Source organism: Cupriavidus ulmosensis, from assembly GCF_977008105.1.
This window is the reverse complement of the sequence record NZ_CDRMWP010000001.1, coordinates 57672-114822: the sequence shown is the minus strand read 5'-3', so window position 1 is coordinate 114822 and position 57151 is coordinate 57672. Positions and strand designations below refer to the sequence as shown.

The following is a 57151-nucleotide window of genomic DNA, read 5'->3' as shown; positions in this document are numbered from 1 at the left end:
CCTCGGTCACGGCGCGGCGGCGCAGCTCGCGGTTCTCGCTGGCGAGCGCGGCCGACGACTGGGCGTAGTCGAACACGGCGCGCAGCGCGTCGCGCGGCACCAGCACGGTCCGCTCGACCGGCATCAGCACGGTGGCGGCGACCTGGCGCACCACGCGCAGCGCGTCGAAGCGCGCGTCGACGACGAGCAGCACCAGCGCGATCGTCACATAGAAGACGAGGCGCGCGACGGCGGAAGTGCCCTGCTTGAAGAGCGGCGGCGGAGTGTAATCCATTTACCCGTGCGCTGGCGTGGAGGTCTGCCGGCCCCGGGCGCGCGCCGCCGCCCGCCCGCCGCGCCCGCCGGCATGGCCGGGGTGGCGGGAAAGGCGCGCTGGCGCGGGGTGCCCTGGGCCGGGCCGGGTCGGGAAGGCGGCCGCGCAGGCGGCCAGGCGAGCGGCCGCGGCGGCGGCCGGGACAGTGGCCAAGGCGGCGTCACGGCGCGGCGCGGCCCCGACCAGGCGATCCGGCAGGCCGCGTCGCGCCACGAGCGATGTCCTCTCGCCGACTGGTTATTCGTAGGAGAAGATGCTGCCGAGCTTGTCCATGCGCTCGAGCGCCATGCCCGAGCCGCGCACCACGCAGGTCAGCGGGTCCTCGGCCACCAGCACCGGCAGGCCGGTTTCCTCGGCCAGCAGGCGGTCCAGGTCGCGCAGCAGCGCGCCGCCGCCGGTCAGCATCATGCCGCGCTCGGCGATGTCCGCGCCCAGTTCCGGCGGGGTCTGCTCCAGCGCGATCTTGACCGCCGAGACGATCTGGTTGAGCGGGTCGGTCAGCGCCTCGAGGATTTCGTTGGACGACACCGTGAACGCGCGCGGGATGCCCTCGGACAGGTTGCGGCCCTTGACTTCCATCTCGCGCACCTCGGAGCCCGGGAAGGCCGAGCCGATTTCCTTCTTGATGGCCTCGGCAGTCTGCTCGCCGATCAGCATGCCGTAGTTGCGGCGGATGTAGTTGACGATGGCCTCGTCGAACTTGTCGCCGCCCACGCGCACCGAACCCTTGTAGACCATGCCGCCCAGCGAGATGATGCCCACCTCGGTGGTGCCGCCGCCGATGTCCACCACCATCGAGCCCGACGGCTCCGACACCGGCAGGCCGGCGCCGATCGCCGCCGACATCGGCTCCTCGATCAGGTACACCTGGCTGGCGCCGGCGCCCAGCGCCGATTCGCGGATGGCGCGGCGCTCGACCTGGGTCGAGCCGCACGGCACGCAGATGATGATGCGCGGGCTCGGGCGCAGCAGCTTGGAGTCGTGGACCATCTTGATGAACTGCTTGAGCATCTGCTCGGTCACGGTGAAGTCGGCGATCACGCCGTCCTTCATCGGGCGGATCGCTTCGATGTTGCCCGGCACCTTGCCCAGCATCTGCTTGGCTTCCTTGCCCACCGCCTGGATCGTCTTCTTGGCGTTGGGACCGCCTTCCTGGCGGATCGCCACCACCGAGGGCTCGTCCAGGACGATGCCCTTGTCGCGCATGTAGATCAGGGTGTTGGCGGTGCCGAGGTCGATCGCGAGATCGTTGGAGAAATAGCTGCGGAGAAATCCGAACATCAGGAATCCTGTTTTCTGGTGGTTCGCGAGGTATGCGAAGCGGCCGGCACCGCAATCGGGCCAGCCACGAAATTCATTGCGACGGGTAGTATTCAAGGCCCCCCACCGTGCGGTGAGCCAGGCGCCACGCCGGCGCCGCGCCATCCAGGGGATGCGCGGCGGCCACGGCGGAACCGCCAGCCGAGGCCGGACCGCCCCCGGGCGGCACAGCCTCTACGGGAACCTTTGATTAGGCCACGCTCGAAAGTTCGGTGGAACCGCGCCACAATTACAAAAAATTGCGGCCGGGGCGGCCTAATCAGAGGGCCCTCGCCTGCCTCCCTGCCCGCGCGCCGTCCGCCGCCTGCGTGCCGCGGCCGGGCGGCCGGGGTGGCCGCGCGGAGGGCGATGGTGGGCGGCGGACCGTGCCGCGGGCGCCGCCGCGGGCATTGCCGCCGACGCTGCCACGCGCGTTGCCGCGGACGTTACCGAAAAAGCGCCGGCGAACGCGGTTCCGCACCAATGTGACGAAGGCGCTGCCAGGGAATGGCAACGCGCAATGATACCTTATAATTCCCCCTGTTTCGGGGGCTTCTGCCTCGAAAAAACGTGTAACTTTGACGATTCCGGGGCGCTCCCGGCAGCACTCGCCCCGCCCGCCCAGGCGGCGCCTGCCTTGCCTCCCGCTGCCGCCTCCGCGCCCGGACCCGCTTCCCCGATCTCGCAGCCGATTTCGCCGTTTTCCGCATCGACACCGAACCCTAGCCATGGCTCTCGACCTATCCGACGTCAAGCGCATCGCCCACCTTGCCCGCATCGAGATCAACGATGACGAAGCAGGGCACACGCTGGTGCAGCTCAATCAATTCTTCTCGCTGGTCGAACAGATGCAGGCGGTCGACACCACCGGCATGGAGCCGCTGGCGCACCCGCTGTCGACGGTGCGCGAGATGTCGCAGCGCCTGCGCGACGACGCCGTGACCGAGACCGACCGGCGCGACGACTACCAGCGCCCCGCGCCGGCCACCGAAGGCGGCCTGTACCTGGTGCCCAAGGTCATCGAATAAGCGGGCTCGCGCCCGCCGCCCGGCCACCGAACCCGCCGCTGCGTCGCGCCGCCCCTGCGCCGCGCGCCGGCAGCCACCCTGCCAAGCCATACGACCGACATGTCCTTTTCCGCAACTTCAGTGACCTCCCTGCGCCAGCTCGCCGACGCGCTGGCGGCCCGCACCGTCTCCGCCGAGGAGCTGGCGCGCGACTACCTGGGCCGCATCGAGCAGGCCGCCGCGCTCAACGCCTTCGTCGACGTCAACCCCGAACTCACGCTGGCGCAGGCGCGCGCGGCCGACGCGCGCCGCGCGCGCGGCGAAGCCGGCCCGCTGACCGGCGTGCCGGTCGCCCACAAGGACGTGTTCGTCACGCGCGGCTGGCGCGCCACCGCCGGCTCGCGCATGCTGGCCGATTACGAAAGCCCGTTCGACGCCACCGTGGTCGAGCGCCTCGCCGCCGCCGGCATGGTCACGCTGGGCAAGACCAACATGGACGAGTTCGCGATGGGCTCGTCCAACGAGAACTCGCACTTCGGCCCGGTCAGGAACCCGTGGGACCCGGCGCGCGTGCCGGGCGGCTCCTCGGGCGGCTCGGCCGCGGCCGTGGCCGCCGGCCTGGCGCCGGCCGCCACCGGCACCGACACCGGCGGCTCGATCCGCCAGCCGGCCTCGTTCTCCGGCATCACCGGCATCAAGCCCACCTACGGCCGCGTGTCGCGCTACGGCATGATCGCGTTCGCCTCGTCGCTCGACCAGGGCGGCCCGATGGCGCACACCGCCGAGGACTGCGCGCTGCTGCTCGGCGCGATGGCCGGCTTCGACGAGCGCGACTCCACCAGCCTGGCGCCGGCCCAGGGCGGCGTGGACGAGGACTTCACCCGCCTGCTGGGCCAGCCGCGCGCCGGCGCCGGCGCCGCGCGGCCGCTGTCGGGCCTGCGCATCGGCCTGCCGAAGGAATACTTCGGCGCCGGCCTGTCGGCCGACGTGGAACAGGCCGTGCGCGCCGCGCTGGCCGAGTACGAGAAGCTGGGCGCCACGCTGGTCGAGGTGTCGCTGCCCAAGACCGAGCTGTCGATCCCGGTGTACTACGTGATCGCGCCGGCCGAGGCCTCGTCCAACCTGTCGCGCTTCGACGGCGTGCGCTACGGCCACCGCGCGGCCGAATACCGCGACCTGATGGACATGTACAAGAAGAGCCGCGCCGAAGGCTTCGGCCCCGAGGTCAAGCGCCGCATCCTGGTGGGCGCCTACGTGCTGTCGCACGGCTACTACGACGCCTACTACCTGCAGGCGCAGAAGATCCGCCGCATCATCGCCGAGGACTTCCAGCGCGCGTTCGCGCGCTGCGACGTGATCATGGGCCCGGTGGCGCCCACGGTGGCGTGGAAGCTCGGCGAGAAGAGCGCCGACCCGGTGCAGATGTACCTGGCCGACATCTTCACGCTGTCGACCAGCCTGGCCGGCCTGCCCGGCATGAGCGTGCCGTGCGGCCTGGGCGAAGGCGGCATGCCGGTCGGCCTGCAGCTGATCGGCAACTACTTCGGCGAAGCCGAGCTGCTGCAGACCGCGCACGCGTTCCAGCAGGCCACGGACTGGCATCTGCGCCGGCCCGCGCAGGCATGAGCGCGCGGCGCTGGCTGGTCCGCATCGCCGCGGGCGTGGCGCTGGCCGCCGCGCTGGCGGCGTGCATCCCGCTGCCGCGCTTCGGCCGGCCCACGCCCATCGCCAGCCGCGACATCGACCTCGCCGGCGACTGCCGCCGCACCGAGGAAGACGGCTTCCGCGAGGACGCGCAGCTGCGCGTGGCGGACAACACCGTGCAGCAGTTGTCGTGGAAGCTGTGGGTAGGCAAGCGCGGCTCGTGCAGCTTCAACCTGGCCGAGTTCCGCCAGACGCAGAAGAAGCCGCACATCGAGCTGCGCGCCAACGACGGCAGCGCCTGCAAGCTGATGGTCTGGCAGGACCCGCGCCGCGTCACGCTGGCGCACGCCAACTGCCAGCAGCGCTGCTCGCCCGGCATCTATGAGGAAGCCTGGCCGGTGATGTTCGAGCCCGGCACCGGCGGCTGCGCGCAGACACGATGAGGACCGCGCGGCCAGCGCAACGCAACACGCAGCAACACGCACCGAATACGACGTACACGACGAATACGAACAGGAATACCGCCATGCAATGGGAAGTGGTGATCGGCCTCGAGACGCACACGCAGCTGTCGACGGCCTCCAAGATTTTCTCCGGCAGCTCCACCGCCTTCGGCGCGGCGCCGAACACGCAGGCCTCGCCGGTCGACCTGGCGCTGCCCGGCGTGCTGCCGGTGCTCAACCGCGGCGCGGTCGAGCGCGCCATCCAGTTCGGCCTGGCCATCGGCGCCACCATCGCGCCGCGCAGCATCTTCGCGCGCAAGAACTACTTCTACCCCGACCTGCCCAAGGGCTACCAGATCAGCCAGTACGAGATCCCGGTGGTGCAGGGCGGCAGCATCAGCATCCAGGTCGAAGGCAAGAAGGGCGAGACCTACGAGAAGACCGTGCAGCTCACGCGCGCCCACCTCGAGGAAGACGCCGGCAAGTCGCTGCACGAAGACTTCGCCGGCATGACCGGCATCGACCTGAACCGCGCCGGCACGCCGCTGCTGGAAATCGTCACCGAGCCCGACATGCGCAGCGCCGCCGAAGCCGTGGCCTATGCCAAGGCGCTGCACGCGCTGGTGACGTGGCTGGGCATCTGCGACGGCAACATGCAGGAAGGCAGCTTCCGCTGCGACGCCAACGTGTCGGTGCGCCCATATGGGAGCCCCAAGCTCGGCACGCGCCGCGAGATCAAGAACCTCAACTCGTTCCGCTTCCTGCAGCAGGCCATCGAGTATGAAGTGCAGTGGCAGATCGCCGAGATCGAGGACGGCCGCGAGATCCAGCAGGCCACCGTGCTGTTCGACCCCGACACCGGCGAGACGCGCGCCATGCGCACCAAGGAAGACGCGCACGACTACCGCTACTTCCCCGACCCCGACCTGCTGCCGCTGGACATCGACGCCGCCTGGATCGAGCGCGTGAAGGCCGCCCTGCCCGAACTGCCCGCCGCCATGCAGGCGCGCCTGGTGTCGCAATACGGCCTGTCCGCCTACGACGCCAGCGTGCTGACCGCCTCCAAGCCGCTCGCCAGCTACTTCGAAGCCGTGGTCGCCGAAGCCGGCGCCGCCAACGCCAAGCCCGCCGCCAACTGGCTGATGGGCGACGTGTCCTCGCTGCTCAACCGCGAAGGCATCGCGCTCGACGCCGCCCCGGTCAAACCCGCCCAACTGGCCAGGCTGCTGGTGCGCATCGCCGACGCCACGGTCTCCAACAACACCGCCAAGAAAGACGTGTTCCCCGCCATGTGGGCCGGCGAAGAAGGCAGCGACGCCGACGCCATCATCGCCGCCAAGGGCCTCAAGCAGATGTCCGACTCCGGCGAGCTGGAAAAGATCATCGACGACGTGCTGGCCGCCAACGCCAAGTCGGTGGAGGAATTCCGGGCCGGCAAGGAGAAGGCGTTCAATGCCCTGGTCGGGCAGGCCATGAAGGCCACCAAGGGGAAGGGGAACCCGGCGCAGGTCAATGAGTTGTTGAGGAAGAAGTTGGGGTGAGGGGTGGGGTTGGGGTTCTAAGTCGAAAGCTACGGCTTGGTTTCAAAGGCCACCACTGCTTGACTTCAAAGTCAACGGCTTTAAAGGCCTTAACTTCAAAGTCAACTTCAAAGTCAAAGGCTTTCGCTCCCCCGGAGCGACCTACTTTCTTTTCCCCGAAAAGAAAGTAGGCAAAGAAAGCGGGCTGCCTGGCCGGCAGGGGCAGAAACGTTGGGATTTCTCTTGTTGGTGGTTTCGTGGTGGGGCCTGTAGTTCTGCTGGCATCCTGCCGTTACCGGTTCGACTGGTCACGATCTGGCTGGCGGTATGGGTTTCGGGGCCAGACCTATGATGGCGGGCGTACTGCTGGTTCGGGCATCTGCCGTTACCGGTGCAGGCGGTCACGGCGTAGCACCGGCACTGGTTTCGTGGTGGGCGTGGTGGACCCGGCGCGGGTGCGCGGGGTTGCTTTGAGCCGGATTGCCTCTCAAGTCAAAACCGTTTGGCACTGAGATCGAATGGGGGCCACCATGCCCACCACGAAACCAGCACCGTTCCTACGACGAGCCCATCTGCCGCGGTCGCGGCAGCAGCCCGAAGGGCCTGGACCTCCGCCATCATGCAGCGCCACCACGAATCGAACACCACCCGAGAGAACGTGGCCACCAAAACCGGTACCGGCAGAATCCCTGCAGAACCACCACCCCCACCACGAAACCACCAACCCAAGAAACCCTGTTCGGCTCTGCCCCTGCCGGCCAGGCAGCCCGCTTTCTTTGCCTACTTTCTTTTCGGGGAAAAGAAAGTAGGTCGCTCCGGGGGAGCGAAAGCCTTTGACTTTGATTTTGACGTTAAGCAGTTGACTTTGACGTTCAGCCGTTGACGTTCAGAAGTGGACGTTAAGAAGTTGACTTTGAAGTCGAAGCGGCCTTTGAAGCCGAAGCACAAAACCCTACTACCCCCGCATCAAAAAACTATGACTAACCCCACTCCCCACCTCATGCACCCTCCGCAAAAAATCCCCCAGCCACCCATGAATCCCCACAGAAAAAATATCCTCGATCCGCGCAAACTTGAGCTCGGCATGCAGCTTCCCCGCACGCCGCTCAGTCTCCGCTGAAGCCCCATTGCGCACCTGCGCCAGCAGCGCCACCACCTCCCGCAGGCTGGCCGCGAGCGAGCGCGGCATGTCGGGATGCACGATCAGCAGTTCGGCCACGCGCTCGGGCGTGACCGCCGCGCGGTAGACCTTGCGGTACATCTCGAACCCGGAGACCGAGCGCAGCACGGCGGCCCACTGGTAGAAGTCGTCCTGCTGGCGGTCGAGGTCGGTGGACTGGAACTTGACGTCGAGCAGCCGCGCTGTGTTGTCGGCGCGCTCCAGGAAGGTGCCCAGGCGCATGAAGCAGTAGGCCTCGTCCTTGAGCATGGTGCCGGCTTCCACGCCGCGCGTGAGGTGGGAGCGGAACTTGACCCACTCGAAGAACTGCGCGGGATCGTGCCGCAGGATGCCGTCGGCGATCATCTGCTGCACGTCGAGCCAGGTGGTGTTGATGGTTTCCCACAGCGGCGTGGTCAGCGCGCCGCGCACGGCGCGGGCGTTTTCGCGGGCGGCGCGCAGGCAGGACATGATCGAGGCCGGATGGCTCAGGTCGCGCACCATGAAGTCGAGCACTTCCTCGTGCACCACGGTGCCGTGGTGCTCGGCGAAGACCGGGGTGAGTTCGGTCGCGTCGAGCATGGCCAGCCAGCCCTGCCGGGATGCGTCGCGCGACTGCGGCAGCAGCGCGGTCTGGTGGTTGACGTCGAGCATGCGCGCGGTGTTCTCGGCGCGCTCGGTGTAGCGGGCCATCCAGAACAGGTGGTCGGCGGTGCGGCTCAGCATATTGATTCCCCTTCTTTTTCGGCAACCCCTGCAATGCGCAAGCAATTGGCTTGCCAGCCGTGCCGCCGGCGCAGCGCGCGCCGGCTACGCCAGCGGCAGCACGCTTACCTCCACCTCGACGGTATGCGCGCCGCCGCCCACGATGACCCCGCGCAGCAGCGAGACGTCGCTGTAGTCGCGCCCGAACGCCAGCGTCACGTGGCCGGTGTCGGCCAGCACGTCGTTGGTCGGGTCGAGGTCGACCCAGCCGGCCAGCGGGCAGTACACCGACAGCCACGCGTGCGAGGCGTCGGCGCCGATCAGGCGCGGCTGGCCCGGCGGCGGCTCGGTGCGCAGGTAGCCGCTGACGTAGCGCGCGGCCAGGCCGAGCGAGCGCAGGCAGCCGATCATGACCTGGGCGAAGTCCTGGCACACGCCGCTGCGCAGCGCGAACGCCTTCAGCGCGGGGGTGTCCACCTCGGTGGCGTCGGTCTCGTATTCGAAGTCGGCGTGGATGCGGTGCATCAGGTCGATGGCGCCGGCCACCACCGGCACGCCGGGCCCGAAGCTGGCCAGCGCGTAGGCCTTGAGGTCCGGGTGCAGCGCCACGTTGGGCGAGGCGAAGCAGAACTCGCTCTGCGCCCGGAACGGCTGGCCGGCGCGAAAGCGCAGCGCCGCCACGGCGTCTTCCCACGGCATGCTGGCGGCGGGATCGAGCGCGTCCCAGCGCGGCATCACGCGCACCGTGCTCTCGCAGCACAGCTGCATGAAGTCGTGCGGCACGTCGATGGTGAAATACAGCACGTGGTTGCCGAAGGCGTCGGTGCCGGCATGCTGGTGCGACGGCTCGGGGTCGACCCACGCGCTGTGCGACAGCACGGTCTGCCACGGGCAGGCCACCGGCCAGACCACGGCGCGCTGCTGGGCGTTCTCCACCGGCGCGGAGTAGGCGTAGGTGGTCTTGTGGTGGACCGTGAGCAAGGCCGCGGCGGGCGCCGGGGCAGGCACCGCGGCGATGGCCGCCGCGCCCGCCGGGTCGGCCACCGCGTCGTTGCCGGCTGCGGTCCCGATCTTGGCCCCGGCCCCGGCCTCGTCCACGGGACGCTCCGCCGCGCCGCCCGCCAGCCCCGTCGCCGGCGCGCTCATGGCCGCACCCGCACGCCGGCCACGCCGGCATGGCTGAAGTAGCGCGCGCTGATCTCGTCGGAGAGCTGCGCCATCAGGCCGCCCAGGCGGTCGCACAATTGCACCAGATTGGCGTATTGGCCGCGCCCGTCGCGCTCGCATAGTGCTTCCCAGCCGGGCAGCGTCTCCACCGCGGGCAGCCATTGCGGCAGCGGCGCGCGGCCGCCGCCGGCCGGGCTGGCCGGCGGCGTGATCTGGCCGAGCTTGACGCGCAGCCGCGCCAGCAGGCCGTAGAGCCCGCGCGGGTTGGTGGGTTCGATCACGATCTGCTCGATGAGTGCGGGCATGTCGGTGCGCCCCGGATAGAGCGCGCGGAAGGTGAGCGTGCTGTCGAACAGGTGCAGCAGCAGGTCGAAGCCGCTGCGGTGCATGAGCGCGCCATGCCGCGTGAAGACTTCGAGGAAGGTCGACAGCGTGCCCACGCGCTCGATATGGCGGCCGATGAACAGCAGGCGCCAGGCTTCGTCGCGCATCATGCGGTCGCCCTGGGCGCCGCTGATGGCGGCGAGCTGCATGCCGAGGTGGTCGAGCGCGGCCAGCACGCGCGGGCGGTCGTAGTAGCCGCAGTCGCCGCTGCCGGACGCGCCGGTGCAGGCCGCCGCCATCGCGTCGCCGAAATCGTTGCGCGCGGCCAGGATGGTGCGCCAGTGGTCGTTGGACAGGCGGTTGCGGATCTCGGTGGCGGCGTGCACGTGGCTGGCCAGGTTCTGGCCCACGCTGGTCCAGCCGGCGCTCTCGGCCAGCGCCGCCACCAGGCTGCGCTCGAACACGCGCAGCGAGGCGCGCGGCTGCGGCGCGCCGGGCGGCAGCAGGCCGCAGGCCTGCGTCAGCTCGCCGATCACGTCGAGCACGCTGTCGTCGCGCTCGTCGCTGCTTTCGATCGAGCCCAGCACCAGCCGGCACAGGCGCACGTTGTTCTCGGCGCGCTCGGCGTAGCGTCCGGCCCAGAACAGGTTCTCGGCGGCGCGGCTCGACACCGCCAGCGGCTTGGCGACCGGCCCCGGCCCGGCCCCGCCCAGCGTGGTCGCGGCCGCCAGCGCCGGCCCGTGCGGCGGCTGGCTCGACAGCACCCAGGTATCGACGCTGGAGCCGCCCAGTTGCATCGACACCGCCGGCTGGCCCTCGCCGGCCAGCCGCGTGAAGCCGCCCGGCATGACCTGCCAGCCGCCGCGCCCGTCGGCGATCGCGTAGACGCGCAGCATGGCCGCGCGCGAGCCGATCTGCGGACCCTCCCAGCGCGGCGCGTGCGACAGCGGCAGGTCGGCCTGGATGGTGAACAGGTCGGGCACCTGCCCGATGCGCTCGCGCCAGTCGGCCAGCCGCTGCAGGCCGCGCTCCATGCCCAGGCGCGGCCCTTCCCACGGCTGCGCCATGCCGCGCGGGTAGGTCGGCATCAGGAAGGCCTCGCCGAGCTGGTCGAGCGCCTGCGCGCGCGCCGAGTCCTCGCCGCACCACCAGCTCGGCACGCCGGGCAGCAGCAGCGGCTCGCCCAGCAGCTCGCGCGCGATGGCCGGCAGGAAGCCGTGGATGGCGGGCGTCTCCAGGAAACCCGAGCCGGGCACGTTGGAGACCAGCACGTTGCCCGCGCGCATCGCCTGCAGCAGCCCGGGCACGCCCAGCGTGGAGTCCTGGCGCAGCTCGACCGGGTCGCAGTAGGCGTCGTCGAGCCGGCGCAGGATCACGTCCACGCGCTCCAGCCCGGCCAGCGTCTTGAGGTAGACCACGTCGTTGCGCACCGTCAGGTCCTTGCCCTCGACCAGCGTGATGCCGAGGTAGCGCGCCAGGAAGGTGTGCTCGAAATAGGTCTCGTTGTAGGGGCCGGGGGTCAGCAGCACGATGTGCTTGCCGGCGGCCGCCGCGGCGGCGCTGGCGTCGGCCGCGCGCGGCGGCGGCGCACCGGGCACGCCGGCCGGGCCGGACAGGCGGCCCGCGGGCAGTTGCGCCAGCGTGGCCACCAGTTGCGCGAAGGCGGCCGGCAGGCGCCGCACGCGCAGCTCGCGGAAGGCGTCGGCGAACAGGCTGGAGATGATGAGCCGGTTCTCCAGCGCATAGCCCATGCCGGAAGGCGTCTCGGTGCGGTGCGCCATCACGGTCCAGCCGCCCTCGGCGGTGTGCGCGAGGTCGACCGCGACGATGTGCAGGAAATTGCCGTCCGGCGGCTGGTAGCCCTTGAGCGGGCGCAGGTAGCCGGGATGGCCGAAGACCAGCCCGGCCGGCAGCAGGCCCTTGGCCAGCAGCGTCTGCGGGCCGTAGATGTCGGCCACCACGGCGTTGGCCAGGGTGGCGCGCTGGATCACGCCGCGCTCGATCTGCAGCCAGTCCTCCTCGGCCACCATGAACGGCAGCAGGTCCAGCGCCCAGGCGCGCGCGCCGCCGTTGTCGGCGTAGACGTTGTAGGTCACGCCGTTGTCGCGGATCTGGCGCGCCATCGCGGCGGCCTGCTGGCCGAGCGCGCCGATGCCGTCCTCGCCCAGCACCTGGAAGAAGCCCGCCCACGGCTCGCGCAGCCCGCCCGCGCCCGCGCCGAGCTCGTCCAGGTGCCCGGGCGGCACCGCGCGCGCGCGGCGCATGGCCGCCTCGGCGGCGGGCGCGGATTCGTCGAAGGGCAGTGAGGGCTGCAAAGGCACGGGGCGAAGCTCGGCGGCAAGGCGGATCAGCGTTGCCGCAGGTCCAGCGTGAACGGAAACTCGAGGCTGCGCGCCGGCGTCTCGACGCGCATCGCGCCCGGCGTGTGGCCGAGCGTGAAGAAGCGCGCCAGCCGCCGGCTCTCGGCCTCGTAGGCATTGACCGGGAAGGTTTCGTAGTTGCGCCCGCCCGGATGCGAGACATGATACCGGCATCCGCCGATGCTGCGCCCCATCCAGCTGTCCACTACGTCGAATGTCAACGGTGCGTGCACGCCGATGGTGGGGTGGAGCGCAGACGGCGGCGCCCAGGCGCGGTAGCGCACCCCGGCCACGTACTCGCCGGCCCGCCCGGTGGGCTGCAGCGGCACCGCGCGGCCGTTGACCGTGACCACGTGGCGGCTCTCGTTCATGCCCAGCACGCGCACCTCGAGGCGCTCGAGCGACGAGTCCACGTAGCGCACCGTGCCGCCGGCGCTGCCTTCCTCGCCCATCACGTGCCAGGGCTCGAGCGCGCTGCGCAGCGTCAGGTGCAGCCCGCCGGCGGACAGCTCGCCCACGCGCGGGAAGCGGAACTCGAAGTGCGGGGCGAACCAGGCGTTGTCGAAGGCGAAGCCGGCCTCGCGCATCTCGCTGAGCACGTCGTCGAAATCCATCTGCACGAAGGTGCCGAGCAGGAAGCGGTCGTGCAGCTCGGTGCCCCAGCGCGTCAGGCGCGTGCGGTACGGCTGGCGCCAGAAGCGCGCCACCAGCGCGCGCAGCAGCAGTTGCTGCACCAGGCTCATGCGCGCGTGCGGCGGCATCTCGAACGCGCGCAGCTCCAGCAGGCCCAGGCGCCCGGTGGGGCCGTCGGGCGAGTAGAGCTTGTCGATGCAGAACTCGCTGCGGTGCGTGTTGCCGGTGACGTCGATCAGGATGTTGCGCAGCGTGCGGTCCACCAGCCACGGCGGCATGTAGGCGCCGCCGCCGATGCCGCCCTGCGTGCTGCCCAGGCGGTCGAGCTGGTGCTGCAGCTCGGCGAAGGCGATCTCCAGCTCGTAGAGCTGGTCGTTGCGCGCCTCGTCCACGCGCGGCGCCTGGCTGGTCGGGCCGATGAACAGGCCCGAGAACAGGTAGGACAGCGAGGGATGGTTGTGCCAGTACGCGATCAGGCTGGCCAGCACGTCCGGGCGGCGCAGGAACGGGCTGTCGGCCGGCGTGGCGCCGCCCAGCACGAAGTGGTTGCCGCCGCCGGTGCCGGTGTGGCGGCCGTCGACCATGAACTTCTCGCTGCTCAGGTAGGTCTCGTGCGCGGCCTGGTAGAGGTATTCGGTATGGTCGACCAGCTCGTCCCAGTTGGCGGCGGGATGGATGTTGACCTCGATCACGCCGGGGTCGGGCGTGACCTGCAGCAGCTTCAGGCGCGCGTCGCGCGGCGGCGGATAGCCTTCGAGCACGATCTTCACGCCCAGCGCGGCGGCGGTGGACTCGACCGCGGCCAGCAGTTCCAGGTAATCCTCCAGCACCGTCAGCGGCGGCATGAAGACGTAGAGCATGCCGCGCTTGTCGCCGGCGGCCGCCAGCTCGGCCTTGGGGCCGGCCGCGCGGCTGGGATGGCGCACCTCCACGCACAGCGCGGTGCGCGTGATCCAGCCCGCGGACTCGCCGCGCGCGGGCACGCGCGCCAGGTCCGCCGCGCCGTGGGCGAAGGCGCCCGTGCCGGCCGGCGCGGCGCCGCCGCGCGCGCTGAAGGCGGCGGTGCCGGCGCGGATCGCGGCGGCGTGCCGGCCGGGCGTGCCGTCGGCGGCGGCTCCGCCAGTTGTCCCGCCAGTTGTCCCGCCAACTGCGCCGCCAACCGCGCCGCCCGCCCCTTCCGCGCCCGTCGACCCCGGCCCGGGCCACTGCGCGCGCAACTGCGCGCCGGTGGGCAGCGGCGCGCGCTGCGCGAACGGGTCCTGGTCGAACTGCCACGGGTAGTCGGCTTCGCTGACCCAGGGCAGCGCGTCGAGCGGCAGGCGGTAGCCCATCGGCGAATCGCCGGGCAGCAGGTACATGCGGTCGTCGCGGAAGAACCACGGGCCGCTGATCCAGCGCTGGCCGTGCAGGGCCGGCGCATCCTCCTCGCCGGCGCGGCGCAGCGGCAGCACGTAGCCCGTCACCTGCGCCAGCCCCGCGCCGAACACGCGGCGCAGGCGCATGCGCTCCATCTCGTCGTCCAGGCGCGACTCCAGCGGATCGACGTTGACCGGCAGGCGCCGCTCGCGCCACAGGTAGTACCAGGCATCTTCATAACCCGGCTGCACGAAGGCGGAGTCAAGGCCGAGCGTGCCGGCGAGGCGGTCGAGGAAGCGGCGCGCGTCGGCGTCGCTGTAGTTGCCCGGCTCGCGCTCGTCGGCGAACAGCGACGGGTCCTGCCAGCACGGCTGGCCGTCGGCGCGCCAGCAGATCGACAGCGCCCAGCGCGGCAGCTGCTCGCCCGGATACCACTTGCCCTGGCCGAAGTGCAGGAAGCCGCCCTTGCCGTAGCGGTCGCGCAGCTTGTGCACCAGTTCGGTGGCATAACCGCGCTTGGTCGGCCCGAGCGCGTCGGTGTTCCATTCGGCGCCGTCGCGGTCCCTGACCGCCACGAAGGTGGGCTCGCCGCCCATCGTCAGGCGCACGTCCTGCGCCTCGAGCCGGCGGTCGACCTCGGCGCCCACGCCGGCCACCGCCTGCCACTGTGCCTCGGTATAGGGCTTGGTCACGCGCGGCGACTCGTAGACGCGCGTGATCGACATCTCGTGGTGGAACTCCACCTCGCTCTCGTCCACCGCGCCGCTGACCGGCGCGGCGCTGCCGGGCTCGGGCGTGCACGCCACCGGGATGTGGCCCTCGCCGGCCAGCAGGCCGGAGGTGGGATCGAGCCCGATCCAGCCCGCGCCGGGCAGGTAGACCTCGCACCAGGCGTGCAGGTCGGTGAAGTCGGCCTCGGCGCCGCTGGGGCCGTCGAGCGCCTTCACGTCGGGCGTGAGCTGCAGCAGGTAGCCGGACACGAAGCGCGCCGCCAGCCCGAGGTGGCGCAGCGTCTGCACCAGCAGCCAGCCCGAGTCGCGGCAGGAACCGGCGCCCGACGCCAGCGTCTGCTCCGGCGTCTGCACGCCCGGCTCCATGCGGATCAGGTAGCGGATGTCGTGCTGCAGGCGCTGGTTCAGGCCCACCAGGAAATCGATGGTGCGCTGGGGCGTGCGCGGGATGCTGTCGACGAAGGCGGCGAAGCGCGGCGTCGCCTCGCCCTTGACCAGGTAGGGCGCCAGCTCGTGCGCCAGGCCCGCGTCGTAGCTGAACGGGAAGGCCTCGGCGTAGGGCTCGAGGAAGAAGTCGAACGGGTTGTAGACCGCCATCTCGACCACCAGGTCGACGGTGATCTTGAACTCGCGCGTCGGCTCGGGGATGACCAGCCGGGCCAGGTAGTTGGAGAACGGGTCCTGCTGCCAGTTGATGAAATGCTGCTCGGGCTCGATGCGCAGTGAATAGGAAAGGATCGGGGTGCGGCAGTGCGGTGCGGGCCGGAGCCTGACCACCTGCGGCGAGAGCTTCACCGGCCGGTCATACCGGTAGTGGGTGACGTGATTCAGTGCGACGTGCGTTGCCACAAAGGCCTCCCATTGGCGCAGTATTTGTGCCGTTTCTCGTAAGCAAGAGTTGTACCGCCCCGCCGCCCGGGAACCGGGCGCGGCGGCCGGAATACGCCACCGCCGGCCGCCGCCGGCGTGGCATGCCGCCATGCGAGCATAGCCAGACTACGCCGTCATTACATGCCGCCGGCCTGCTGCCTGGCCTTGAGCCCCTCCTCGAGCAGCGAGCGCAGCTTGGCCAGCGCGCCGGGATCGCCGTGCGAGGCCGAGCGCGCGTACCAGATCTTGGCCTGCTCGATGTCCTTCTCCACCACGCCGGGCTCGCCGCGCTCGTAGTAGCTGGCGACGATGTACTGCGCGTCGCCGTCGCCGGCGGCTGCCGCGCGGCTGTACCACGCGAAGGCCTGACCGTAGTCGCGCGCCACGCCGCGCCCGGTGAAATAGTTGGTGGCCAGCGCCACCTGGGCCTGCACGTGGCCGCCCTCGGCGGCGCGGCGGTACCACGTGTTGGCCGCTTCGAGCGAGCGCGGCACCAGGTCGCCGTGCTCGTACAGCTCGCCGAAGGTGAACTGGGCGTGGGTCATGTCGTTGTCGGCCGCGCGGCGCAGCCACGTCAGCGCCTCCTGCTGGCGCACCGGCGTGCCCTCGCCGCGCAGCAGCATCATGGCGTAGTTGAACTGCGCCAGCCGGTTGCCCTGCTGGGCCGCCCTGGCGAAGTCGCGCAGCGCGGCGTCGAAGGCGCCGGCGTCGTAGGCGGCCACCGCCTGCTGCGTGAGCGCCTGCGCCGGGGCCGGCGGCCGCGGCGCGGCCCGGGCCGCCGGGGCGGCGCAGACGCTGAGCGAGAAAGCCAGAACGGCACCCGCCGCGGCGGATGCCAGCAAGGGGGAAAGACGGCGAAAAAGCGGCATGGCAGGCTCCCGGCAAGACACACGCTGACTCCACGTCTCGAGTGTAAGCCTTGCGCGGCGCCCGGGCGCGGCCGCCATCCCGCCAGGAGCCCCCGCGCCGCCGCCATGCCGGCGGCGGGCGCAGGCATGGGTACGCCGGCCCGGCATCGCGCATGGCCGGCGCAGGGCGGCGGCCGGGACCGGCGGCCAGCCCCGCGCCGCAGCGCGCTAGCCCAGCGCGCGCACCGAACTGCTCACGGCGCGCGCGCATTGCAGCAGCGGCGGCGCGAGCTTGCGCTCGGCTTCCTCGCGCGTCCAGCGGCTGGTGGGCGCGACCACGTGCACCGCGCCCAGCGGACGCCCGTTGCCGCCGATCACCGGCGCGGCGATGGTCATGTCGCCCAGGAACAGCTCCTCGCAGTTGACCGCGTAGCCGCGCTGGCGCGCCTCGCGCAGCACGGCCAGGATGTCGTCCACCTGCGTGCGGGTATGGACGGTATGCGCGATCCGCTGCGCGCGCCCGATCGCGGCGAGCGCGTCGTCCTCCGGCAGCGCGCTCAGGTAGGCGCGGCCCGAGGCCGTGCAGTACATCGGGATGCGGCTGCCGATCGGCATGTGCACCGGCACGAAATGCGCGCTGACGAACCGCGCGATGTAGACCATGTCGAGCAGGTCGGGCTCGGTCAGGCACGAGGTCTCGGTCGTGACCTTGGTCAGCTCCGACAGGAAGGGGTTGGCCACCTCGATCAGCGGATTGGCCGCCAGGTAGTTGAAGCCGATTTCCATCACGCGCGGCGCGAGCTGGTAGCGCCGCGTCTGCGGATGCCGGCGCAGGTAGCCCAGCTGCTCGAGCGTGAAGACCATGCGCTGGGCCGAGCTCTTGTTGATGCCGGCGGCCTCGGCCACGTCGGCGATGGTCATGGTGCGGCGCTCGGCGCTGAACGCGCGCAGCACGGCCAGCCCTTTTTCCAGCGACTGGTTGAACAGGAGGCTGGGCGTTGCATCGGCTTCGGGGGACGGCAGGGGGGAGGCGGGCATGGCGATGACAGTGACGAATCAGGCCGAAGAATCGCATATCGATTCTTAAAGCGCAATTACTTGTTAACACCAATTAATTTTTGATCCATGAAAATTGAAAATTGGCATGTTCGTTGCATGAAGCCGTGAGCTGCCCCCGCCTGGGCACCTTTTTGTCCCATCTGCCAGGAGTGTCCGTATGTCCCGCTTTTCGATCTCGCGCCGCACTGCACTGATCCTGTGCGCCGCCGGCACCATTTTCTCCGTCCTCCCGGCCGCCCGCGCCCAGGGCACGCCGCCGGCCTACAACGTGGGCGCCACCGCCACCGGGGTGCCGTTCACCTTCCTGGACGTCAAGACCAACACCATCCAGGGCATGATGATCGACACCGTCACCGCGGTCGGCAAGGCGGCGGGCTTCGGCGTCAACGTGCAGCAGACCGGCTTCGCCGCGCTGGTGCCGTCGCTGACCACCGGCAAGATCGACATCATCTCGGCCGCCATGCTCAAGACGCCGGCGCGCCAGCAGGTGGTGGACTTCAGCGACCCGGTCTACTCCTACGGCGAAGGGCTGATCGTCAAGAGCGACGACAACAAGCCCTACGCCTCGCTCGACGAACTCAAGGGCGAGGTGGTGGGCGCCCAGGTCGGCACGGTGTTCCTGGACATGCTCAACAAGAAGGGCATCTTCAAGGAGGTGCGCAGCTACGACTCGGTCGCCGACATGACGCGCGACCTGGCGCTGGGCCGCATCAAGGCCGGCCTCGGCGACCAGCCCATCATCGCGTACCAGTTGCGCCAGAACGCCTTCCAGGGCGTGAAGCTGGCCGCTGGCTACAAGCCGGTCAACGTGGGCGACGTGTGCCTGGTGGTGCGCAAGGGCGACGCGGAGATGCTGGCCCGCATCAACAAGGCCATCGCCCGGATCAAGGCCGACGGCACGCTGGCGGGCATCGTGCAGAAATGGGGCATGTGAGCCGCGATGGAAGCCGCCAACTTCTTCCAGCAGGCGCGCGATTTCCTGCCGATCCTGCTGCAGGGGGCCATCGTGACCGTGCAGGTGACGGTGCTGGCCTTCCTGCTCAGCAGCGCCATCGGGCTGGCCCTGGCGCTGCTGAAGCTGTCGCCGGTGCGCGCGCTGTCGTGGGGCGCGGCGACGGTGATCAACGTGATCCGCGGCCTGCCCATCATCGTGCAGCTGTTCTACATCTACTTCGTGCTGCCCGACATCGGCATCCACCTGACGGCGTTCCAGGCCGGCGTGATCGGGCTCGGCATCGCCTACTCGGCCTACCAGGCGGAGAACTTCCGCGCCGGCATCGAAGCGGTCGACCCGGGCCAGCGCGAAGCCGCCCAGGCGATGGGCATGCGCCCCGCGCTGGTGATGCGCCGCGTGATCCTGCCGCAGGCCTTCCGCATCGCGCTGCCGCCCTATGGCAACACGCTGGTGATGATGCTCAAGGATTCGTCGCTGGTGTCCACCATCACGGTGGCGGAAATGACGCGCGCGGGGCAGCTGATCGCCTCGTCGACGTTCCAGAACATGACCGTGTACACGCTGGTCGCCCTGCTGTACCTGCTGATGAGCCTGCCGCTGGTGTTCTGCCTGCGCCGGCTGGAGCGGCGCCTCGGCGCGGGGAGGAAGAGAACATGATCCACATCCACGATCTGCACAAGCACTACGGCGACCACCACGTGCTGCGCGGCGTCGGCCTGCACGTCGACCGCGGCCAGGTGGTCTGCCTGATCGGGCCGTCGGGCTCGGGCAAGTCGACCGTCCTGCGCTGCATCAACGGCCTGGAGTCCTATGACGGCGGCGAGATCCTCGCCTTCGGCGAGCGCGTCGAGCGTGCCGGCAAGGGCATCCACCACCTGCGCAGCCGCATGGGCATGGTGTTCCAGCGCTTCAACCTGTTTCCCCACCGCAGCGTGCTGGAGAACGTGATGGAAGGACCCGTGTACGTGCAGGGCGAAAGCCGCGACAAGGCGCGCGGCGAGGCGCTGGCGCTGCTGGAGAAGGTCGGCCTGGCCGCCAAGGCGCACGCCTGGCCGGCCCAGCTCTCGGGCGGGCAGCAGCAGCGCGTGGCGATCGCCCGCGCGCTGGCGATGAAGCCCGAGGCCATGCTGTTCGACGAACCCACCTCGGCGCTCGACCCGGAACTGGTCGGCGACGTGCTCGAAGTCATGCGCGATCTCGCACGCGAAGGCATGACCATGATCGTGGTCACGCACGAAATGGGCTTCGCGCGCGAGGTGGCCGACCGCGTGTGCTTCCTGCATAGCGGCACCATCGTCGAAGAAGGCACCGCCGAGCAGGTGCTGGGCGCGCCGCGCCAGCCGCGCACGCAGGACTTCCTGCGCCGCGTGCTGCACAAGCCCGCCGCGGCCGCCACGGCCACGGCGGCCACCACGGGAGCGGCAACATGAGCGCGGCCACGCTGACCGGCGGCGGCGCCGGGGTTGCCGCGCCCCTGCCGCCTTCGCTGTGGGCCGCGACCGCGCCGCCCGCGCCGGCAACCCCGCCGCTGCGCGAATCGCTCGCCACCGACGTGCTCGTGGTCGGGGCCGGCTTCACCGGCCTGTCCACCGCGCTGCACCTCGCCGGGCACGGCGCGCGCGTGTGCGTGCTCGAAGCCAGCGAGCCCGGCTGGGGCGCGTCCGGGCGCAATGGCGGCCAGGTCAATCCCACCCTCAAGTACGATCCCGACGAACTGGTGCGCATGCTCGGCGCCGCGCGGGCCGAGCCGCTCATCGACGCGGTCTCGCGCTCGGCCGACCTGGTGTTCGACCTGATCGCGCGCCACCGCATCGACTGCCAGCCGGTGCGCAGCGGCTGGCTGCAGCTGTCCTATTCGTCGGCGGCGCTGCCGGCCATGCATGCGCGCGCCGCGCAATGGGCGCGCCGCGGCGTGCCGGTGGAGATGCTCGAGCGCGCCGAGGTCGCCCGGCGCGTGGGCACGCAGGCCTTCGCCGGCGGCTGGCTGGACGGGCGGGCGGGCGCGGTGCAGCCGCTGGCGTACACGCGCGGACTGGTCAGGGCGGCCCAGGAAGCCGGCGCCGCGGTGCACGGTGGCACCCAAGTCACGGCGCTGGAGCGGCAAGGCACGCAGTGGGTGGCGACCACCTCCACCGGCGCGCAGGTGAGCGCCGCGCAGGTGGTGATCGCCACCAATGGCTACACCGGCGCGCTGTGGCCCAGCCTGGCGCAGACGGTGCTGTCGGCCAACAGCTTCATCGTCGCCACGCGCCCGCTGCGCGGCGCCGAAGCGCAGGGCATCCTGGCACGCGGCGAAACCGCCTCGACCTCGCAACGGCTGCTGCTGTATTTCCGCCGGGACGCGCAGGGCCGCCTGCTGATGGGCGGGCGCGGCTTCTTCGCCGACCCGCGCGGCCCGCAGGACTTCGCCCACCTGGAGCGCTCGCTCGCGCTGCTGTTCCCGCAGCTCGGCCCGCTCGAATACGCGTACCGCTGGGGCGGACGCATCGCCATCACGCGCGACTTCATGCCGCACGTGCACGAGCCCGCGCCCGGCGTGACCGTGGCGCTGGGCTGCAACGGCCGGGGCGTGGCGCTGTGCACCAGCCTGGGCAAGCACATGGCGGCGCGCATCGCCGGCAAGCCGGACCCGTTCCCCTATCCGGTCACGCCGGTGACGCCGATCCCGCTGCACGGCCTGCAGCGCTTCTATATAGCGGCGGGAGTGGCGTGGTACAGCCTGCTGGACAAGCTGGGCTGAACGGCGGCGCTGCAGGAGACGCCGCCGGGCGCCTCACGTCCGGCGCCACCAGTCCGGCGACGCCGGCGCAGGCATGGGTACGCTGCTCGGCAGCGTCCCGGCCTGCGCCAGCAGGACTTCCGCCTCGGCGTGCAGGCGCGTCAGGCAGTCCGCCAGCACGCGCGCCTCGTCCGCCGACAGGCAGCCGGCCAGGCGGGCATTGAACGCCCGCGCCTGATCGAAGGCCCGCCGGTAGACCGCCTCGCCCTCGTCCGTCAGCGCGAAGGCCGCCGCGCGCCGGTCCTGCGCGCGCGTGTCGCGCCGCACCAGCCCGCGCGCCATCAGCGCGTGCACGGCGCGGCTGGCCAGCACCTTGTCGAGCCCGGCGCTGCGCGCCAGCTCGGTCAGGCGGGTGCCGGGCTGCTCGCCGAGGAAGGCCAGCATGCGCCACTCGCGCCGGCTCACCCCGGCGGCGGCGCGCAGGTGCAGCCCGCTGGCATTGAGCGCCACGCGGCTCAGGTGGTAGAGACGGTAGTTGAGGAAATCGGCGAGGCGGGCCGGATGCTGCAGGATGTGGCCGGGGTCGGCAGGATCGGCGGGATCGGCGGGGTGGCCGGCTCGGCTATCCGGGCTGTCCGCGCCGTTGGCCGCGCCATTGTCCGCGCCGTCAGCCGGGTCCGCGCCGCGCCGGCCTGCGCCGCCCGTTTCGCCATCGTCCGTGGCCTGCTTCATGCCGCACCCGCAAAATTGGTTGATTTTGTCAATTATATGGGCCGGTGTTAGCGTCCGTGGCACACAGAAACCGGCACGCCGCGGGGCATCCGCGCCGGCGCCGGGTACGGTCCGGCGGCGCCGGGGCAAGGCATGCCGGGCGCGGATCGATGCGCGCAATCCTTCGTTGGCGCACCGCGGCCGTACCGATCAATTGGCCGGCCCCGGGGCTGCTCCCGCCGCGCCTGCCGCCGACCCCACAGGAGACTCCATGACCCTCGCCAGACTGCTGCGCGCCCTCGTTCCCGCCCTTGCCGCCGCGGCCGCCCTGCTGGCCATCGCGCCGGCCGCCCCGGCGCTCGCCCTGGGCGAGCGCCCGCTGCGCATCCTGGTGGGCTACCCCGCCGGCGGCACCGCCGACCTCGCCGCGCGCCTCGTGGGCGACAAGCTGCGCGAGACGCTCGGGCAGACCGTGGTGGTCGAGAACAAGCCCGGCGCCGGCGGCCGGCTGGTGATGGACTACGCGCGCGGCCTGCCCGCCGACGGCAACACGCTGGTGGTGGCCAACTCGGCGGTCATGACCATCGCCCCGCTGGTCTACCGCAAGCTCAACTACGACCTCCGGCGCGACTTCGCGCCGGTGGCGCAGATCGCCAACTTCCAGCTCGCGCTGGCCACCGGGCCCGGCACGCCGGCGAAATCGCTCAGGGAATACATCGACTGGCTCAAGGCCAGCCCGGCCAAGAACAACTCCTACGCCTCGCCCGCGCTCGGCAGCATCCCGCACTTCTTCGGCCTGCTGTTCGGCAGGCAGGTCGGCGTGGAGATGCTGCACGTGCCGTTCAACGGCTCGGCGCCGCTGATGAACGCGCTGGTCGGCGCCCAGGTGCCGGCCTCGGTCGACACGCTGGCCGACCTGGCCGAGATGCACCGCGCCGGCAAGATCCGCGTGCTGGCCAGCTCCGGCACGCAGCGCTCGGCCGCCCTGCCCGACGTGCCGACGTTTACCGAGCTCGGCTACAAGGACATCGAAGGCGTGGGCCGCTACGGCTTCCTGGCGCCGGCCGGCACGCCGCAGGCCACGCTCGACCGCCTCAACGCGGCCATCGTCCAGGCGCTGCGGTCGCCCGACCTGCGCGAGCGCTTCCTCAGGCTGGGGCTGGAGCCGCAGAGCGGCAGCGCCGCGCAGTTCGCCAAGGTGCTGGCGGCCGACGCCAGCCGCTGGGGCCCGGTGGTGAAAAGCTCCGGTTATACGGGCGACTGAAAAACATCATGGCGTTTCGATCCCATGTTATTCGTCGCATCGATATGCATAGCACCCACGCCAACCGACCTCAAGCTGCCATGACCGCCCGCAACACGCTCTTCATCATGTGCGACCAGCTGCGCCAGGACCACCTGGGCTGCTACGGCCATCCCACGCTGCGCACGCGCAATATCGACGCCCTCGCCGCGCGCGGCGTGCGCTTCACCAGCGCCTTCGTCACCTCCGGCGTCTGCGGACCGAGCCGCATGAGCTTCTACACCGGACGCTACCCGAGCAGCCACGGCGCCACCTGGAACCGCGTGCCGCTGTCGCTCGGCGAAGTCACGCTCGGCGAATACCTCAAGGACAGCGCCCGCGCGCTCGCGCTGGCCGGCAAGACCCACGTCATGCCAGACAACGCCAACCTCAGGCGCCTGCATCTCGACGGCGGCAGCGAGCTGGAAACGCTGCTGCGCAGCGGCCACTTCGTCGAGGTCGACCGCCACGACGGCCACCACGCCGAGCCGCGCGGCGCCTATGCCGGGTGGCTGCGCCGGCAAGGCTACGACAGCGCCGACCCGTGGACCGACTACGTCATCAGCGCCGAGAACGCGCGCGGCGAGATCGTCTCCGGCTGGCACATGCGCAACGCCGGGCTGCCCGCGCGCGTGGCCGAGCCGCATTCGGAAACCGCGTACACGGTCGGGCAGGCCATGCAATACATCGCCGCGCGCGGCGACGACCCGTGGGTGCTGCACCTGTCGCTGGTCAAGCCACACTGGCCCTACATGGCGCCCGCGCCCTATCACGCCGCCTACACGCTCGACGACTGCCTGCCGCTCAGGCGCCACGACGCCGAACTGGAGAACCCGCACCCGGTGCTCGACGCCTACCGCACGCAGGAAGAATGCGCCAACTTCATGCGCCGCGAAGTCTCCGACACCGTGCGCCCGACCTACCAGGGCCTCGTGCAGCAGATCGACGACCGCCTCGGCGAACTATGGGAACAGCTCGAGCGCCTGGGCCGCTGGCAGGACACGCTGATCGTGTTCACCGCCGACCACGGCGACTTCCTCGGCGACCACTGGCTCGGCGAGAAAGAGCAGTTCTACGACACCGTGCAGAAGATCCCGCTGATCGTCTACGACCCCGCGCCCGCCGCCGACGCCACGCGCGGCAGCGCCGACGCGCGCATGGTCAGCGCCGTCGACGTGGTGCCCACCGTGCTCGACGCGCTCGGCCTGCCGCCCGCCGACCACCGCGTCGAAGGCCGCTCGCTGCTCGACCTCACGCAGGCGCGCGCAGGCGAAGACTGCGGCGCGTGGCGCGGCTTCGTCGTCTCCGAACTCGACTACGCCTACCGCGGCGCGCGCGTGGCGCTGGGCCGGCACCCCGGCGAATGCCGCGCCTGGATGGTGCGCGACGCGCGCTGGAAATACGTGCACTGGCAAGGCTTCCGCCCGCAGCTGTTCGACCTCGAAAACGATCCCGACGAGTTCTTCGACCTCGGCGCCGACGCCGGCTTCGAGCCCGTGCGCTCCGCCATGCGCACGCATCTGCTCGAGTGGTTCTGCACGCTCAAGCCGCGCACCACCGTCACCAGCGAGGAGGTCGCGGCGAAGACCAACGTCCACAAGCAGGCGGGGGTTTTTTTTGGGGTGTGGTGAAGGCGCGCCTCACCGCACCGCGCCGCGCTCCAGACACAAGTCGATGAACTTCTGCACCGGCTGCATCAACGTGGAACCGCGCCGCGTCGCGATGCCGTAGGGCGGGCCGCGCCGCTCGACCGGGATGGCGAGGATGGCGATCAGGCCGTATTCCGCGAAATACTCCGCCACCTTGAGCGGCATCAGGCCGACCGTGCCCGCGCCGGAGCGCAGCAGCGACAGCGTGGCGAACGTCGATGAGGTCTCGATCGCGTAGCGCGGGAACGGCAGGCCGCCGTCCTCGAACAGCTGCTCCAGCAGCGAGCGCATCGGCAGCGTGGCCTGCGGCACGATCCACGGATTGGCGGCGATGTCGGCCAGCGTAATGGACGGATCGCGCGCGAGCGGGTCGGCGCCGTCCACCACGAAGCACACTTCCTCGGTATCGAGCGGCACGAAGTCGTAGGCGTCGGGATGCACGCTGACGCTGGGGCGGCCGATCACCAGGTCGAGCAGGCGCTGGTCGAGCATCGACAGCAGCCGCGCGCTGTTGTCTTCCCACACTTCCACCGAAATATCGGGCTGCACCTCGCGCAGGGTCTTGAGCATCGGCGTGAGCCACACCGGCACCGATCCCATCACCGCGCCCACGGCCAGCGTGCCGCCGCCGCCGCGCATGATCGCGGCGAGCTCGTCGCGCAGCGCGCCGACCTCGGCGCGCATCACGCGCGCGTGGCGGATCACGCAGCGGCCCATCTCATTGGCGACGATGCCGCGCGGCGAGCGCGCGAACAGGTCGGCGCCGAACATCGCCTCGATCTCGCGCAGCGACTTGGTGGTGGCCGGCTGCGACAGCGACACCTGGTTGGCCGCCTTGCGCAGCGAGCCGTGGTCGTCGAGCGCGATCAGCAGCGCGATGTGATTGCCGCGCAGTCTCCTCAGGATCGCATCGATACTGGTTATCACCGATATAACTCCACTGTCTCACGTGATCGGAAGTTTTCATTATCTGCACGCTGCCCGTGCCTTCTACATTGCAGCATCGGTAGCCGCCGGCGCGAAAGCGCGGTGCGCGGCAGCGATCCAGCGGCCGATCATAGCCCAACACGTGGCCGCTGGCCGGACGGCGCGACAGCATGCGGCGATGCTGCACCGCAGCGCGAACGGCTCCCCGACTGACTGCGGCGGGAGCCGCGAGTTCCGCATCGAGATGCCAGCAAATGGAGATAGGCAAAGTGAGAAGAATTGGAATCGACGTCGGCGGCACCTTCACCGACGTGGTGATGGTGGACGACGACACCGGCCGCATCTGGTCGACCAAGGTGCCGACCACGCCGAAGGACCGCGTGGTCGGCACCGTGGAGGGGTTTCGCAAGATCCTGGAGATCTCGGGCACGGCCAGCGCCGACGTCTCCTTCCTCGGCCACGGCACCACGATGGCGACCAACATGGTGGTCGAGGGCACCGGCGCGAAGACCGCGCTGGTCACTACGCGCGGCTTCCGCGACATCCTGGAGCTGCGGCGCGTGTCGCGCCATGACCGCGCCGACCTCTACGATCTGCTGTTCGACAACCCGCGCGCGCTGGTCGAGCGCCGCTGGCGCCTCGAAGTCACCGAGCGCCTGCGCTACGACGGCGAGGTCGAGACGCCGCTGGACCACGACGAGCTGGTGGAGATCGCCGAGCGCATCCGCGCCTCGGACGTCGAGGCGGTGGCGGTGTGCCTGCTGCACGCGCACGTCAACCCGGCCCACGAGCGCGCCGTGGTCGACACGCTGCGCCGGCTGCTGCCGGGCCGCTTCATCAGCGCCTCGCACGAGGTCAACCCGGAGGCGATGGAGTACGAGCGCGCCAGCTCGACCGTGATCAACGCCATGCTGGGCCCGGTGTGCGGGCGCTACATCGGCCGCCTGACCGACGCGCTGGCGGAGCTGGGCTTCGCCGGCAAGTTCCTCTTCATGCAGTCCAACGGCGGCCTGGCCAGCCCGGCGATGGTGGCCGACCGGCCCATCGTGCTGCTCGAGTCCGGCCCAGCCGGCGGCGTCAGCGCGGCGATCCGCAACTGCGAGAAGAGCGAGCTGCGCAACGCCATCCTCGGCGACATGGGCGGCACCACCTTCGACGTGTCGCTGATCCGCGAATTCCGCCCCGAGATCCGCAACAAGAGCCTGCTGCACACCTACACCGTGCGCTCGCCCAGCATCGACATCGACTCGGTCGGCGCGGGCGGCGGCTCGATCGTGTGGATCGACGCCGGCGGCGGCGTGCGCATCGGGCCGGCCAGCGCCGGCGCCGATCCCGGCCCGGCCTGCTACGGCCGCGGCGGCAAGCACGCCACCGTGACCGACTGCAACCTGGTGCTCGGCTACATCGACCCCGACAACTTCCTCGGCGGCGAATTCCAGCTCGACGCCAAGGCGGCCTGGCGCGTGGTCGAGGAAGTCATCGCCCGCCCGCTCGGCATGAGCGTGCCCGAGGCCGCGCAGGCGGTGCGCTCGGTGGCCAACGCGCTGATGGCGCAGGCGATCCGCATCATGACCGTGGAGCGCGGCTACGATCCGCGCGAGTTCTCCTACATCTGCTACGGCGGCGCGGGCCCCGTGCACGCGGTCGACCTGGCGCAGGAGATGGGCATCCGCCGCGTGGTGATCCCGCCGCTGCCGGGCCTGTTCAGCGCCTTCGGCATGACCGTGGCCGACCAGCAGTACGACTACCAGAGCCCGGTCGAGTGCGACCTCGCGCAGTGCGACGACGCGCGCCTGTCCGGCGAGCTCGACGACCTGCTCGCCATCGGCACCGACGAGCTGCGCCGCCACGGCGTGGACCCGCGCGACGTGCGCGCGGTGCGCCTGGCCGACTGCCGCTACGCCGGCCAGCCCGACGTCATCACCGTGGCCGTGCAGGACGGCGAAGCGGGCCTGTGCGAGAGCCTGGCGCGCGAGTTCGAGGCGGCGCACCAGCGGCAATGGAATTTCATCAGCAAGGACAAGCCCGTGGTGGTGGCCAACCTGCGCCTGCAACTGATCACCGCGACCGGCTGGCGCGGCGGCGTGACGCAGCCCGACGGCCTCGGCGAGGCCCGCGCGGTGCGCACGCGCGACGTGTATTTCGACGGCGGCGTGCGCACGCTGCCGGTGTTCGCGCGCAACGAGATCCCGGTCGGCGCGTGCATCGAGGGCCCGGCCGTGATCGAGGAGCACAGCAGTTGCGCGGTGCTCAAGGCGTCGCACACGGCGCGCGTGGACTCGGACCTCAATCTTGTGATCGAACTGGCAGCCTGACTCATGGATATTGTTACCTACGAAATCATCCGCAGCAGTCTCTTCGCCATCGCGCGGGAGATGAAGATCGCCATGATGCGCACCGCGGGCAGCCCGCTGATGCACGCCAGCGGCGATTCCTCGGCGGCCATCTTCGACGCCGACATGCAGCTCGTCGCCCAGGGCAACGACATCCCCACCATGCTGGGCTCGGCGGTCATCTCGACGCGCGTGTCGGTCGAGACCATCGGCCGCGACAACCTGCGCCCCGGCGACGTGATCGTCAGCAACGACGCCTACGTCGGCGGCGGCAACCACCAGCCCGACGTGCAGTTCACGCGCCCGGTGTTCGTCGACGGCAAGATCGTCGCCTTCGTGATGACGCGCGGCCACTGGACCGACATCGGCGGCCAGACCCCGGGCAGCTACACCGTCACCACCTGGGACGTGTTCGCCGAGGGCATCCGCATCCCGCCGGTGCTGCTGTACCGCAACGACGAGCCGGTGCGCGACATGCTGGAGATCCTCACGCGCAACAGCCGCAACGCGCACGAGCTGATCCTCGACATCCAGGCCCAGTACGCGGGCACCTTCGTCGGCGATCGCCGCATCGCCGACCTGGTCGGCAAGTACGGCGCCGAGGCGCTGCGCGACGTGATGCGCCAGAGCCTGGACCATTCGGAGAAGCTGATCCGCGCGGAGATCGCCCGCATCCCCAACGGCGTGTACGAGGCCGAGGAATACCTCGACCCGATCGAGGCGCCGGGCTGGAAGCAGGAGCGCCCGCTGCTCAAGGTCAGGATCACGGTCGAGGACGACCACATCACCTTCGACTACAGCGGCACCGGCGCGCAGGTGCGCGGCGGCATCAACTGCCCGCTGTCCGTCACCTGCAACAGCACGTGGTTCACGGTCAAGGCGCTGACCGACCTGAGCATCCCCATCAACCAGGGCTGCTACCGGCCCGTGACCATCATCGCGCCGCCGGGCAGCGTGCTGAACTGCGAGTACCCGGCCTCGGTGGTGTCGGGCAACACCGAGACCTCGCCGCGCGTGATCGACCTGCTGCTCAAGGCGCTGGCGCCGGCGGTGCCCGAGCGCATCACCGGGCAGAGCAACTGCGCGTCGTGCGCCGGCATCTTCAGCGGGCGCGACACCGACGCGCAGCGCGTGCGGCAGACCGGCCAGCCCTTCGTCACCATGCATGACGTGCACGCCGGCGGCATGGGCGCGCGCGCCGGCAAGGACGGCGTGAGCGGCATCCGCGTCTACGTCGGCAACGCGGGCAGCCAGTCGGTCGAGATGATCGAGCGCACCTCGCCGCTGACGGTGGAGGAATGGTCGCTGGTGACCGACAGCGGCGGCGCGGGCCGCCGGCGCGGCGGGCTGACCTCGCGGCGCGTCTACCGCGTGGCCTACGACGAGGCCACCTTCACGGTGTCCGGCGAGCGCGGCCGCTCGGCGCCCGAGGGCCATTTCGGCGGCCTGCCCGGCACGCGCTTCCAGTGCACCGTGCGCCGCGCCGACGGCAGCGAGCACAAGGTGCCGGCCAAGGGCGGCCAGACCGTGGTCTACCGCGGCGACCGCGTGGTGGTGCAGCCGGCCGGCAGCGGCGGCTACGGCGACCCGCTCGAGCGCGAGCGCGAGCGCGTGCTGGCCGACGTGGCCGACGGCTACGTCAGCGCGCAGGCCGCGCGCGAGTTCTACCGCGTCAACACCGGCGCAGGCGCCGGCGCGCCCGCCGAGGAAACCGGCGCGGACGCCGCGCTGGCGGTGGCGGACCAATGAGCGCCGCGGCGGACATGGACCGGCCGCTGCCGCTGGCGGGCGTGTGCGTGGTCGAGATCGGCCACAGCCTGGCCGCGCCCTATGCCGGCATGATCCTCGGCGCGCTCGGCGCCGAGGTCATCAAGATCGAAAGCGCGCAGGGCGGCGACTACGCGCGCGACTGGGGCCCGCCGTTCGTCGACGGCGCGGCGGCGCTGTTCCACGCCGTCAACCACGGCAAGGCCAGCATCGCGATGTCGCTGTCGGACCCGGAGCAGGCCGCGCGGCTGCGCGAGCTGATCCGCGAGCGCGCCGACGTCGTGCTGCAGAACCTCAAGGCCGGCGGCACCGAGAAATACGGGCTGGGCGCCGAGGCCATGCTGCGCGACAAGCCCTCGCTGGTGTACTGCAATCTGGGCGCGTTCGGCAGCAGCGGGCCGTGGCGCGACAAGCCGGGCTACGACCCGCTGGTGCAGGCCGTGGCCGGGCTGATAAGCTTCATGGGCGGCCCCGGCGAGCCGCTGAGCCGCATCCCGGTGTCGGTCAACGACATGGGCACCGGGCTGTGGGCCGCCATCGGCGTGCTCGCGGCGCTGTTCCGGCGCCAGGCCAGCGGCGCGGGCGAGATCGTCTCGGTGTCGCTGTACGAGACCGCGATCGCCTGGGGCGGCATCCAGATCGCCGACTACCTCGCCTCGGGCGTGCTGCCCGGGCGCTGGGGCTCGGGCACCGCGGCCATCGTGCCGCACCAGGCGTTCGCCTGCGCCGACGGCACCATCATGGTGGCGGCCGGCAACGACCGCCTGTTCCGCCGGCTGTGCGAGGTGCTCGGCACCAACGCGCTGGCCGACGACCCGCGCTTCGCCACCAACGGCGCGCGCGTGAGCCACCGCGCCGAGCTGATCGCGCTGCTGCACGAGGCGTTCGCGCGCGCCGGCAGCGCGCACTGGCTGGCCGCGCTCGACGCCGCCGGCATCCCGTGCGGGCCGATCCAGACCCTCGACCAGGTGGTCGCGCACGCGCAGACCGAGGCGCTGGACCTGCTGCGCACCACCGACGACGGCGCCGCCACCGTGGTCGGCCTGCCGGTCTCGTTCGGCGGCCAGCGCCCCGCCGCCACCGGACGCACGCCGAAGCTCGGCGAACACAATCATCTGCTGGCGGGCACGCACACGCACGTGCCCGCGCACCTGCAACAGGAGACACCATGAAAATCGCATCGCACCTCGGCCCCGCGCCGCTGGACACCCTGCGGCTCGAAGAGATCGACGCACAGATACTCGTGATCCAGCTCAACCGGCCCCAGGTTTCCAACGCCATCAGCACGCCGATGGGGCACGAGCTGCTGCGCGTGTTCGGCGCGCTCGAGGCCGACCCGTCGCTGTACCGCTGCGCCATCCTGACCGGCGCCGGCGAACGCGCGTTCTGCGGCGGCGCCGACCTCAAGCAGCGCGAAGGCATGACCGACGCGCAGTTCGGCGCGCAGCACTACCTGTTCGAGCGCATGAACCGCGCCATCACCAGTTGCCCGCTGCCGCTGATCTGCGCGGCCAACGGCTCGGCGGTGGCGGGCGGGCTGGAGCTGCTGCTGGCCTGCGACTTCGCCTACGCGTCGAAGACCGCCGTGTTCGGCTTCACCGAGGTCAAGCGCGGCATCATGCCGGGCGGCGGCGGCACCCAGCAATTGCCGCGTACCATCGGCACGCGGCGCGCCAAGGAGCTGATCTTCCGCGGCGCGCGCTTCAGCGCGGAGCAGGCGCTGGCGTGGGGCGTGGTCAACCACCTCAGCGAGGCGGGCCGCGTGCTGGCCGACGCCATCGACGCGGCGCGCGACATCTGCACCAGCGCGCCGCTGTCGGTCACGCAGGCCAAGAAGGCGATCGACCTCGGCATGCAGAGCGACCTGCACACCGGGCTGTTCGTCGAGATCGAGGCGTACAACCGCCTGATCCCGACCGCCGACCGCCTGGAAGGCATCAGCGCCTACAACGAGAAGCGCCAGCCGGCGTTCAGGGGGTGCTGACGCGCAAGGCAGGAAACACCGGCCGGCCATGACCGGCCGGCCCACGGCGGCGCCACCGGGCGCCGCCGGAGCATCATCAAGCAACAGCCGGCACCGACCGGAGGAGACAACGATGAACCACAACAGCGCCAGCCTCGGCGACCCGCAGGCTCAGAGCACCTACAGGAAGATCACGCTCAGGCTGATCCCGTTCCTGTTCCTGTGCTACGTGTTCGCCTTTCTCGACCGCATCAACATCGGCATCGCGCAGCTCGACATGAAGCAGGACGTCGGCTTCAGCGACCTGACCTACAGCATCGGCGCCGGCATCTTCTTCGTCGGCTACGTGCTCATGGAAGTGCCCAGCAACCTGCTGCTGGCGCGCATCGGCGTCAAGCGCACCTTCTCGCGCATCATGATCCTGTGGGGCCTGATCGCCGCCGCCACGGCCTTCGTCACGCTGCCCGCGCACCTCTACACCATCCGCTTCCTGCTCGGGCTGGCCGAGGCCGGGCTCTATCCGGGCGTGATCTTCTACCTGACGCGCTGGTACCCGGTGGAGCGGCGCGCCAAGGTGATCGCCATCTTCACCTGCGCGACCGGCATCGCCGGGCTGCTGGGCGGGCCGCTGTCGGGCTGGCTGATGACCCACTTCGACGGCGCGCACGGCATGCAGGGCTGGCAGTGGATGTTCATCGTCGAGGGGCTGCCGGCCACGGTGCTGGGCATCCTCGCCATCTTCTACCTCGACAACGGCCCGCAGGAGGCGCGCTGGCTCAGCGACGGCGAGAAGGCGCTGGTGTCCCGCGACCTGCACCGCAGCTCGGCGGTGAGCGAGACCCACAGCGAGCACACCTTCGGGCGCGCGCTCACCGATTTCCGCGTGTACGTGATGGGCTTCGTGTGGTTCACGCAGATCGCCGGCGTGTTCGCCATCGGCTTCTGGCTGCCCACGCTGATCAAGAGCTCGGGCGTGTCCAGCCCGCTGGAGATCGGCTGCTATTCGGCGATCCCCTACTTCGTGAGCTGGGTGGCGCTGATCGCGCTGAACCGCCATTCCGACCACAACATGGAGCGGCGCTGGCACTGCGCCCTCGCCATGCTGTGCGGCGCGGCGGGGCTGTTCGCGGCCGGCCTCATCAACGGCAACCTGGTGCTGTCGCTGGTGGCGCTGTCGGTGGCCACGGCCGGCATCCTGGCGCCGAACCCGCTGATCTGGGCCATCTCCACCGACTACATCCGCGGCAGCGGCGCGGCCGGCGGCATCGCCGTCATCAACTGCGTGGGGCTGCTGGGCGGCTTCGTCAGCCCGATGATCATCGGCTCGATCAAGACCCTGACCAACAGCATGGCCGGCGGCCTCGGCGCGATCTCGCTGCTGATGGTGCTGGGCGCCATCGCCGCGATCGTGTTCGCCCCGCGCACCTCCTCCGCGCCGTTGGCCGCGCCGGCCGATGGCGGCGCGCGGGCCGCGGACGACGCCGCGCCGGCCAGCGCCGCGGTATAGCAGGTCAATCGCAATCACGGTAACGGGACAGAGAAGACAGTCATGACGACAAACGACACGGCGCAGGTCCGCGAGGTGGGCCTGCGCGACGGGTTGCAGATGGTGCGCACCATCCTCACGCCGGCGCAGAAGCTCGCATGGTGCGCGCGCATGGTGGCCGCGGGCTGCACCGAGATCGAGGTGACTTCGTTCGTGCCGCCGCAGGTGGTGCCGCAGTTCGCCGACGCCGGCGAGGTGGCGCGCGGCGCGCTGGAGATCCCCGGCCTGCACGCCGCCGCGCTGGTGCCCAACCTGAAGGGCGCGCAGCGCGCGTTCGAGGCCGGCCTGCCCAAGGTCCACTACGTGCTGTCGGCCAGCAACGCGCACAACCTGAAGAACGTCCGGCGCACCACGGCCGAGTCCGCCGAGGACTTCGCCCGCATCGTGGCCGCGCGCGACGAGAGCGGCCGGCACGTGGTGCTGGGCGCCGGCGTGGCCACCGCGTTCGGCTGCACCATCGCCGGCGAGGTGGACGAAGGCACCGTGCTGGCGCTGGTGGAGACGCTGCTGGAAGCCGGCGCCGAGGAAATCACCATCGCCGACACGGTCGGCTACGCGCATCCGGGCCAGGTGCGCGCGCTGATGCGCAAGGTGCGCGCGCTGGCCGGCGAGGTGCCGCTGGCCTGCCACTTCCACGACACGCGCGGGCTGGGGCTGGCCAACGTGATCGCCGCGCTCGACGCCGGCGTGCGCTGCTTCGACGCCTCGCTCGGCGGCCTCGGCGGCTGCCCGTTCGCGCCCAACGCGACCGGCAACATCAATACCGAGGACACCGTGTTCCTGCTCGAGTCCGAGGGCCTGCACACCGGCATCGACCTCGACGCGCTGCGCGAAATGCGCGAGACGCTGGCCGCGTGGCTGCCCGGCGAGCCGTTCACCGGCGCCATCGCGCGCGCCGGCCTGCCCAGGACCTTCGCACCGCGCCCGCGCGCGGCCCTGTCATGAGCCCCGCCGACGCATTGCGCTGCCTGCCCGACGACCTCGATCAGGCGCTGCTGGCCGGGCGCGTCTGGCGCCGCGCCGGCGCTCACGAAGGCCCCTGCGTGGTCGCCGTGCGCGGCGGCGAAGCGTTCGACATCACCGCCGCCGTGCCGACCACGGCCGACCTGTTCGACCGCGCCGACGCGGCGGACGTCGTGCGCCACGCGCCCGGCGAGGCGCTCGGCCCGGCCGCGGCGCTGCTGGCCGCCAGCGCGCCCGGCGCCGCCGGCAACGCGACGCGGCTGCTGGCGCCGTGCGACGTGCAGGCCATCAAGGCGTGCGGCGTGACCTTCGCGGTCAGCCTGATCGAGCGCGTGATCGAGGAACAGGCCGGCGGCGACCCCGCGCGCGCCCGGGACGTGCGCGAGACCATCGCCGCGCTGATCGGCGCGGACCTGTCGAAGATCAAGCCCGGCTCCGAAGCCGCGCGGCGGCTCAAGGCCGAACTCGAGCGGCGCGGCGCGTGGTCGCAGTACATGGAAGTCGGCATCGGCCCCGACGCCGAAGTGTTCTCGAAATCGCAGCCGATGTCGGCAGTCGGCTTCGGCGCCGACGTCGGCCTGCATCCGGCCTCGGTGTGGAACAACCCGGAACCGGAGATCGTGCTGGCGGTGAACGCCGCCGGCCAGCCGGTCGGCGCCACGCTCGGCAACGACGTCAACCTGCGCGACATCGAAGGCCGCTCCGCGCTGCTGCTCGGCAAGTGCAAGGACAACAACGGCTCATGCGCGATCGGCCCGTTCGTGCGGCTGTTCGATGGGCATTTCACGCTGGACAGCGTGCGCCACGCCAGCGTGTCGCTGCGCGTGGAAGGCGCCGACGATGGCTTCGTGCTGGAAGGCGTGAGCCACATGGCAGAGATCAGCCGCGACCCGGCCGATCTCGTCGCGCAGACCTGCGGGGCGCATCACCAGTATCCGGACGGATTCATGCTGTTCCTCGGCACCATGTTCTCGCCGATCAAGGATCGCGATGCGCCGGGCGCCGGCTTCACGCATCATCTCGGTGATGTGGTGACGATCTCGGCGCCCGCGCTTGGCGCGTTGGTCAATACAGTGAGGTTGAGTACGGAGATTGCGCCTTGGGCCTTCGGTGTGCGGGCGCTGTACTGCAATCTGGCGGAGAGGGGGGTTTTTTGATTTTTTTGGTTTTTTTTATTCAAAGGTTTGATTTCAAAGTCAATGGCTTAAATTCAAAGTCAGCTTCTTAACGTCAAATTCAAAGTCAAAGGCTTTCGCTCCCCCGGAGCGACCTACTTTCTTTTCCCCGAAAAGAAAGTAGGCAAAGAAAGCGGGCTGCCTGGCCGGCAGGGGCAGAAACGTTGGGGTTTCTTGTTGTTGGTGGTTTCGTCGTGGGGCCTGTGGTTCTGCTGGCATCCTGCCGTTACCGGTGCGAGCGGCCACGATCTGGCTGGCGGTATGGGTTGCGGGGTCAGACCTATGATGGCCGGCACACTGCTGGTTCGGCCATCTGCCGTTACCGACTCGGGCGGCCACGACATAGCATCGGCACTGGTTTCGTGGTGGGCGTGGTGGACCCAGCGCGAGTGCGCGGGGTTGCTGGAACCGGGATTGCTTTTCAGCCGTCCGGCACTGCGTTCAAACAGGGGCCACCGCGCCCACCACGAAACCAGCACCGTTCCTATGCCGTATGCATTTGCCGCGGTCGCGGCAGCAGCCCGAAGGGCCTGGGCCTCCGCCATCATGCAGCGCCACCACGAATCGAACACCACCCGAGAGACAGTGGCCGCCAAAACCGGTACCGGCAGAATCCCAGCAGAACCACCGCCCCCACCACGAAACCACCAATCCAAGAAACCCTGTTCGGCTCTGCCCCTGCCGGCCAGGCAGCCCGCTTTCTTTGCCTACTTTCTTTTCGGGGAAAAGAAAGTAGGTCGCTCCGGGGGAGCGAAAGCCTTTGACTTTGACTTTGACTTTGACGTTAAGAAGTTGACTTCAACTTTAAAGCCAAAAACAAACAAACCCCTATCCCACAAACCTATACCCCACCCCCAACTCCGTCATCAAATGCACCGGCTGCGCCGAATCCCTCTCCAGCTTCTGCCGCAGGTGCCCCATATAGACACGCAGATAGTGACTGCTCTCCGAATGCGCCGGCCCCCACACCTCGCGCAGCAGCTCGCGGTGCGTCATGACCTTGCCGCGGTGCGCGATCAGCACCGCCAGCAGGCGGTATTCGATCGGTGTCAGGTGAACGTCCTCGCCGGCCCGCGTGACCACGCGGTTGGCTAGGTCGATCTGCACGTCGCCGAAGGCGACCAGCGCGCTGCCCTGGGGATTGAGGCGGGCGTGCCGGCGCAGCAGCACGCGCACGCGCGCGATCAGTTCGCCGACGCCGAACGGCTTGGTGAGGTAGTCGTCGGCGCCGGCGTCGAGCGCGGCGATCTTGTCGTCCTCGCCGCTGCGCGCGGACAGCACCAGCACCGGCACTTCGGTCCAGGTGCGCATCTCGCGGATCAGCGTCATGCCGTCGCCGTCGGGCAGGCCGAGGTCGAGGATCACGATGTCGGGCTGGCGCGTGCCGGCGTCGATCAGGCCGCGCTTGAGCGTCTCGGCCTCGTGCACGGCGCAGCCTTCGGCCTGCAGCGCCTCGCGCACGAAGCGGCGGATATGCGGCTCGTCCTCGACCAGCAGTACCGTGGGCGAAAAATCGAATGCCATCTCAGTGAGGTTCCTTGTGTGTTGCGCCCGCCGCCGCGGCTTCGGGCTCGACCGCGGGCGGCGTGCCGCGCGGCAGCGCCACCACGAAGCGCGCGCCGCGGCCTTCGCCATCGTCTCCGCCCGCGCTCTCCACCCAGATGCGCCCGCCGTGCGCCTGCACGATGGCTTCGCACACGGCCAGGCCCAGGCCCACGCCGGCGGTGGCCGACTCGCGCTCGCCGCGCGTGAATTTCTGGAAGATCGACTGTTCCTGCCCGCGCGGCACGCCCGGGCCCTGGTCGGCCACCACCAGCCGCACCTCGGTGTCGGCCAGCTCGCCCGAGACGCGGATGGCGGTGCCCGCCGGCGTGTACTTGGCGGCGTTCTCCAGCAGGTTGCACAGCACGCGCTCCATCAGCACGGCGTCGCATTCCACCAGCGGCAGCGCGGCCAGCCCGGACACCGACACGCGGTGGCGCGCGAGCGCGTCGCGCATGGCGGCCAGCGCCGCGCCGACCATTTCCTCGCACGACTGCCACTCCTTGCGCATGTGCACGTCGCGGCTCTGCAGGCGCGCCATGTCGAGCAGGTTGATGACCATCGTGCGCATGCGCAGCGCCTGCTCGCGCATGGCGGCGACGGTCTCGGCCAGCGGCGGCGGCAGCGGCGGCTCGGCGCGCTGCATGGTCTCGGCCATGCCGACCAGGCTGGTCAGCGGCGTGCGCAGGTCGTGCGAGACCGCGGCCAGCAGCGAGCTGCGCAGCCGCTCGGACTCCATCGACACCAGCGCCTGCTGCGCCACCTCCACGTAGTGCAGCCGCTCGATGGCGATGGCGATCAGCGTGGCGAACACGTCGGCCTGGCGGCGCAGCTCGGGCTGCGCCAGCGCGCGCCACGCCTGCGGCTCCACCGCGAGCACGCCGCGCGTGCGCATCGGCGCCTTGAGCGGCAGGTAGAGCACGGTGCTGCCGGGCAGCGTGTGGGTGCCGGTGCCGGCAGGCTGGCCGTGGTCGAACACCCATTGCGCCAGCACCGGGTCGATGGCGCCGCTGGCGCGCTGGTCCGGGTCCACCGCGGGCGCCATCAGGCGGCCCTTGGGCGAGACCAGGAAAAAGGCCGAGCGCGCGCCGAGCGCGGCCTGCAGGAAGCGGCTGCCGATGGCGACGATCTGCTCGGGCACCAGCGCGGCCGACAGCTCGCGCGCCAGCTCGTAGAGCGTGCGCGCCTCGGTCTCGCGCTCGACCGACACGCGCGCCTGCTCGCGCAGCCCGGCGGTCAGCTGGCCGATCACCAGGCCCACGGTGAGCATCACCACGAAGGTCACGAGATACTGCACGTCGCTGACCGAGAACGACAGCCGCGGCGGCACGAAGAAAAAGTCGAAGGCCGCCACCGACACCACCGAGGCCAGCGCGGCCGGCCCGCGCCCGTGGCGCAGCGCCACCGCCACCACCGCGGCCAGGAACAGCATGGCGATGTTGACCAGCTCGAACCACGGCCGCGCCAGCGCCGACAGCACGCTGGCGCCGGCGCACCACGCCACCGCCCACAGGTAGTCGAGGCGGCGCGCCGCCACGCCGCGCTCGCCGTCGGCCACGCCGGCCGCGCCGGCATCGAGGTCGCCGCGCACGTCCGCGCGCGAACCCGGCCCCGCCGCCGGCTGCGCGCGGCCGCGCGCGTCGGCCGCCATCGCGTCGGCGGCCACGCGGATCACGTCGATCTCGGGGCAGCCCAGCGCCAGCGAATCGGCAAAGCTGTGGCGCCCGAACAGCCACGCGCGCGCGCCCAGGAACGGCGCCAGCGCGAGCGCCAGCAGCGCGCGCCCGCGCGCCAGCACGCCGCCGCCGGCGCGGTGCCACGCGCCGGGCGCGCGTCCCACCACCACCTTGGTCAGGTTGTGGCGGCGCACGTAGCCGGTCACGGCCTGCACGATGTCGCTGCCGGCCAGCGTCTCGGTGCGCGCGCCGAGCTCCTCGGCCAGCCGCATCGCCGCTTCCAGGCTGGCGCGCGCCGGCGCGGCCAGCGGCGCCAGGCGCGGCGTGGCCACCGTCACCACGTGCCAGTCGCAATCGAGCTGGCCGGCCAGCCGCCGCGCGCTCTTGACCACCTGCGCGGCATCGTCGCCGGTGCCGATGCAGGCCAGCACCGCCTCGCGCGTGCGCCACACCGGGCGGATCGATTCGGCGTGGCGGTAGGCGCGCACGTCGTCGTCCACGCGGTCGGCGGTGCGGCGCAGCGCCAGCTCGCGCAGCGCGATCAGGTTGCCCTTGCGGAAGAAATTGCTGGCCGCGGTGCGCGCCTGCTCCGGCATGTAGACCTTGCCGTCGCGCAGGCGCCGCAGCAGCTCGTCGGCGGGCAGGTCCACCAGGATCACTTCGTCGGCATCGTCGAACACCGTGTCGGGCACGGTCTCCCACACGCGGATGCCGGTGATGCCGCCGACCGCCTCGTTGAGGCTGTCGAGATGCTGGACGTTGACGGTGGTCCACACGTCGATGCCGGCCGAGAGCAGTTCCTCGATGTCCTGCCAGCGCTTCGGATGGCGGCTGCCGGGCGCGTTGGAATGCGCGAGCTCGTCGACCAGGATCAGCGCCGGGTGCCGCGCCAGCGCGCCGTCGAGATCGAACTCGTGCAGCACGCGGCCGTCCAGCTTCTGGTGCGGCATGGCCTTCGGCGGCAGCCGCTCGAGGCCGTCGAGCAGGGCCTCGGTCTCGGCGCGGCCGTGGGTTTCCACCACGCCGACCAGCACGTCGCTGCCCTGCTCGCGCAGCGCGCGCGCCGCGGCCAGCATGGCGAAGGTCTTGCCCACGCCGGCCGAGGCGCCGAAATACACGCGCAGCCTGCCGCGCGCGGCGCGCTCGCCCTCGGCCTGCATGCGTTGCAGCAGGGCGTCGGGATCGGGCCGCGGCGGCGTGTCGCGCGTGGCGGTGTCAGGCATGGGAAGGCGCGCTGCGCGCAAGGCGGGAGGATGCGGACGATTGTGCCACGGCGGCGCGCGGCCGGGCGCGGCGGCGGTTGATGCGCCGGCGCTCTCCCCCGGCCCCTGTCCCGCGCGCGGGACAGGGGAGCAAAGCCCGCGCCGTCACGGCTTTTCCGCATCCAGCGCCAGGTTCAGCTTGAGCACGTTGACCACCGGATCGCCCAGCACCGCCAGCAGCGGCCCTTGCGTATTGGCCGCCACCAGCGCCTGCACCCGCTCGGCCGGCAGGCCGCGCGCGCGCGCCACGCGCGCGGCCTGGTACTGCGCGGCGGCCGGGCTGATGTGCGGGTCCAGGCCGCTGGCCGAGGCGGTGACGAGATCGACCGGCACCGGCGCCTGGTTGGCCGGGTCGGCCGCGTGCAGCGCGTCGATGCGCGCGCGCGCGGCGTCGGTCAGCGCGGGGTTGCTCGGGCCGTAGTTGGAGCCGACCGAGGCGGCGCCGTTGTAGGGCATCGGCGCGGTGGCCGACAAGCGGCCCCAGAAGTACTTCGGGTCGGAGAAGGGCTGGCCGATCAGCTCGGAGCCGACCGCCTTGCCGTCCTTGACGATCAGCGAGCCGGCCGCCTGCTGCGGGAACACGGCGCGCGCGATGCCGGTGACGACGCCCGGGTAGAGCAGGCCGGTGACGGCGGACAGCGCGACGAACAGCGTCAGCAGCGGGCGCAGCAGGCCGCCCTGCACGGGCGTTTCGGGCTGGCCATTGGCGCCGCGGGGGGCTGTGGCTTGGGTATGCATGATGACTCCGTTCAATGTCTTTGCGGGTGCGGTGCGCGGGCTTGGGTATGGACCTGGACGCGGGCGTGGCTCACGCCCAGCCGAACAGCACCAGGATCATGTCGATGATCTTGATGCCGACGAACGGCACCAGGATGCCGCCCAGGCCGTAGACCAGCAGGTTGCGCCGCAGCAGCACGGCCGCGCCGAGCGGGCGATACACCACGCCGCGCAGCGCCAGCGGGATCAGCACCACGATGATGAGCGCGTTGAAGATCACCGCCGACAGGATGGCCGAGGCCGGCGTGGCCAGGCCCATCACGTTGAGCAGGTTGAGCTGCGGATAGGTGGTGGCGAACGCGGCCGGGATGATGGCGAAGTACTTGGCCACGTCGTTGGCCACGCTGAAGGTGGTCAGCGAGCCGCGCGTCATCAGCATCTGCTTGCCGATCTCCACGATCTCGATCAGCTTGGTCGGGTTGCTGTCGAGGTCGACCATGTTGCCGGCTTCCTTGGCCGCCTGCGTGCCGCTGTTCATGGCCACGGCCACGTCGGCCTGCGCCAGCGCGGGCGCGTCGTTGGTGCCGTCGCCGGTCATCGCCACCAGGCGGCCTTCGGCCTGGTAGTCGCGGATCAGCTTGAGCTTGGCTTCGGGCGTGGCCTCGGCGAGGAAGTCGTCGACGCCCGCCTCGGCCGCGATCGAGGCCGCGGTGAGGCGGTTGTCGCCGGTGATCATCACGGTGCGGATGCCCATCTTGCGCAGCTCGCCGAAGCGCTCGCGGATGCCGGACTTGACGATGTCCTTGAGCTCGACCACGCCGAGCACGCGCACGGTCTCGCCGCGGCCGTCGTCGAACGACTCGGCCACCACCAGCGGCGTGCTGCCGGCGCGGGCCACGTCGTCCACGGCCTGCATCACCGCCTCGGGGAACTTGCCGGCGCGCTCGGTCACGTAGCGGCGCACGGCGTCGGCGGCGCCCTTGCGCACGCTGCGCCCGCCCGCGTCCACGCCGCTCATGCGGGTCTGCGCGGTGAACGGCACGAAGATCGGGCGCAGCGCGCTGATGTCGGGCGCGGCGGCGCCGGACTGCTGGCGCGCCAGCGTGACGATGCTGCGGCCCTCGGGCGTCTCGTCGGCCAGCGACGACAGCCACGCGGCGTCGGCAAGCTGCTGCGCGCCGACGCCGGGCGCGGCGATGAAGCGCGCGGCCTGGCGGTTGCCGTGGGTGATGGTGCCGGTCTTGTCGAGCAGCAGCACGTCGACGTCGCCGGCGGCTTCCACCGCGCGGCCCGAGGTGGCGATCACGTTGGCTTCCATCATGCGGCTCATGCCCGCCACGCCGATGGCCGACAGCAGCCCGCCGATGGTGGTCGGGATCAGGCACACCAGCAGCGCGATCAGCACGGTGATGGTGACGGGCATGCCGGCCTTCGTCACCAGCACGCTGTACACCGAGAACGGCTGCAGCGTGGCGGTGGCCAGCAGCAGCACGATGGTCAGGCCCACCAGCAGGATGGTCAGCGCCAGCTCGTTGGGGGTCTTCTGGCGCTTGGCGCCCTCGACCATCGTGATCATGCGGTCGATGAAGCTCTCGCCCGGATTGGTGGTGATGCGCACCACGATCCAGTCCGACAGCACGCGCGTGCCGCCCGTCACCGAGGAAAAATCGCCGCCCGACTCGCGGATCACCGGCGCGGATTCGCCGGTGATGGCGCTTTCGTCGACCGAGGCCACGCCTTCGATCACCTCGCCGTCGCCGGGCACCATGTCGCCGGCCTCGACCAGCACCACGTCGCCGCGGCGCAGCGCGGTGGCCGCGCGCGCCTCGGTGGCGCCGGCGGCGCGCCAGTCGCGCCGGCCTTCCTTGACCAGTTTCGCGGTGACGGTGGTCTTGAGCCCGCGCAGCGCCTCGGCCTGCTGCTTGCTGCGCCCTTCGGCCAGCGCCTCGGCGAAGTTGGCGAACAGCACGGTGAACCACAGCCACACCGACACCGCGAGGATGAAGCCCGCGCTCTCGCCGCCCGCGCTGGCGGGCGCGAACAGCGCGCGGAAGAACAGGATGGTGGTCAGGATGCTGCCCACGTAGACCACGAACATCACCGGGTTGCGCAGCTGGTCGCGCGGCGACAGCTTCTTCACCGCGTCGAGCAGGGCCGGCCTGACCAGCTCGGGCGCGAACATGCCGCCGCGCGGCGGGCGCTGGTGGCCGCCGCCCTGGTGGGCGCCTGCCTTGTGGGTGCCGCCCGGGGCCGGCGCGCCGCCAGTGGCCGCCGGGGTGGTGCTTGCCGGTGCCGCGCCGGCCTGCTTGCCGCGCGTCACCATCGATTCTTGTTGCATGCGTTTCTCCGCAATACGCTGATCTGCCTGGGGATGCCGCCCGCGCGGCGATGCGCGGCGGGCGGGCGGCCCCGGGCTACTTTCCTGCCGCCGTGACCACGGCGCCCTGCAATTGCTCCGCCACCGGCCCCAGCGCCAGCGCCGGGACGTAGGTCAGCGCGCCCACCATCAGCACCGAGCCGACCAGCAGCACCACGAACAGCGGGCCGTGCGTGGGCATGGTGCCGCCCGTCACCGGCACGCGCTTCTTGGCGGCCAGCGAGCCGGCCAGCGCCAGGATCGGCACGATGATCCAGAAGCGGCCGAGCCACATCGCCGCGGCCAGCAGCCCGTTGTAGAACGGCGTGTTGGCCGACAGCCCGGCGAAGGCGCTACCGTTGTTGTTGGCCGCCGACGAGAGCGCGTAGAGGATCTCCGAGAAGCCGTGCGTGCCGGGGTTGAACACGCCCGCGCGCCCGGCCTCCACCATCACCGCCACGGCGGTGCCGAGCAGCACCAGCAGCGGCGTGACGAGGATCGCCACCGCGGTCATCTTCATCTCGTAGGCCTCGATCTTCTTGCCCAGGTATTCGGGCGTGCGGCCGATCATCAGGCCGGCGATGAAGACCGCCAGCACCGCGTACACCAGCATGCCGTACAGGCCCGAGCCGACCCCGCCGAACACCACCTCGCCGAGCTGCATCAGCAGCATCGGCACCAGCCCGCCGATGGCGGTGAAGGAGTCGTGCATGGCATTGACCGCGCCGCACGAGGCCGCCGTGGTGATGGTGGCGAACAGCGCGCTGGCGGCGATGCCGAAGCGGGTTTCCTTGCCTTCCATGTTGCCGCCGGCCTGCAGCGCGCTGGCCACGTGGTCGACCGGCAAACCCGCCAGCGCGGCATTGGCCTGCTGCTCGGACAGCGCCGCCACGCACGCCATCGCCACGAAGATCACCGTCATCGACGCCAGCACCGCCACGCCCTGGCGGCGGTCCTTGACCATCTCGCCGAAGGTGAAGCACAGCGCCGCCGGAATCAGGAAGATGGCCAGCATCTGCAGCAGGTTGGCCAGTTCGGTCGGATTCTCGAACGGATGCGCCGAGTTGGCGTTGAAGAAACCGCCGCCGTTGGTGCCGAGCATCTTGATGGCTTCCTGCGAGGCCACCGGGCCCATCGCCAGCGTCTGCGTGCCGGTCTTCATGGCCTCGGTGACGGGCGCGCCCTTGGCGTCGAGCACCGGCTGGCCGGCGGCGTCCACCTTGGGCTGGCTGTACTCGATGGGCGTCACCAGCGCGACTTCCTTGTAGGCGTCGAAGTTCTGGATCACGCCCTGGCCGACCAGCGCCACGGCGAAGGCGACCGACAGCGGCAACAGCACGTAGAGCGTGCAGCGCGTGACGTCCACCCAGAAGTTGCCGATGGTCGCCGCGCTCTGGCGCGCGAAGCCGCGGATCAGCGCGAACACCACGGCGATGCCGGTGGCCGCCGAGAAGAAGTTCTGCACCGTGAGCGCCAGCATCTGCGTGAGGTAGCTCATGGTGGATTCGCCGGCATAACCCTGCCAGTTCGTGTTGGAGACGAAGCTCACCGCGGTGTTGAAGGCCGAGTCCGGCGACACCGCGCCGAAGCCCTGCGGGTTGAACGGCAGCCACGCCTGCAGACGCTGCAGCGCGTAGACCGCCACCACGCCCAGCATGTTGAAGGCGACCAGCGCCACCGTGTATTGCTTCCAGCCCATGCCGGCGTCGGCGCGCACGCCGCCCGCGCGGTACAGCAGGCGCTCCAGCGGCCGGCCCCAGGCGGTGGCGCGGTAGCCGCCATCCTCCATCGCGCGGCGGATGTAGCGCCCGAGGAACGGCGCGAGCGCCAGCAGGATGGCGAGGTAGAGGACGAGCAGTCCCAGGAATTCGGTTGACATCAGAATTTCTCCGGCCGGAACAGGGCAATCAGGAGGTAGATGAAGACAGCAGCGGCGAGCACGCCGCCCAGCAGATCGGCCCAGTCCATCACAGCCTCCTGTCCGCGGCGCTGTCCTTGCGGCGCGCGTCGGCGCCGTCCGCTCCCGGGCCGTCGGCCGCGCCCGGCGGCTTGCCACCCAGCGCGGCGCACAGCGCCAGCAGTGCGCCGGTCAGCGCACCGAACAGCAACAAACCAATGAAATAGATCCCGTCCATGACAAACACCGTGAGTGATTCACAGATGGCAGGTTAGGGATGGCGCGGTAAAAACGGGGTAGAGAGGGGGAAGGGGGGTGTAAAGAAGATATAAAGACGGGGAGTGGTGGTGGCGTGCGGCAGCCGGCAAAGATCAGCCCGCCGCTTGCGGCAATTGAAACGCACCGGCGCAAGCCGCGCCGGGCACCCGTCCGGCTAGATCCAGCCCGACTTGTGCAATTTGCGCCAGAGCCCCGCGCAGGCCAGCGCGGTCACGCCGATCACGGTCGGGTAGGCGTAGTGGAACTTCAGCTCCGGCATGAAGTTGAAGTTCATCCCGTACAGGCTGAACACCACGGTGGGAATCGCCAGGATGGCGCCCCAGCCGGCCAGGCGCTTGACGATCTCGTTCTGGCCGACAGTGACCAGCGCCAGGTTGACCTGCACCGCGGTGGTCAGCATTTCGCGCACCACGTCGAGCGTGCGCACCAGGCGGCTGGCATGATCCTCGATGTCGCGGAAGTAGGCGCGCAGCTCCTTGGGCACCAGTTCCTCGTGCAGCCGGATCAGTTGCCCGCAGATCTCTTCGATCGGGTAGACCGCGTTGCGCAGGCGCAGGACCTGGCGCTTGATGTGGTACAGGTGCTCGATGGCGGCGCGGTCGAACTCGTCGCGGAAGATGCCCTGCTCGAGCTGCTCGAAGGCGTCCTCGAGCCGCGTGACGATGGGCATGTAGTGGTCCACCACGAAATCCATCAGCGCGTAGAGCACGTAGCCCGGCCCGTTGGCGAGCGCGCGCGGGTCGCTCTCGCAGCGCTCGCGCACCGGCGCGTAGCTGCTGCTGGCGCCGTGGCGCACCGACACCACGTAGCGCGGCCCCACGAACAGGTGAGTCTCGCCCACCACCACCTCCTCGTTCACCAGCTGGGCGGTGTTGAGCACGACGAAGATAGAGTCGCCGTAGGTCTCCAGCTTGGGGCGCTGGTGTGCGTCGAGGGCGTCTTCCACGGCGAGGTCGTGCAGGCCGAATTCCTGCTGCACCTTGCGCAGCAGCGGCAGGTCCGGCTCGTGCAGGCCAAGCCAGACGAAGGTTCCGGGCACCGCGATGGCGTCGCTGATCTCGTCCACCGCCACATCCCCGAGCCGCTTGCCGTCGCGGTAAGCCACGCTGTTGACGATCGCACCCATGCCTGCTCCCTTGTCCGAATGGCGCAATCGTAACAAGAGCGCGGCCCGCGCGGGGGCGGCGCGGCGGCGAACCGGCGACGAACCGGCAGCGGACATGCGGCCGCCCTGCGGCGCAGGGCGACGAAGTGCGACGAAGTGCGGCCGCGTGCGCGGCGGGTGGCCGCGGCGGCCTGGCGCGCGCCCCATCCGGCACTGGAAAGCCCGGCAGGGGTATTTGTTACAGTTCTGCCTCCAGCTGACGTTAGAATGTCCCATTTCCACGGTCACCGACTATGTCCCAGAAGAAATCGCCACGCTTCGAACTGCGCAGTGGCAACGTCGACGCCCTCCTCCTCGCGCTCAAGTCCGCTGACATGGCAGCGCTGCGGGACGACCTCCTGTCCCGCTTCGAATCGACCCCCGATTTCTTCTCCAACGATGTCGTCGCCCTCGACCTGCGCCGCCTGGAAGGCGACGAGCGGATCGCGCTCGACACGGTGATCGAGACCCTGGCCCAGCTCAAGGCCCGCGCCATCGGCGTGGTGGCGCGCGAGGCCCAGCACGGCTGGGCGGCGTCCTTCGGCCTGCCGCTGCTGGACAGCCACAGCCGGCGCGGCGGCCGCGAAGAAGCCGCGCCGGCCACGCAGACTACGCAGGCCGGGCCGGCCGAGGGGCCGGCCGAGGGGCCCGCCGCGGTCCCGGCGGAAGCCCCGCCCGGGCCGGCGCAGGCCGCGGCCGAGGTGGTCGCGGCCACGGTGGCGGACGCCGCCGCGCGCAGCGTGCCGACCATGCTGATCGACAAGCCGCTGCGCTCGGGCCAGCAGGTCTACGCCGCCGGCGACGTGGTGATCCTGGACCTGGTCAGCTACGGCGCCGAGGTCATCGCCGAGGGCAACATCCACGTCTATGCCCCGCTGCGCGGCCGCGCGCTGGCGGGCGTCAAGGGCGACACGCAGGCACGCATCTTCTGCACCTGCCTGGAACCCGAACTGCTTTCCATCGCCGGCATCTACCGCACCGGCGAACTGTCGCTGCCCGCCGACGTGCTGGGCAAGCCCGCCCAGGTACGCCTGGACGGCGAAAAACTGATCCTCGAACCGCTCCGGATGAAGTAACACCGCCGCCGAGCACCAACCACAGCAGCGCAAGCTTCAACCATTACTGGATCCAAGAGCCATGGCAAAAATCATCGTTGTGACCTCCGGCAAGGGAGGCGTAGGCAAGACCACCACCAGCGCCAGCTTCTCCGCCGGGCTGGCCCTGCGTGGCCACAAGACTGCCGTGATCGACTTCGACGTCGGCCTGCGCAACCTCGACCTGATCATGGGCTGCGAGCGCCGCGTGGTGTACGACCTGGTCAACGTGGTGCAGGGCGAGGCCAACCTGAACCAGGCCCTGATCAAGGACAAGAAGTGCGAGAACCTGTTCATCCTGCCGGCCTCGCAGACGCGCGACAAGGACGCGCTGACCAAGGAAGGCGTGGAGAAGGTCATCAACGGCCTGGTCGAGATGGGCTTCGAGTACATCGTGTGCGACTCGCCCGCGGGCATCGAGTCGGGCGCGCTGCTGGCCATGTATTTCGCCGACGAGGCGCTGGTCGTGACCAACCCGGAAGTGTCCTCGGTGCGCGACTCGGACCGCATCCTGGGCATCCTGGCGTCCAAGACCAAGCGCGCCAGCGAAGGCGGCGAGCCGATCAAGGAACACCTGCTGATCACGCGCTACAACCCCAAGCGCGTGCACGGCGGCGAGATGCTGTCGCTGACCGACATCCAGGAAATCCTGCGCATCAAGCTCATCGGCGTGGTGCCGGAGTCGGAGGCGGTGCTGCACGCCTCCAACCAGGGCACGCCGGCCATCCACCTGGAAGGCAGCGACGTGGCCGACGCCTACGGCGACGTGGTCGACCGCTTCCTGGGCAAGGACAAGCCGATGCGCTTCACCGACTACCAGAAGCCGGGGCTGCTCTCCCGCATCTTCGGCAACAAGTAAGGAGGGCCTGCCACCATGTCGATCCTGTCCTTCCTGCTCGGCGAGAAAAAGAAATCCGCCTCCGTTGCCAAGGAGCGGCTCCAGATCATTCTCGCCCACGAACGCACCGGCCATTCGGCGCCGGCCGACTACCTGCCCGCCCTGCAGCGCGAACTGGTCGCGGTCATTTCGAAATACGTGAAAATCAGCGACCAGGACCTGCGCGTGAGCCTCGAGCGCCAGGACAACCTGGAGGTGCTCGAGGTCAAGATCGAGATCCCGCAGGGCTGATGCCCCGCATCCCGGCTTCGTTGAGCGGGTTCGTTGAGCGCGCCTGACTGGGCCTGACTGGGTGCGTCGACTGGGTGCGTGATCGGGCGCGTGTTAGGCGCGTCGACCTAGCGCGTTGGCCGGGTGCGTTGGCCGGGCGCGCCGGCAAGCCGCCCGATGCGGCGTCACGGCGGCTCGCCAGGCGCCGGCCTCGCCGCGCTTCGCTGCCGGCCTCGCGCGCCGTCTCGGCCGACCCGGTTTCTCAGCCAATCCGAGCCCCGGAAAACCAGGCTGGAAGCCCTCCCACGGCGGGGTAAGCAAGCTGCACCACTGTCATTTCGCGCTGCACCATTTTGTCGTTTTGTCGCGGCATCACAACGGTTTTTGCACCATTTGCCCGCTTAGAGGCGGCCAACAACGTCCATTAGTGTCCTAATCTTTTCCGTTTTGTTAAATTTTCGCGGCGTTTACACGAAACGTAAACCCGTCCGCCACCGTGATCCGGCAGCGGACACGACAGAACAGAAAAGGAGCACTATGAAGAAATCAGCCCTGACCCTCGCAATTGGCACGCTGCTGGCCGGCAGCGCCTACGCTCAGTCGTCCGTTACCCTGTACGGTATCGTCGACCAGAGCATCCGTTACACCAGCAACTCGAACGGTGCCAACGACAACCAGTTCCAGCTGACCAACGGTGCCATCACCAACAGCCGCTGGGGCATCAAAGGCGCCGAAGCCCTGGGTAACAACCTGAAGGCGATCTTCCAGCTGGAAAACGGCTTCGATCCCGATACCGGCCGCGCCAACCAGAACAACAGCCTGTTCGGTCGCCAGGCCTACGTGGGCCTGTCGGGTGATTTCGGTACCATCAAGCTGGGCCGCCAGTACACCGAAGGCTTCAACTTCTTCGGCGACTACGATCCGCTGACCATCGGCAACTACACCGGCAACGCCTGGCCGTTCTTCCTGACCAACTTCCGCAACAACAACGTGGTCAGCTACGACGGCAAGTTCGGCGGCCTGAACGTCGGCGCCAGCTACGGCTTCGGCGAGAAGGCGGGCAGCTTCACCTCGTCGCAGTACTGGGGTACCCGCGCCGCGTACACGTTCGGTCCGTTCGGCGTCGGCGCCGTGTTCCAGGAAACCCGTGACGCCAACGGCAACAAGCAGCAGATGTGGGGCGCGTCCGGCAAGTACAGCATCGGCCCGGCCAAGGTGTTCCTCGGCTACGTCGGTGGCAAGGACCGCACCGGCTCGGTCGACGCCAGCCTGAACGGCGACGCGCTGGCCGCAGGCAGCGCCAACGCGGTGCCGGCCGGCAACTTCACGGCCAACCCGCGCAAGGACATGATCGGCTACCTGGGTCTGACCTATCAGCTGACCCCGGCCCTGGCGCTGACCGGCGTGTTCTATGGCGACCACGTCAAGGACGCGAACGGCGTGGCGAACAACGCAGGCAACCGCTACACCGGCGTGCTGCTGGCCGAGTACTCGCTGTCCAAGCGCACCCAGGTCTACGGCACCGTGGACTACAACAAGCTGACCGGCGGCACGCAGACCGAACTGCCGGGCAGGAACAACCAGACCGGCGCAGCCCTGGGCATCCGCCACATTTTCTGATCGTTCCTGGCCTGATTGCCTTCACGGGCAAGTCCCCGCCCCGCGCGGGGACGCTTCAGGTTCCAGCCGACAAGAAAGCCCCTTCGGGGGCTTTCTTGCTTTTGGCAGGCATCGGCGGCATCGGCGGTGGCCATGACAGTGGCGGCGGCAGCCGGGCAAGCCATGCGCGGGCCAGCTGCACATCCGCATCCGCGTACGGGCCGCCGTCCCGGCGTTTCGCTCGCCCTCGCCCTCGCCCTCCTCGCCCTCCTCGCCCTCCTCGCCCTCCTCGCCCTCGCCCTCCTCACCCTCCCTCACCCGCTATCCCCCGCTCTCGCGCGACCCCACGCCGTGGCCGGCACCAGTTCGAGCCGGTAGCCGTGCGTGTAGACCGGCAGCAGCCGCAGCCCGTGCTCGGGCGCCAGCCCCAGCTTGCTGCGCACGCGCGACATGTGCGTGTCGATGGTGCGCGACAGCGGCGAGATCTCGCGCCCCCACACCGCCGCCACGATATGGTCGCGCGACACGATGCGGCCCTCGTTGCGGAACAGCAGCACGGCGAGGTCGAACTCCTTCGGCGTGAGCCGCAGCGGCGTGGCGCCGCGCACCACCGTGCGCGCGGCGCAATCGAACACGTAGCCGGCCAGCGCCACGCGCGCGCAGCCGCTGCCGGGCTCCGGGTAGGCGCGCCGCAGCAGGGACGCGGTGCGCGCCAGCAGCTCGCCGCGCCGCACCGGCTTGAGCATGTAGTCGTCGGCGCCGGTGGCGAGGCCGTCGACGATGTCTTCCTCGGCGCTGCGGCCGGTCACGAACATCACCGGCACGCGGCGGTCGAGGTTGGCCCGCACCCAGGTCAGCACCTCCTTGCCGGACAGGTCGGGCAGGTGCCAGTCGAGCAGCAGCAGGTCGAAGTTTTCCTCGCGCAGGCGCAGCAGCATCTCGCGGCTGCGCCCGAAGGTCATGCAGTCGTGCCCCGCCTCGCCCAGGATCCGGCGGATCAGGGCCGCCTCGGCGGGATGGTCTTCCAGTGAAGCGATCTTCATTCCCATAGCTGGCCGGTCTCGCGTTGGTTGGTCTCGTGCATCGATCTCGCGCATCGATCTCGCAAACCGGATCTCATGCGCCGGATCTCGCGCATCGATCTCGCGGCGGCCGGTGCGCCGGCATGCCCGGCGATGCGGGGCTCCATGCCATTACATGCCCGGACGGCGGGCCGGCATATGAGAGTTTTCGCATTCCGCCGCGGCGGCGGCCGCACGATCATTGGCAAAGCGGCACCCCTGCCGCGCCAGGAGACGCCGCATGCGAATCGCGATACTGGAGGACGACCCGGCCCGGGCCTTGCGGCTGGAGCAGATGCTCGCGCTGGGCGGGCACGACACCGCGCGCTTCCGCGAAGGCCGCGCGCTGATGCAGGCGCTGCGCAGCGAGCCCTGCGCGTTGCTGCTGCTGGCGTGGGAGATTCCCGGCATCCCCGCGCGCGACGTGCTGCTGTGGATACGGCGCGCGCTGGGCGGGGCGCTGCCGGTAATGGTGCTGGGCGGGCGCGGCGGCGAGGCGCACATCGCCGAATGCATCGCACTCGGCGCCGATGCCGTGGTGCCCGCGCCGGTGCGCGGCGCCGAACTGGCGGCGCGCGTGCAGGCGCTGCTGCGGCGCGTGCCGGCGCCGCGGCGCGACCGGCTCGAGCTCGGCCCCTACCGCTTCGCGCTGGACGAGCGGCGCGCCTTCGTCGGCGGCCGGCAGGTCAGGCTGTCGCCCAAGGAATTCGAGCTGGCGGTGCTGCTGTTCCGCCATGCCGGGCAACTGCTGCTGCGCCGGGCCGTCGAGCTGGCGGTGTGGCGGTGCGCGATGCCGCGCGGCTCGCGCACGCTGGACAGCCACCTGTCGCGCCTGCGCGCCAAGCTGGCGCTGCAGCCGCGCAACGGCGTGCGGCTGTCGTCGGTGTATGCGACCGGGTGCCGGCTCGACCTCGTTATGCCGGCGGTTGCGCCGGCTGACGCGCTGGCTGCCGCATCGGTCGTTGCGTCGGACGCCGCGCCAATCGCCGCGTCCAAACCCGCCGATACACCCGCGGGCGCCGGCCGGCCGGAGCGCGGCAGCCGCAGCCGGGGCGGCGCCAGCGGGGCCGTCCGATGATCCGCGATGGCCGCTCAGTCGGCCTTGATGCCGGCTTCCTTGACGATGCGCGCGTTGTCGTCGTACTCGGCGCGGATCGCCGCGGCGAACTGCGCGGCGGTGCCGCCGGTGGGCACTTCGCCGCCCTTGAGCAGGCGCTCGCGCACCTCGGGCTCGGCCAGCGCCTTGTTCAGTTCGGCGTTGAGCCGGGCGATGATGGCCGGCGGCGTGCGCGCCGGCGCGAAGATGCCGAAGGTCGAGGTCAGGTTGGCCTTGGGGTAGCCGAGTTCGGCCAGCGTCGGCACGCCCGCCAGCGAGGCGATGCGCCTGGGCGCGCCCACCGCCAGCGCGCGCAGGCGGCCGGCCTCCATGTGCTGGGTCAGCATCGGGCTGGCGTTGGTGCTCATCACCTCGAACTGGCCGCCGAGCGCGTCGTTCATCTGCTGGCCGGCGCCCTTGTAGGGAATCAGTGTCAGGTCGGCATGGGCCTTGGACTTGACCTGCTCCAGCATGACGTGGCCGATCGTGCCGAGGCCCGAGGTGGCCCAGCGCACCGAACCGGGCCGGGTCTTGGCCTGCGCCAGCAGGTCCTGGAACGACTTGCCGGCGAAGCTCGGCGTGGCGACCACCAGCACCGGCGAGTACATCACGCTCATCACCGGCGCGATGTCGCGCTGCGGGTCGTAGTTGACGTGGCCGACGTGCGGGGTGAGCGTGAGCGGGCTGGTCGAGGCGAAGCCCAGCGTGTAGCCGTCCGGCGCGGCCTTGGCCACGGCGTCGATGCCGATGCTGCCGCCGGCGCCGGCCTTGTTCTCCACCACCACCGAGCCGCCCATCTGCGCCGACAGGCGCTCGCCGAGCGCGCGCGCCACGGCGTCGCTGATGCCGCCGGTGGGATAGGCCACGATCAGGCGGATCGGGCGCGAGGGGTAGGCATCGGCGGTGGCGGCGGTGGCGGGACCGGCAGACAGGCTCGCCGCGATGGCGGACGCGGCGGCAGCCAGCAGGGAAATTCGGCGGAAAGCGGGCATGGCAGGCATGGCGGACATGGCAGGCACGGCGGTGGCGGGACCGCGGAAAGGATGGAAAACGAAGGACCGATTCTAGCCGATCGCCGGCGCGCCACCGCGCGGGCCGGAGCCCGGTTCCGCGGGTTCCAGCGCGCATTCGGGCACCCACGACACGAACAGTTCGTTGGCGCGGTCGTACAGCCGCCACGTCGTGCCGCATTCGCGGCAGGTGAAGGTCAGCATGCTGAACGGCACGCCGGCGGCGCTCTGGCTCACCAGCGGCGCGGTGTGCTTGAGCGCCAGGCGCTCGTGCGGCTCGCGCCGGCGCGGATCGGCGGCCAGCGCGAGACAGTGCCCGCAGGCGGCGCGGATGGCGGGCGCGGGCTTGGGATGGGAAGGAGGCGCAACGGACGTCATGCCCGCCATGATGCCGCAAAAACGGGGCGGGTTTCATTTCCGCCGGGTCGACCTGTTGCAGGAGCGCTTCCGTGCGCCGGTTTCGCGTCTGTTCGGGGCTGGTTGGGGGCCTGTTCGGGGCCGGTTGGGAGCAGATTGGGAAGCGATTCCACCCCGGCCCCGTACGCCGGACCGGGTGCCGTGCCGGTGGCATCGGTGTCGGTGTCGGTGTCGGTGTCGGTGTCGGTGTCGGTGTCAGCGGCAGCGGCAGCGGCACGCCGACCGTCGCCGCAACCGGCCCGGGCACGAAGCCTGCAAGCGGCACAGCCGTTCATCCGCGAGTCTGCCCGCACGCCGGCGCGCGCAACGGCGCGCCTGCTGTCCGCCGCCGCGTTCGCTACCCATACGGCGGCCCGCGCTGTTACCCTCTTCGCTTTTCACCCCGCTCATTCCGGAGACCACCCGCATGCCCCTGTCCATCCGCCCGCGCTCCGGCGCGTCCTTGCGCCGCCCGGCGGCCCGTGCTTCGCTGCGCCCCTCGCTGAGGCTCGCCGCCCTGCTCTGCGCCGGCGCCGCGCAAGCCGCCCAGGCCGCGCCGGTCGAGCCGGCCTACCAGTTGTCGCAGCAGGAAAAGCCGGCGCTGATCGCCACCCTCAAGGACCTGGTCTCGATCGAGTCGGGCAGCAAGGACATCGAGGGCCTGGACCGCATCGCCGCGCTGATCCGCGACCGCCTGGCCGCGCTCGGCGGCGAGGCGCAACTGATCGCGCCGGCCGACGTCTACCGCATGGAAGACACGCCCAAGGACGTGGGCAAGATGGTGATGGCCCAGTTCAAGGGCACCGGGAAACGCAACATCATGCTGATCGGCCACATGGACACGGTCTACCTGCGCGGCATGCTGGCGCAGCAGCCGTTCCGCGTCGACGGCGACCGCGCCTACGGCCTGGGCATCGCCGACGACAAGAACGGCGTGGCCGTGATCCTGCACACCGTGGCGATCCTGCAGAAGATGGGCTTCAAGGACTACGGCACGCTCACCGTGCTGATCAACGGCGACGAGGAAATCAGCTCGCCGGGCGCGCGCGCGATGTTGACCAAGATGGGCAGCCAGCAGGACGCGGTGTTCTCGTGCGAGGCCACGCGCGTGACCGGCGACCGGCTGTCGCTGGCCACCAGCGGCATCGGCGCGATCTCGCTGACCGTGCACGGCAAGTCCTCGCACGCGGGCAGCGCGCCCGAGCAGGGCCGCAACGCGCTGTACGAGCTCTCGCACCAGATCCTGCAGATGCGCGACCTGTCCAACCCGGACACCGGCCTCAAGGTCAACTGGACGATCTCGTCGGCCGGCACCAACCGCAACGTGATTCCCGCCATCGCCACCGCGCAGGCCGACGTGCGCGTGCTGCGCACGGCCGACTACGACGGCCTGGAGCACACGCTGCAGGAGCGCGTGAAGAAGCAGCTCATCCCCGATACCCGCGTCGAGGTGAAGTTCGAGCGCCGCCGCCCGCCGCTCGAAGTCACCGACGCGGCGCGCAAGCTGGCCGCGCACGCGCAGGGCGTGTACGGCGAGATCGGCGAGAAGCTGCTGGTCTACGACACCGCCGAAGGCGGCGGCACCGACGCGGCCTTCGCCGCCGCGGCGACCAAGGCGCCGGTGATCGAGCGCTTCGGCCTGCGCGGCTTCGGCGCGCACTCGAACGACGCCGAGTACGTCGACCTGAACTCGGTCACGCCGCGCCTGTACCTGCTCACACGCATGATCATGGACGTGTCGCAGGACAAGACCGGGCGCTGAACCTTTCCGCCGGACCGGCCCGGGCCATGCGTCCGGGCTGGCACGTTTCTCGCCTATGGTGATTCACCAGGCGCGGGACAGGACAACCGGTGCGGCCAGGATACCGCCATCTCCTCACAGCACACGCCTCGCGCCTGGCGGGTCAGTGATCTGAATGGGAGATACCGTATGGCAAGCGCGGAACGCATCGTCGAGCTGTCCCATCACGTGGGCACAATCGCGGACAACAAGATCTCCAGCATTGCCGAGATCAACCGCGAAACCCGGTTCCTGGCGCTGAACGCGCTCATCGAAGCCGCGCGCGCCGGCGAGGCCGGCCGGGGCTTCAGCGTGGTGGCCAACCAGGTCAAGCACGTCTCGGAACGCATCTCCGGCATCACCGGCGAGCTCACCACGGAGCTGGGCGGCTCGATCGCCGAGCTGACGCAACTGGGCGACGCCATGATCCGCCAGATGCGCGGCCACCAGGGCCAGCGCCTGGCGGACCTGGCGCTGAACATGATCGACGTGATCGATCGCAACCTCTACGAGCGCTCCTGCGACGTGCGCTGGTGGGCCACCGACGCGGCCATCGTGGCCGCCGCGAGCCGGCCCGGCGACGGCGCGGCCGCCGCCTTCGCCAGCGAGCGCCTCGGCGTCATCCTCAACAGCTACACGGTATATCTCGATCTCTGGGTGATCGACGCGCAGGGCCGCGTCATCGCCAACGGCCGCCCGCGCAACTACCCGGGCGTGGCCGGGCGCGTCGTGCGCGGCGTGGACTGGTTCCAGCGCGCCATGGCGACCCGCTCCGGCGACAACTACGTCGCGCACGACATCACCGTCTCGCGCTTCCTCGACAACGCCAGCGTGGCCACCTACGCCACCGCGATCCGCGCCGGCGGCCGCGCGGACGGCGCGCCGCAGGGCGTGCTGGCGATCTTCTTCAACTGGGCGCCGCAGGCGCAGGCCGTGGTCGGCGGCGTGCGCCTGTCGGCCGAGGACTGGCAGCGCACCCGCTGCCTGCTGGTGGACGCGCAGCACCGCGTGATCGCCGCCTCCGACGGCGCCGGCGCGCTGGCCGAGACCTTCGCGCTGCAGGACCAGGGCAATCCCGCCGGCTGGTACGAGGCGCCCGACGGCGCGCTGGTGGCGTTCGCGCGCACGCCCGGCTACGAAACCTACGCCGGGCTGGGCTGGTATGGCGTGATCGTCCAGCAGCAGCAGCCCGGCCGCGCCCGCGCGGCACGGCACGCCTGAAAGCGGCGGGCGCCGGCGCGGCCGGCCGCGCGCACCGCCGTGGTGCGCGCGGCATGCGCCGCCGCCATTGCGGTGCGCCTCACGCCACTTGCGAGTGCGCCGCGCCCGCGCCGGCGGAAGCTGGCCGGCGGATTTCCGGCGGGCTCCGGCCACCGGATCGGTCCGGTTTCAGGCGGGCTTCGGGCCGCCGCCGGGCCGCGCTTTCGGGCCGCCGCCGGGGCGGCTTCAAACCTGTTTCAGGTCAGCTTCAGGCCGCCTTCCTGCGCCCGCCCAGGTCGGGCAGGAACACCGCCAGCAGGCCCAGCAGCGGCAGGAACGCGCACAGCTGGTAGACCATCTCGATGCCGTGCGCGTCGGCCAGCGTGCCCAGCACCGCGGCACCGATGCCGCCCATGCCGAAGGCGAAGCCGAAGAACAGGCCCGACACCATGCCCACCTTGCCCGGGATCAGCTCCTGCGCGAACACCAGGATGGCCGAGAACGCC

General features: G+C 70.6%; 46 protein-coding genes (2 of these 46 only partly in view). 24 read left to right on the top strand and 22 right to left on the bottom strand.

Annotated features, from left to right (window positions below; translation table 11 throughout):
* Nucleotides 1–274, bottom strand: the start of a protein-coding gene (gene mreC, locus ACWTPI_RS00465) for a rod shape-determining protein MreC (RefSeq protein WP_020206849.1). 725 nt of this gene lie to the left of the window's left edge; only the first 274 of its 999 coding nucleotides appear in the window; the start codon lies at nucleotides 272–274; the stop codon falls past the left edge of the window.
* A gap of 276 nt (nucleotides 275–550) precedes the next feature.
* The gene (locus ACWTPI_RS00460; RefSeq protein WP_011296266.1) at nucleotides 551–1594 is read right to left on the bottom strand and encodes a rod shape-determining protein; all 1044 of its coding nucleotides are present in this window, start codon (nucleotides 1592–1594) and stop codon (nucleotides 551–553) included.
* A 746-nt stretch (nucleotides 1595–2340) separates the two neighbouring features.
* Here ACWTPI_RS00460 and gatC point away from each other — a divergent pair.
* From gatC to gatB, 4 genes are all read left to right on the top strand, one after another.
* Complete coding sequence (gene gatC, locus ACWTPI_RS00455; protein WP_454730708.1) at nucleotides 2341–2640, top strand: Asp-tRNA(Asn)/Glu-tRNA(Gln) amidotransferase subunit GatC; 300 nt, start codon at nucleotides 2341–2343, stop codon at nucleotides 2638–2640.
* Nucleotides 2641–2739: 99 nt separating this feature from the next.
* Nucleotides 2740–4245: an Asp-tRNA(Asn)/Glu-tRNA(Gln) amidotransferase subunit GatA gene (gatA, locus tag ACWTPI_RS00450; protein WP_454730707.1), complete on the top strand. Its 1506-nt coding sequence runs from the start codon at nucleotides 2740–2742 to the stop codon at nucleotides 4243–4245.
* On the top strand, nucleotides 4242–4706 hold the full coding sequence (locus ACWTPI_RS00445; RefSeq protein WP_059414663.1) for a hypothetical protein: 465 nt from the start codon (nucleotides 4242–4244) through the stop codon (nucleotides 4704–4706). Before gatA ends, ACWTPI_RS00445 begins: the two co-directional genes overlap by 4 nt.
* Before the next feature lie 83 nt (nucleotides 4707–4789).
* Nucleotides 4790–6247, top strand: coding sequence for an Asp-tRNA(Asn)/Glu-tRNA(Gln) amidotransferase subunit GatB (gatB, locus tag ACWTPI_RS00440; protein ID WP_454730706.1), 1458 nt, complete (start codon nucleotides 4790–4792; stop codon nucleotides 6245–6247).
* Between the two features lie 934 nt (nucleotides 6248–7181).
* Here gatB and ACWTPI_RS00435 read toward each other — a convergent pair.
* The 6 genes from ACWTPI_RS00435 to ACWTPI_RS00410 form a co-directional block, all read right to left on the bottom strand.
* Nucleotides 7182–8111 (bottom strand): alpha-E domain-containing protein, encoded by a 930-nt coding sequence (locus ACWTPI_RS00435; protein WP_020205673.1) that lies wholly within the window; start codon nucleotides 8109–8111, stop codon nucleotides 7182–7184.
* A gap of 84 nt (nucleotides 8112–8195) precedes the next feature.
* Nucleotides 8196–9236, bottom strand: a complete 1041-nt coding sequence (locus tag ACWTPI_RS00430; RefSeq protein ID WP_454730705.1) for a transglutaminase family protein — start codon at nucleotides 9234–9236, stop codon at nucleotides 8196–8198.
* Nucleotides 9233–11902, bottom strand: a complete 2670-nt coding sequence (locus tag ACWTPI_RS00425) for a circularly permuted type 2 ATP-grasp protein (protein ID WP_454730704.1) — start codon at nucleotides 11900–11902, stop codon at nucleotides 9233–9235. The genes ACWTPI_RS00430 and ACWTPI_RS00425 overlap by 4 nt, the downstream gene beginning before the upstream one ends.
* A gap of 26 nt (nucleotides 11903–11928) precedes the next feature.
* Nucleotides 11929–15510, bottom strand: coding sequence for a transglutaminase family protein (locus ACWTPI_RS00420; protein ID WP_454730703.1), 3582 nt, complete (start codon nucleotides 15508–15510; stop codon nucleotides 11929–11931).
* Between the two features lie 158 nt (nucleotides 15511–15668).
* Complete coding sequence (locus ACWTPI_RS00415) at nucleotides 15669–16400, bottom strand: tetratricopeptide repeat protein (protein WP_059416114.1); 732 nt, start codon at nucleotides 16398–16400, stop codon at nucleotides 15669–15671.
* Between the two features lie 207 nt (nucleotides 16401–16607).
* Complete coding sequence (locus ACWTPI_RS00410) at nucleotides 16608–17417, bottom strand: IclR family transcriptional regulator (RefSeq protein WP_020205667.1); 810 nt, start codon at nucleotides 17415–17417, stop codon at nucleotides 16608–16610.
* A 178-nt stretch (nucleotides 17418–17595) separates the two neighbouring features.
* Between ACWTPI_RS00410 and ACWTPI_RS00405 the strand changes: the two genes are divergently transcribed.
* The 4 genes from ACWTPI_RS00405 to ACWTPI_RS00390 are packed head-to-tail and all read left to right on the top strand — an operon-like array spanning nucleotide 17596 to nucleotide 21133.
* The gene (locus tag ACWTPI_RS00405; protein ID WP_020205666.1) at nucleotides 17596–18372 is read left to right on the top strand and encodes an ABC transporter substrate-binding protein; all 777 of its coding nucleotides are present in this window, start codon (nucleotides 17596–17598) and stop codon (nucleotides 18370–18372) included.
* A gap of 6 nt (nucleotides 18373–18378) precedes the next feature.
* Nucleotides 18379–19050: an ectoine/hydroxyectoine ABC transporter permease subunit EhuD gene (gene ehuD / locus ACWTPI_RS00400; RefSeq protein ID WP_454730702.1), complete on the top strand. Its 672-nt coding sequence runs from the start codon at nucleotides 18379–18381 to the stop codon at nucleotides 19048–19050.
* Nucleotides 19047–19823, top strand: a complete 777-nt coding sequence (locus ACWTPI_RS00395; protein ID WP_454730701.1) for an amino acid ABC transporter ATP-binding protein — start codon at nucleotides 19047–19049, stop codon at nucleotides 19821–19823. Before ehuD ends, ACWTPI_RS00395 begins: the two co-directional genes overlap by 4 nt.
* Nucleotides 19820–21133, top strand: coding sequence for an NAD(P)/FAD-dependent oxidoreductase (locus tag ACWTPI_RS00390; protein ID WP_020205663.1), 1314 nt, complete (start codon nucleotides 19820–19822; stop codon nucleotides 21131–21133). Before ACWTPI_RS00395 ends, ACWTPI_RS00390 begins: the two co-directional genes overlap by 4 nt.
* 33 nt (nucleotides 21134–21166) lie before the next feature.
* Here ACWTPI_RS00390 and ACWTPI_RS00385 read toward each other — a convergent pair whose 3' ends face one another.
* Nucleotides 21167–21844, bottom strand: coding sequence for a MarR family winged helix-turn-helix transcriptional regulator (locus ACWTPI_RS00385; protein WP_454730700.1), 678 nt, complete (start codon nucleotides 21842–21844; stop codon nucleotides 21167–21169).
* A gap of 250 nt (nucleotides 21845–22094) precedes the next feature.
* Between ACWTPI_RS00385 and ACWTPI_RS00380 the strand changes: the two genes are divergently transcribed.
* Together ACWTPI_RS00380 and ACWTPI_RS00375 are read left to right on the top strand one after the other, a co-directional pair.
* Nucleotides 22095–23087, top strand: coding sequence for a Bug family tripartite tricarboxylate transporter substrate binding protein (locus tag ACWTPI_RS00380; RefSeq protein WP_454730699.1), 993 nt, complete (start codon nucleotides 22095–22097; stop codon nucleotides 23085–23087).
* A gap of 80 nt (nucleotides 23088–23167) precedes the next feature.
* Nucleotides 23168–24736 carry a sulfatase-like hydrolase/transferase gene (locus tag ACWTPI_RS00375; RefSeq protein ID WP_454730698.1) on the top strand — a complete coding sequence of 523 codons (1569 nt, stop codon included), beginning with the start codon at nucleotides 23168–23170 and terminating at the stop codon, nucleotides 24734–24736.
* A gap of 9 nt (nucleotides 24737–24745) precedes the next feature.
* On the opposite strand, the gene ACWTPI_RS00370 is transcribed toward ACWTPI_RS00375, so the two are convergent.
* Nucleotides 24746–25681, bottom strand: coding sequence for a LysR family transcriptional regulator (locus ACWTPI_RS00370; protein ID WP_020205659.1), 936 nt, complete (start codon nucleotides 25679–25681; stop codon nucleotides 24746–24748).
* A gap of 269 nt (nucleotides 25682–25950) precedes the next feature.
* Between ACWTPI_RS00370 and ACWTPI_RS00365 the strand changes: the two genes are divergently transcribed.
* The 7 genes from ACWTPI_RS00365 (at nucleotide 25951) to ACWTPI_RS00335 (ending at nucleotide 35410) form a co-directional block, all read left to right on the top strand.
* A complete protein-coding gene (locus tag ACWTPI_RS00365; RefSeq protein WP_020205658.1) occupies nucleotides 25951–27996 on the top strand; it encodes a hydantoinase/oxoprolinase family protein in 2046 nt (681 codons plus the stop codon).
* A 3-nt stretch (nucleotides 27997–27999) separates the two neighbouring features.
* A complete protein-coding gene (locus tag ACWTPI_RS00360; protein WP_020205657.1) occupies nucleotides 28000–29763 on the top strand; it encodes a hydantoinase B/oxoprolinase family protein in 1764 nt (587 codons plus the stop codon).
* Nucleotides 29760–30953, top strand: coding sequence for a CaiB/BaiF CoA transferase family protein (locus ACWTPI_RS00355; protein ID WP_454730697.1), 1194 nt, complete (start codon nucleotides 29760–29762; stop codon nucleotides 30951–30953). Before ACWTPI_RS00360 ends, ACWTPI_RS00355 begins: the two co-directional genes overlap by 4 nt.
* On the top strand, nucleotides 30950–31765 hold the full coding sequence (locus ACWTPI_RS00350) for an enoyl-CoA hydratase-related protein (RefSeq protein WP_454730696.1): 816 nt from the start codon (nucleotides 30950–30952) through the stop codon (nucleotides 31763–31765). Before ACWTPI_RS00355 ends, ACWTPI_RS00350 begins: the two co-directional genes overlap by 4 nt.
* 112 nt (nucleotides 31766–31877) lie before the next feature.
* On the top strand, nucleotides 31878–33251 hold the full coding sequence (locus tag ACWTPI_RS00345; protein ID WP_454730695.1) for an MFS transporter: 1374 nt from the start codon (nucleotides 31878–31880) through the stop codon (nucleotides 33249–33251).
* A 42-nt stretch (nucleotides 33252–33293) separates the two neighbouring features.
* Nucleotides 33294–34235 carry a hydroxymethylglutaryl-CoA lyase gene (locus tag ACWTPI_RS00340; RefSeq protein WP_454730694.1) on the top strand — a complete coding sequence of 314 codons (942 nt, stop codon included), beginning with the start codon at nucleotides 33294–33296 and terminating at the stop codon, nucleotides 34233–34235.
* Entirely contained in the window at nucleotides 34232–35410 is a 1179-nt protein-coding gene (locus ACWTPI_RS00335) for a fumarylacetoacetate hydrolase family protein (RefSeq protein WP_454730693.1), read from the top strand. The genes ACWTPI_RS00340 and ACWTPI_RS00335 overlap by 4 nt, the downstream gene beginning before the upstream one ends.
* 846 nt (nucleotides 35411–36256) lie before the next feature.
* Here ACWTPI_RS00335 and kdpE read toward each other — a convergent pair.
* The 8 genes from kdpE to ACWTPI_RS00295 form a co-directional block, all read right to left on the bottom strand.
* Complete coding sequence (gene kdpE / locus ACWTPI_RS00330; RefSeq protein ID WP_020204626.1) at nucleotides 36257–36952, bottom strand: two-component system response regulator KdpE; 696 nt, start codon at nucleotides 36950–36952, stop codon at nucleotides 36257–36259.
* 1 nt (nucleotide 36953) lies between these two features.
* Nucleotides 36954–39869 carry a DUF4118 domain-containing protein gene (locus tag ACWTPI_RS00325; protein WP_454730692.1) on the bottom strand — a complete coding sequence of 972 codons (2916 nt, stop codon included), beginning with the start codon at nucleotides 39867–39869 and terminating at the stop codon, nucleotides 36954–36956.
* A 144-nt stretch (nucleotides 39870–40013) separates the two neighbouring features.
* Nucleotides 40014–40646: a potassium-transporting ATPase subunit KdpC gene (gene kdpC, locus ACWTPI_RS00320; RefSeq protein ID WP_454730691.1), complete on the bottom strand. Its 633-nt coding sequence runs from the start codon at nucleotides 40644–40646 to the stop codon at nucleotides 40014–40016.
* A 70-nt stretch (nucleotides 40647–40716) separates the two neighbouring features.
* Nucleotides 40717–42963 (bottom strand): potassium-transporting ATPase subunit KdpB, encoded by a 2247-nt coding sequence (gene kdpB / locus ACWTPI_RS00315; RefSeq protein ID WP_454730690.1) that lies wholly within the window; start codon nucleotides 42961–42963, stop codon nucleotides 40717–40719.
* Nucleotides 42964–43039: 76 nt separating this feature from the next.
* On the bottom strand, nucleotides 43040–44860 hold the full coding sequence (gene kdpA, locus ACWTPI_RS00310) for a potassium-transporting ATPase subunit KdpA (RefSeq protein WP_020204630.1): 1821 nt from the start codon (nucleotides 44858–44860) through the stop codon (nucleotides 43040–43042).
* Complete coding sequence (gene kdpF, locus ACWTPI_RS00305; protein ID WP_020204631.1) at nucleotides 44860–44949, bottom strand: K(+)-transporting ATPase subunit F; 90 nt, start codon at nucleotides 44947–44949, stop codon at nucleotides 44860–44862. The genes kdpA and kdpF overlap by 1 nt, the downstream gene beginning before the upstream one ends.
* Nucleotides 44949–45116, bottom strand: coding sequence for a hypothetical protein (locus ACWTPI_RS00300; RefSeq protein WP_020204632.1), 168 nt, complete (start codon nucleotides 45114–45116; stop codon nucleotides 44949–44951). Before ACWTPI_RS00300 ends, kdpF begins: the two co-directional genes overlap by 1 nt.
* Before the next feature lie 195 nt (nucleotides 45117–45311).
* On the bottom strand, nucleotides 45312–46283 hold the full coding sequence (locus tag ACWTPI_RS00295; RefSeq protein ID WP_020204633.1) for a magnesium and cobalt transport protein CorA: 972 nt from the start codon (nucleotides 46281–46283) through the stop codon (nucleotides 45312–45314).
* 272 nt (nucleotides 46284–46555) lie between these two features.
* Between ACWTPI_RS00295 and minC the strand changes: the two genes are divergently transcribed.
* The 4 genes from minC (at nucleotide 46556) to ACWTPI_RS00275 (ending at nucleotide 50123) form a co-directional block, all read left to right on the top strand.
* On the top strand, nucleotides 46556–47377 hold the full coding sequence (gene minC, locus ACWTPI_RS00290; protein ID WP_454730689.1) for a septum site-determining protein MinC: 822 nt from the start codon (nucleotides 46556–46558) through the stop codon (nucleotides 47375–47377).
* Nucleotides 47378–47438: 61 nt separating this feature from the next.
* Entirely contained in the window at nucleotides 47439–48254 is an 816-nt protein-coding gene (minD, locus tag ACWTPI_RS00285; protein ID WP_020204635.1) for a septum site-determining protein MinD, read from the top strand.
* Nucleotides 48255–48269: 15 nt separating this feature from the next.
* Entirely contained in the window at nucleotides 48270–48524 is a 255-nt protein-coding gene (gene minE / locus ACWTPI_RS00280; protein WP_006164360.1) for a cell division topological specificity factor MinE, read from the top strand.
* Nucleotides 48525–49040: 516 nt separating this feature from the next.
* Nucleotides 49041–50123 carry a porin gene (locus ACWTPI_RS00275; protein WP_020204636.1) on the top strand — a complete coding sequence of 361 codons (1083 nt, stop codon included), beginning with the start codon at nucleotides 49041–49043 and terminating at the stop codon, nucleotides 50121–50123.
* A 293-nt stretch (nucleotides 50124–50416) separates the two neighbouring features.
* On the opposite strand, the gene ACWTPI_RS00270 is transcribed toward ACWTPI_RS00275, so the two are convergent.
* A complete protein-coding gene (locus ACWTPI_RS00270; protein ID WP_020204637.1) occupies nucleotides 50417–51145 on the bottom strand; it encodes a response regulator transcription factor in 729 nt (242 codons plus the stop codon).
* A 259-nt stretch (nucleotides 51146–51404) separates the two neighbouring features.
* Here ACWTPI_RS00270 and ACWTPI_RS00265 point away from each other — a divergent pair, with 259 nt between their 5' ends.
* Nucleotides 51405–52241, top strand: a complete 837-nt coding sequence (locus ACWTPI_RS00265; protein ID WP_454730688.1) for a response regulator transcription factor — start codon at nucleotides 51405–51407, stop codon at nucleotides 52239–52241.
* A gap of 14 nt (nucleotides 52242–52255) precedes the next feature.
* Here the strand turns inward: ACWTPI_RS00265 and ACWTPI_RS00260 are convergent, their stop codons facing one another.
* Both ACWTPI_RS00260 and ACWTPI_RS00255 read right to left on the bottom strand, forming a co-directional pair.
* Complete coding sequence (locus ACWTPI_RS00260; RefSeq protein ID WP_454730687.1) at nucleotides 52256–53269, bottom strand: Bug family tripartite tricarboxylate transporter substrate binding protein; 1014 nt, start codon at nucleotides 53267–53269, stop codon at nucleotides 52256–52258.
* Nucleotides 53270–53323: 54 nt separating this feature from the next.
* Complete coding sequence (locus tag ACWTPI_RS00255) at nucleotides 53324–53656, bottom strand: hypothetical protein (RefSeq protein WP_020204640.1); 333 nt, start codon at nucleotides 53654–53656, stop codon at nucleotides 53324–53326.
* Between the two features lie 436 nt (nucleotides 53657–54092).
* Here ACWTPI_RS00255 and ACWTPI_RS00250 point away from each other — a divergent pair, with 436 nt between their 5' ends.
* Together ACWTPI_RS00250 and ACWTPI_RS00245 are read left to right on the top strand one after the other, a co-directional pair.
* Nucleotides 54093–55427 (top strand): M20/M25/M40 family metallo-hydrolase, encoded by a 1335-nt coding sequence (locus tag ACWTPI_RS00250; protein ID WP_020204641.1) that lies wholly within the window; start codon nucleotides 54093–54095, stop codon nucleotides 55425–55427.
* A 168-nt stretch (nucleotides 55428–55595) separates the two neighbouring features.
* Complete coding sequence (locus ACWTPI_RS00245; protein WP_454730686.1) at nucleotides 55596–56666, top strand: methyl-accepting chemotaxis protein; 1071 nt, start codon at nucleotides 55596–55598, stop codon at nucleotides 56664–56666.
* A gap of 247 nt (nucleotides 56667–56913) precedes the next feature.
* Here ACWTPI_RS00245 and ACWTPI_RS00240 read toward each other — a convergent pair whose 3' ends face one another.
* On the bottom strand, nucleotides 56914–57151 hold the 3' portion of the coding sequence (locus tag ACWTPI_RS00240; RefSeq protein ID WP_020204643.1) for an MFS transporter. 1019 nt of this gene lie beyond the right edge of the window; 238 of the gene's 1257 nt are visible here — the last part of the coding sequence; the start codon falls outside the window, past its right edge — the gene reads right to left on this strand; it ends in the stop codon at nucleotides 56914–56916.

Bases quoted from the DNA above. Each gene is read 5' to 3' on its own strand.
- ACWTPI_RS00265 (WP_454730688.1), top strand. From the start codon at position 51,405: ATGCGAATCGCGATACTGGAGGACGACCCGGCCCGGGCCTTGCGGCTG.
- ACWTPI_RS00275 (WP_020204636.1), top strand. From the start codon at position 49,041: ATGAAGAAATCAGCCCTGACCCTCGCAATTGGCACGCTGCTGGCCGGC.
- ACWTPI_RS00395 (WP_454730701.1), top strand. From the start codon at position 19,047: ATGATCCACATCCACGATCTGCACAAGCACTACGGCGACCACCACGTG.
- kdpA (WP_020204630.1), bottom strand. From the start codon at position 44,860: ATGTCAACCGAATTCCTGGGACTGCTCGTCCTCTACCTCGCCATCCTG.
- ACWTPI_RS00245 (WP_454730686.1), top strand. From the start codon at position 55,596: ATGGCAAGCGCGGAACGCATCGTCGAGCTGTCCCATCACGTGGGCACA.
- ACWTPI_RS00410 (WP_020205667.1), bottom strand. From the start codon at position 17,417: ATGCCCGCCTCCCCCCTGCCGTCCCCCGAAGCCGATGCAACGCCCAGC.
- ACWTPI_RS00250 (WP_020204641.1), top strand. From the start codon at position 54,093: ATGCCCCTGTCCATCCGCCCGCGCTCCGGCGCGTCCTTGCGCCGCCCG.
- ACWTPI_RS00260 (WP_454730687.1), bottom strand. From the start codon at position 53,269: ATGTCCGCCATGCCTGCCATGCCCGCTTTCCGCCGAATTTCCCTGCTG.
- ACWTPI_RS00415 (WP_059416114.1), bottom strand. From the start codon at position 16,400: ATGCCGCTTTTTCGCCGTCTTTCCCCCTTGCTGGCATCCGCCGCGGCG.
- ACWTPI_RS00340 (WP_454730694.1), top strand. From the start codon at position 33,294: ATGACGACAAACGACACGGCGCAGGTCCGCGAGGTGGGCCTGCGCGAC.
- minD (WP_020204635.1), top strand. From the start codon at position 47,439: ATGGCAAAAATCATCGTTGTGACCTCCGGCAAGGGAGGCGTAGGCAAG.
- ACWTPI_RS00350 (WP_454730696.1), top strand. From the start codon at position 30,950: ATGAAAATCGCATCGCACCTCGGCCCCGCGCCGCTGGACACCCTGCGG.
- ACWTPI_RS00270 (WP_020204637.1), bottom strand. From the start codon at position 51,145: ATGAAGATCGCTTCACTGGAAGACCATCCCGCCGAGGCGGCCCTGATC.
- ACWTPI_RS00325 (WP_454730692.1), bottom strand. From the start codon at position 39,869: ATGCCTGACACCGCCACGCGCGACACGCCGCCGCGGCCCGATCCCGAC.
- ACWTPI_RS00435 (WP_020205673.1), bottom strand. From the start codon at position 8,111: ATGCTGAGCCGCACCGCCGACCACCTGTTCTGGATGGCCCGCTACACC.
- ACWTPI_RS00255 (WP_020204640.1), bottom strand. From the start codon at position 53,656: ATGGCGGGCATGACGTCCGTTGCGCCTCCTTCCCATCCCAAGCCCGCG.
- ACWTPI_RS00430 (WP_454730705.1), bottom strand. From the start codon at position 9,236: ATGAGCGCGCCGGCGACGGGGCTGGCGGGCGGCGCGGCGGAGCGTCCC.
- ACWTPI_RS00345 (WP_454730695.1), top strand. From the start codon at position 31,878: ATGAACCACAACAGCGCCAGCCTCGGCGACCCGCAGGCTCAGAGCACC.
- ehuD (WP_454730702.1), top strand. From the start codon at position 18,379: ATGGAAGCCGCCAACTTCTTCCAGCAGGCGCGCGATTTCCTGCCGATC.
- ACWTPI_RS00375 (WP_454730698.1), top strand. From the start codon at position 23,168: ATGACCGCCCGCAACACGCTCTTCATCATGTGCGACCAGCTGCGCCAG.
- ACWTPI_RS00355 (WP_454730697.1), top strand. From the start codon at position 29,760: ATGAGCGCCGCGGCGGACATGGACCGGCCGCTGCCGCTGGCGGGCGTG.
- ACWTPI_RS00335 (WP_454730693.1), top strand. From the start codon at position 34,232: ATGAGCCCCGCCGACGCATTGCGCTGCCTGCCCGACGACCTCGATCAG.
- gatB (WP_454730706.1), top strand. From the start codon at position 4,790: ATGCAATGGGAAGTGGTGATCGGCCTCGAGACGCACACGCAGCTGTCG.
- gatC (WP_454730708.1), top strand. From the start codon at position 2,341: ATGGCTCTCGACCTATCCGACGTCAAGCGCATCGCCCACCTTGCCCGC.
- kdpC (WP_454730691.1), bottom strand. From the start codon at position 40,646: ATGCATACCCAAGCCACAGCCCCCCGCGGCGCCAATGGCCAGCCCGAA.
- kdpE (WP_020204626.1), bottom strand. From the start codon at position 36,952: ATGGCATTCGATTTTTCGCCCACGGTACTGCTGGTCGAGGACGAGCCG.
- minE (WP_006164360.1), top strand. From the start codon at position 48,270: ATGTCGATCCTGTCCTTCCTGCTCGGCGAGAAAAAGAAATCCGCCTCC.
- ACWTPI_RS00390 (WP_020205663.1), top strand. From the start codon at position 19,820: ATGAGCGCGGCCACGCTGACCGGCGGCGGCGCCGGGGTTGCCGCGCCC.
- minC (WP_454730689.1), top strand. From the start codon at position 46,556: ATGTCCCAGAAGAAATCGCCACGCTTCGAACTGCGCAGTGGCAACGTC.
- ACWTPI_RS00380 (WP_454730699.1), top strand. From the start codon at position 22,095: ATGACCCTCGCCAGACTGCTGCGCGCCCTCGTTCCCGCCCTTGCCGCC.
- ACWTPI_RS00460 (WP_011296266.1), bottom strand. From the start codon at position 1,594: ATGTTCGGATTTCTCCGCAGCTATTTCTCCAACGATCTCGCGATCGAC.
- gatA (WP_454730707.1), top strand. From the start codon at position 2,740: ATGTCCTTTTCCGCAACTTCAGTGACCTCCCTGCGCCAGCTCGCCGAC.
- ACWTPI_RS00300 (WP_020204632.1), bottom strand. From the start codon at position 45,116: ATGGACGGGATCTATTTCATTGGTTTGTTGCTGTTCGGTGCGCTGACC.
- kdpF (WP_020204631.1), bottom strand. From the start codon at position 44,949: ATGGACTGGGCCGATCTGCTGGGCGGCGTGCTCGCCGCTGCTGTCTTC.
- ACWTPI_RS00385 (WP_454730700.1), bottom strand. From the start codon at position 21,844: ATGAAGCAGGCCACGGACGATGGCGAAACGGGCGGCGCAGGCCGGCGC.
- ACWTPI_RS00405 (WP_020205666.1), top strand. From the start codon at position 17,596: ATGTCCCGCTTTTCGATCTCGCGCCGCACTGCACTGATCCTGTGCGCC.
- ACWTPI_RS00295 (WP_020204633.1), bottom strand. From the start codon at position 46,283: ATGGGTGCGATCGTCAACAGCGTGGCTTACCGCGACGGCAAGCGGCTC.
- ACWTPI_RS00360 (WP_020205657.1), top strand. From the start codon at position 28,000: ATGGATATTGTTACCTACGAAATCATCCGCAGCAGTCTCTTCGCCATC.
- kdpB (WP_454730690.1), bottom strand. From the start codon at position 42,963: ATGCAACAAGAATCGATGGTGACGCGCGGCAAGCAGGCCGGCGCGGCA.
- ACWTPI_RS00445 (WP_059414663.1), top strand. From the start codon at position 4,242: ATGAGCGCGCGGCGCTGGCTGGTCCGCATCGCCGCGGGCGTGGCGCTG.